A 48912-nucleotide genomic window follows, 5' to 3' on the forward strand; every position below is an offset into this window, starting at 1 on the left:
TCCGATTTCTCCGGTGCGATTATATTGCTGAATTACTTTTCTGACAAACCCTTGGGATACTCCTAGATGTTTTGCAATCTCTGAGGAAGTTCTAGGGTCTGCTAGTGCATTGTATATCACCAGCCATTTTTGTTTTTCCCAATGGGATGACGCTAACTTTACTTTCTGCTTGACTGTCTCTAGGTCTAGATGAGGACAGGCTTGCGTTACTTGACTCCTGTACATTTATCTTTGCCAAAGTTCTCTCTATTTAATACTCTACTACCTCTGACCACAACTTAGTATTAGCAGGGCAAAAATCCCATCAATTTCGCCTCGAACGCAGCGACTTACTCGACCAACTGGTTAATCAAGATACCCTATTTGAACATCAAAAATCTGGGGCGCAACACTGTCTAAGAGTAATGCAAGACTTTGGCGTAGTTGTGTGTGCTGATGCTGTAGGTTTGGGGAAAACTCGGTTAGCGGCGGCGGTTGCCAGGTTGTACCGCGAACAAAACGGTCAAGCTAAAATTGCTATTATTGCCGCCAAAAAACTGTTTCCCAACTGGGAAAGAGAATTTGCCGAACTTGGCTTTAAGCCCAACGACTACGAACTATATAACAAAAACTTGATGAGTCGTAAAGGTAGTAGCTTCGGTGAAAACTTCAATCGCTACGGCGGTCCTGACTTAGTAATTATTGATGAAGCTCACGAAGGCATCCGTAACAACAATAACCGCATTCACAAAACTTGCGTAGAATTGCAGCAAAGCGATCGCGCTTCCGGTAGACAACGCCATTTTCTCCTCCTTACCGCCACACCTTGGAATAATAGCCGCAAAGATATTTACAACATCCTTTCTCCTTTTATTAGCCGCCTTGAAGGTTTCAAAGAGCTAGGATTTCCAGCAGAAGTACAAGAGTGGTTTCAAAGGCGGGAAATTGGAGTTGAGAACTTCACCGACAACACCGAACTATTCCGCAGCACATACCGCGAACTATTTTTGCAACGTACCCGCCAAATGTTGCGCGATGCTACGCCAGGCTTGAATATGTACGCCAGACGCATAGCAGAATGGTTGCCTGTCAAGTTTGAAACCAGTACAGAACAGGCGCTAGACCAAATATTTACATCTTTTGAAAGCAGCCTATTTATTCCTTTTGCCGATCCAATTCGTTATTTGAGAGGTAATGTCGAACAGCGCAGTTTATTGCAAAATCAACGCTGCTTTTTCTTGCAACGGGCAGAATCGAGTATGTATGCTTTGCGGCGGACAATTTATAATTTTGGCGATCGCATTCGTCAAATGCAACAGCGTTTAAATAACGTTGAACCAACGGCTGATGGTTTAAAAGAATTTTTACTGCTGCATTATGGTTTTGAGTCGGAGAAGACACAAAGCGAATTTTTTGACTTTAGCGATTCTGAGGCGTGGGATGAAGACGAGGAGGAAGATGAAGAAGAAATTGAGGAAGAACAGCAAAAACGTTCCTCCTTGCGCCGCTCTATCGATTTAGTTACAGATGCTTTGCGATCGCAACCAGACAATGCTCAAGCTATTTATCATCAGATGCTAAACGATTGTGAGGGAGACTTACTTCAGCTAGTCCAAATTCAAAACCTGTTAGCAGGAGAATTTGCAATCGATCATAAAAGAGAGCAAGTTACTCGCAAAGTTCAGGAATTGGTTAGTCAAGGTCATAAAGTGCTACTGATTTCTACCTTCAGCGATACAGTAATTGACTACTACAGTTATATGAAGCGCAATAATGCGATCGCATCTCAAGGAATTGGCATGGTTATCGGTGCAGCTAAAAGCTACTACCAACACGGATCGAATCAGCCTGTTAAAGTTAGTCCGATTAATGCCTTACAAGGCGATCGCAATTATAGGAACATGAAACGGGAGCAAATATTTCGGTTGTTTGCTCCTGCTGCTACTTGTAAAACTATAGATGAACGTCCAAAAAAAGTAGAAGAACTTGTCGTTCTTATTGGCTCAGAAACCCTATCTGTGGGGCAAAATCTCCAAGATGCCGATTACTTAATTAATATCGATTTGCCTTGGAATCCAATGGTTTTAGAGCAGCGCATTGGTAGAATAGATCGCCCCAAACAGCACAAAGTAGAGAATATTTACATCTACTATGCCAATAGCGAAAGCCAACTGCTGCGCCAAGCCAGCCGTTTAACCAATCTGCATAAAAAATTAGTAGGAGAACTAGAAAGCAATAACGGCGCAATCCCTAGTATTTCTAGTGTAGAAAAGTTAGGACCTTCAGTTTACGGCGATACTCTATTTGAGGATGAAGTATTACCAGGATATATAGATTTTCTCGGCAGCTTAGTTAAAGTGCGGCGCATGGAACAGGGTAATTTACAAGAAGAAACTTATCAAAAGCAAGAAACTAGCCGCGATCTCTATACTCATCATGAAATATTACATAGTGAAGAACTAGGCAAGTTAGTTGAGCAATTAGGGGAAGATTATCAAGCGTGTCCAATTAGTTTAGGTCGCTATACAGGAGAACTTGACGAACCAAACGGCTTATTAGCGCTGACAATTGATTATTTTGGACCAAATGGCGAACCAATTAGCGATCGCAGACAGACGCTTTACTGGAACGATCGCACTGGGGAAAAAGATGGTTATGGCATAGCGATCGCAACTGCGTTTAAAACACCTGTGGTAGGCAATATATTTTCTACTAAACACCTACTAGCGAAGTCTCAAAACCTTTACAACCAGCTAGTTGCGCTCAAACAACAACGAGTCACTGAAGTAGAACAACCAGAAACGCTAGAGAATATTACAATTACAAGCGATCGCATTAGCAAAATCAATCGCCGCGTTAGTAACTTCAATAGCTTTCCACCAGGAGTAAATCGAGAAACGGTTAAGGGTGCTTTTAAAAAACTAAATGCTTGGAAAGCACTTAGACAAGTACAAAAGCTTTTGCGCGAGTATACCGATGGAGACAAAGCTCAATTAGATGATATGGTTTTTGTCACTCAGTTAGTAGAAGATACAGACAAGCTCAACTTGATTGTCAGTGATGGTATTAAACCTGCCAGTTTAAAAGTTTCTCTGGCGGCTTTATTGCTCAAAGTCTAAGTTGCCTATCTCCTAAAGAAAAATCGCTCTTTGATATAAAATTAATTTTTCAATATTTGAAGAAAAAGAGACAATATAGAAAAGTAAGAGTTCTTGCGAAGGGTAAAAATATTAATGAACTCGTCAAGACCAGAAAATGTCTGTGGTGGGGTAACTCGTCAGTGTGAAACTAAGGCTATTATTCCGCAACTAGATTCAGCTTATCCACGTCCGCAACTGCAACGTGCCAACTGGCTTAGTCTTAATGGTTTGTGGAAGTTTGCCTATGACGATGAGGGACAATATACTTCACCTCTAGATATTCCTGAGTGGAGTCACTGTATTGAAGTGCCATTTGCGCCGGAATCAATTAGGAGCGGAATTGGCGATACAGGTTTTCATCCCAATTGTTGGTACGATCGCGAATTTGAACTGTTTAAAGATGAAAATCGGGTACTGCTTCACTTTGGGGCGGTAGATTATTGCGCCCGCGTGTGGGTAAACGGTCAGTTTATGGCACTGCATGAAGGCGGATATACGCCTTTTACTGTTGATATTACTTCTGTTTTAAACGAAAACGGCGTACAGCGCGTTACAGTTTGGGCGCAAGACGACCCGCAAGACTTAGCCAAACCACGCGGTAAACAAGATTGGCAGTTGCAACCCCATAGTATTTGGTATCCGCGCACTAGCGGGATTTGGCAGACTGTATGGCTAGAGCGCGTGGGGAAAACGTATCTCGATCGCCTCTGTTGGACTCCCCAATTTGAGCGGTGGGAAATTGGCTTTGAAGCTTTTATCGCTGGACAGCAGCATGATGAAATTCAAGTCAATATCAAACTGAGCGTTGGCGACCAATTGCTAGTAAGCGATCGCTACGAGGTGTTTAACGGAGAATTGCACCGCCGCATTGCCCTTTCTGACCCAGGTATTGACGACTACCGCAACGAATTGCTGTGGTCGCCGGAGAAGCCGACACTGATTGATGCCTATATTCAACTATGGGATAAAAATAATAATCTGCTAGATGAAGTGCGCTCCTACACTGCAATGCGGACAGTGGGGATACAGCGCGATCGCTTTATGCTCAACGGGCGACCTTATTATTTACGCCTAGTGCTAGACCAAGGTTACTGGAGCGATACCTTAATAACTGCACCCTCAGATGAGGCGTTACGGCACGATGTAGAGTTAGTCAAAAGTATGGGCTTTAATGGTGTCCGCAAGCACCAAAAGATTGAAGATCCCCGCTTTTTATATTGGGCAGATGTATTAGGATTGTTAGTTTGGGAAGAAATGCCTAGCGCTTATCGCTTCACGCCTACAGCCGTAGAACGGATTACCCGCGAGTGGACGGAGGTAATTAAGCGCGATGCCAGCCATCCGTGCATTGTCGTGTGGGTTCCCTTTAATGAATCTTGGGGAGTGCCTAATTTAGTTGAAACTGCGGCGCATCGCAACTATGTTTTAGCGCTGTATCACTTGACTAAAACCTTAGATTCAACGCGGCTAGTAATTGGTAATGATGGTTGGGAAAGTACCGATACGGATATTATTGCCATCCACGACTACGACAACAAACCGCAGAGGTTATTTAAACGCTACGGGCAGAATGTAAAGTTAGCAGATTTATTTGATCGCCAGCGTCCAGGAGGGCGCGTTCTAACTCTTGATGGCTATCCCCATCACGGACAGCCTGTAATGCTAACGGAATTTGGCGGCATAGCCTACACCCCACCTCTAGACAATATTGAAGTTGATAAAACTTGGGGATACGTGCGCTCCAACAATATCTCCGAGCTACAAATAAGGTATGAGGCACTGCTAAGGGCGGTAAACAAAATAGAGATGTTTAGCGGCTTTTGCTATACCCAGCTTACCGATACTTTCCAGGAAGCTAATGGCTTATTGTATATCGATCGCACGCCCAAGTTTCCCATAGAGGCGATCGCAGAGGCAACTAGAGGAGAAGAGAAGGAGGATGATGTATTTCCAGGAACTGTTAAAACCGGATGGGCGCAAGCTGACTCTATACAGTCGCTCCCCCATTGATGAAGGCATTATTGCCCCTAGTCCTAGTAACGAAAAAGTCGCTGCAAACCCGCATTTGCGCTGGCATCCTTTACGCGGCGAATGGGTAGCTTATGCTAGTCACCGTCAGGGGCGGACTTTTATGCCTCCGCCCCAGTATAATCCTCTAGCACCTACTACAGATTCACAATTTCCTACCGAACTTCCCCAAGGGCGCTATGACATAGCTGTATTTGATAATCGTTTTCCGTCCCTGACGATAGAATCTCACGATCCGCCAGCATCTATTGTCGAGACGCTCCCAGCTAACGGGACTTGTGAAGTAGTGGTATTTACTCAAGACCCCCAAACTGCTCTTAGCTTGTTGGAACTAGATAGACTAGATTTGCTACTGCAAGTGTGGGGCGATCGCACTTTTAAAGCGCCGCCACAAATTCAGTATGTTTTACCCTTTGAAAATCGCGGTGTAGAGGTAGGGGTAACTTTACACCATCCTCACGGGCAGATATACTCTTATCCTTTTGTGCCGCCAGTTCCAGCACGGATGCTGGAGTGTCAGTTGGCGTATTACCAACAGCATCAAAGTTCTTTGCTGCCAGATTTGATTCAAAAAGAGATAGCTGCAAACGAGCGGGTTATTTATCTGGATGAATATGCGATCGCTTTTGTGCCTGTATGCGCCCGCTACCCTTACGAAGTCTGGATTGCGCCTATTGCCCCCGTTGCCACATTGAACGATCTAAGTGTAGAGCAACGTTTCGCGCTTGCCAAAGCGCTCAAAACTGTAACTCTCAAGTATGACGGCTTGTGGAATCGCCCTTTTCCTTATTTGATGGCATGGTTTCAAGCGCCTATTGATGGTCAACCGCATCCCGAATTTCAGTTACACGCCGAGTTTTACCCGCCGCTAAGGACAAAAGATCGGCTCAAGTATCTAGCGGGAACTGAACTCGCAGCCGGAATGTTTGCTAATGACACGCTACCAGAGGAAAAGGCAAAGGAACTACAAGCGGTAGTTGTCAATATTGAAACGCCAGTAAAAGTATGAATGCTGAAGTTGCTGCCAAGTTAGAGTTAATTCGTCAAGTCTTAGTTACCGCCGAGGTTGTCGGTGTCCGTCTTAAAGGCACTGATTGGTTTGCTTGGGTAACTGCTGGTGCTTCTAATACTGTACTGCTGACAGCAGAAACGGGAGTAGCAGAAGTATTAGTTACTGCCCAAGATGCTTGGGTATTGACAGATGAAATTGAAGCGCAACGCTTGCAGGATGAGGAATTGCCTGCAAACTTTCAACTGCACGTCAATCCTTGGGCGGATGGTGCTGTGCGGGAAAAGTTTTTACGCGAGGCTACTAATGGAGGGAAGGTATGTAGCGATCGCCCAACTGCTGCGGAAACTGCTCTACCTGGCTCACTTGTAACCTATAAACGAGTGTTGATGCAGGGCGAACTAGAACGCTATCGTCAAGTAGGAAGTAAAGCCAGCGCAGCGATGACAGAGGTGTTATCTAGCGCCAAACCTACATGGACAGAATACCAACTAGCCGGGGCAGGTGCTGAAGCCTTGTGGGCGAGGGGGTTGCATCCAGCTTTAACATTGGTAGCAGGAGAGAGGCGTTTACCGTTATATCGCCATGCTACTCCTAGTAATGAGGCGATTTCTCAAGTAGCGATGATGGTATTTTGTGCTAGAGGTTACGGCTTGTATGCGAATCTTACAAGGTTTGTGTGTTTTGGAGGGAAAAATGAATATTCCCAGTTGCATCAGCATATAAGGGAAATTGAAGCCCAAGCCTTGAACTTATGCAAACCTGGCGTACCGCTCAACGCAGTTTACCAAGAATTGAAACAGGCTTACGAACAGCATGGGTATTTGCAAGCTATCCGCGAACACCACCAAGGCGGAACTTGCGGCTATTTAGCTAGAGAAATTGTTGCTAATCCCTCTACTACCGATACTTTGACAGCAAACATGGCTGTAGCTTGGAATCCAAGTTTACCTGGAGCAAAGATTGAGGATACTTTTGTGCTGTTAGAAGATGGCAAATTAGAAAATCTCACTTTCGATCCAAATTTTCCTAGTGTAGAAATAGCAGGGAGAATGCGCCCTGTTCCTTTAGAAATTACTTAAGATTATGGATTTTCAACAAATATTTGGGACAAAGCCAGAATCCCAAGCTACTGCACCAGGGCGAGTAAATTTGCTGGGCGAACATACTGATTATAATGATGGGTTTGTATTACCTATTGCTATTCCCCAACGCACAAAAGTAGAGCTAGGTTTTAGCCCTGATACCCAGCACCACTTTTATTCCCAAGAATTAGAGGAAATGGTGAGCGTTGCTAATAGAAGTCGCACTCCTGAAGGATTTGCTAGTTATATATTTGGCTGCATCCAACTTTTAGCAAAAGAAGGTTACAACATCCCGCCTGTAAACCTGTACGTTACGTCTACCGTACCAATCGGTGTAGGCTTATCTAGTAGCGCGGCCTTGGAAGTTGCAACGCTAAAAGGATTGCGCAGTTTGCTTAATCTCCCGCTTGATGACGTGGAAATTGCCCAAATCGGACAACAAGCCGAAATTCAGTATGCAGGCTTAAATTGCGGCGTTATGGATCAAATGGCATCTAGTCTTGCTGATACTCATTCGATGCTATTTCTCGATACTCGCACCCTCGAACGGCGCACACTCCAATTGCCCGCAGGAGGGGAAATTTTAGTTATAGATAGTGGCGTGCATCACGAACTAGCAGCAGGTAGCGGCTACAATCAACGTCGGGCTGAATGCGAAGAAGCGGCGCGGCTATTGGGAGTAAAAGCACTTAGAGATATTACCGATCTCCAAGTTGCAGATTCGTTACCAGAACCACTTTGTCGCCGCGCTCGTCATGTAATTAGTGAAAATAACCGCGTGTTAGAAGCGGTGACGGGAGTCTCTGTTACACACTTTGGCGAACTGATGAATGCTTCTCACGCTAGTCAACGCGACGATTATGAAGTCTCTGTTCCTGAAGTAGATGCCTTAGTAGATATATTACAAAAAACTGCGGGAGTATTTGGCGCTCGTTTAACTGGTGGCGGTTTTGGCGGTGCTTGCGTTGCTTTGATAAAAGAGGGTAAAAGTGCGATCGCAACTGATGTTCTTAGACAATATAGCCAATTAGGTTACAAAGGACAAGTGTTAGTTGCTGCCAAATAGAATAGGTTGTACGTACATGGTATAGTGCCTTATTCTGGTTTTTTGTTTTATTACTTCTCGCTGCCCTTAGATTTGTTGTGGTGTCCAGGTCGGACCCTGACAGCGAGGGCCAACTTCTGTCCAGATCAACCGATCGATGAACATCCGGCGTGCTGTCATTTCTTTATCCCAGGCATGATAGATCATATAGTCCTGACCATCAAGGCTCACTGCCATCGAATTATGACCAGGACCTAATACGTAGCCAGAAATTGATCGCAGCACTCGCGGTCCCGATTCATTCCCAGCATCGGAGTAGGGACCCATCACCTGCTTAGCAACTCCATAATCAACCCCGTAACTCTCCGTTTCCCAACGCCCACCACTGTAAAAGCAGTAGTATCGGTTTTCGTGTTTGCGAATACAGGGTCCTTCTAAGGTATGCCAATCGTAGACAGCACCATACATCGGACGATTGGCTAAAAACCTTTGCCAATCATGCCTGGCACGTAAAACAACTCTAGTTTCTCTCGCTAATTTCGTCATCGTCAGCAGACGATCGACCACCAGTGCCGTTCCTGCCCGAACGCCATCTTCTGTATCTAGAAAATCCTGGGCGTAGAAAAGATACCACTGCCCGTCATCGTCCTGGAAAGGGCTAGGATCGATCGCAAACGGACAAGTTTCGGGATCGACTAATGGCTCACCTACATCCTGATACGGACCTAAAGGTTCAGGACTAATAGCAACCCGTAGCTGATGATTTTTATCTTCATGCCCAACGGAATAGTAAAGGTAGAAAGTACCATCGTGGTAAGCAATTTCCGGGGCCCAAAAGTTATCTCCCAGTGCGCGATCGGGACGCAGCAGAGCGTTTCCGGCAAACTGCCAGTTGAATAAATCACCCGACTTTAGCAGGGGAAAGACTCGCTGCCCGTGGTTCTCATCTACCTGCCCTGCGGCTTCTGCAGAACCTGTCCCGATTGCGTAATAGATACCCTGATGCTGCCAAACAAATGGATCGGCAAAGTAATCTGGATAAACCGGATTAGTATAAGTCTGTGTTGACATCAATACTGGAAGTTTATGTAGGTTTCTATCGCCTCCTTAGGCAACTGCTCCACGGTTTGACACCGAAGCAACTGCTGAAGGTGGGGCGATAAGCCATTATAGTAATCCTGCTTAAGAGTTAAATCTACCTTGTGGGTGTGGAGCCAGTGCATGACGTAACCCATCACAATCATCGGGCGTGGCTGCGGTGTGAGGTTAGGGGTACCTCGATGCAGTGCTAGGGGCGATCGCACCATCACATCTCCCGGCTGCATTAAAAATTGCTCCATGGCAATTTCCCCAGCGCGAAGCTTGACCAATCCCTCCTCACGCGGCATTACGTGAGTTCCTCGCGCCATCTCAAACGGGCTATTTTCGGCAGTCACTTCAACTAGGGGAAAATTAACTGCTAGTGCATAGAGCGGCGTAACAATGCGATCGCAAAATAGTGGACGGAAATCACGATGGATTTCCTGATACTCAGATCCCTGCATGGGGATGTCTGCCCCTAGCTGAACCAGCTTGTATTCTTGATAAAATACGCGATTGAGTACGCCCAAAATAGTTGGGTTGGCAAACACTGCCGGATTGGCAAAGGGTGCTACCCAAGGCAATGTGACATAGCCGCGAGCAGTTCCTCTAGGAGCTACTCCACCTGGTCGCTGCAACCGCTCTTGAAATAAAGCATCAAAAGCAACTGCCCACTCTTCAATCAGTTTTCGCTCAAATAGTCCGCGAATCACACAAATTCCGTCTCGATTTAGCTCCTCTGCAAACCCATCTAAATCAACTTCTGTAAAGGTTGCAGTACCTAGACTATGAACCATCTTGCTGCCTGCTCCAATTTGGAATCCTGGGGCTACATTTTGCCCTACTAAAAGGCAAAATGTAGCCTAATGTACTATTTCTATTTTCCCCAAATTTAGATACAAAATAGCACTGGCAGGGTCAACTGTTTAAAAATTTCAATTTCCTTTAGTAGCTACCGCGCCCTCAAGTTCTTTCCCTTTTCAGCGCACTAACGCCTTAAGATGCGAACTAGGGTTTATTAACTTTGATATTGATGTCTTTAGACAATACAGCGAATTAGGTTACACAGGACAAGTGTTAGTTGCTGCCAAATAGAAGTGAAGTATTGAGGCGATCGCGCTCAGTATAATTTCTTTGCTTGCTCAATGCTATTTATTTGCAAACTTGTATCGAGAAACACAGATAAGTTTAAAACTAAACTCAACTTTAGATAGTCTTTGACCAAGATAGCGGATAGCTAGTATTAAAGCCGATTGCATAAGTAAAGAAAAGCCAATTTCGCCGAGGGACGTGAAGTTGAGTAGTGCTTGCACTTATGTCTAAGCCTGGGATACTAACCTAAATTTGTTTTGAATTGGAGAAAAATTATGGCATTAATTCATTGGGAACCATTCCGAGAAATTGAAAGTATGCAGTGACAAATGAATCGACTGTTTGACCAAATGACGACTTATAACGGTGGACTTGGAAACGATGGCGATCGCATTGATAGCATGAGTATGATGCCTGCTACGGAAATTCATGAAACTCCTAATGAGGTGAAGTTAAAAGTCGAAGTTCCAGGGGTTGAAGCGAACGATCTTGATGTGAAAGTTTCAGCAGAAGCAGTAGCAATTCAAGGAGAACGGAAAACAGAAATTAAACACGAAGACAAAGGTATGCGTCGCTCTGAGTTTCGCTACGGTAGCTTTGCACGAGTTATTCCTTTGCCTGCTCGAATTCAAAATGACAAAGTTCAAGCGGAGTTTAAGAACGGAGTGTTGTGTTTGACACTCCCCAAAGCTGAGGAAGAAAAAAATCGAGTTGTAACTGTTAGTTTACAAGAGCAAAACCAGCAAGGGCAAATTTCCCAAGGACAACCCTCACAAAACGAAAATCAAACCCAGATGGCTAACAATTAATTAGTTGGTTATGGGGTAAGGGGTAAAGGGAAATTTTTACCCTTTACCCCTTTTTCGCTCGAAAGTGCCTTTTCAGAGCGTTAGCAGAACCTACTCAAGCGCTTTTTCCTGAAGGTAACGCGCGATCGCATTATCAAGCGAAGGCAGCAATAAGCCTCGATTACTACCAAGAACGCTATAAGTGGGGCGTTGAGCCATAAATCCAAGCTCTTGCGTGGGACGAGCAATTATTTTACTGCCATCTACACCAGCTTGTTTTGCAGCTAATTTTGCTAAATCTGCCCAAGCGATCGCGCCTTGGTTTGCTAAATGCCATAAGCCACACTCGCCGTCAATAAATAGATCCAAGCTAGCGTTAACTAAATCGGGAACGTAGGTAGGCGAAACGATCGCATCATCTGCGGCAATAAAGGTATGCCCAGCCGCTAATTCACGTAATGCGATGGTAACAAAGTTGTATTCATCCCAAGGGCTAAAAAATGCACTGGTGCGGACTACTAGCGACGAAGGATTGGCAGCTAGAACTTTCTCCTCGGCGATTACTTTACTGCGCCCATACACATTTAAAGGGGCAACAGGATCGCTTTCGGTATAAGGAGTAGATAAACTGCCATCAAATACTAAGTCTGAAGAAAATGTTAGCAAGGGAATTTCACGCTTGGCACAAGCAGCAGCAAGGATTGCTGCACCCTCAGCGTTTGCAAGCAAGCAAGCATCAACTTCGCGTTCGGCATCATCTACTCGGACATATCCAGCAGCGTTGACCACTGCCCAAGGATCAAGCTCGCTTAGTGCCGCCTCTACAGATGCAGGATTAGTAATATCTATTCGTTGACGCGATAGCAACCTATAGAAAATACCTCGCAGTTCGCACAACCTGGCAAAAGCTTGTCCTAGCGTTCCTGTGGCTCCTACTATAGCAAGTGGTCGTATTAGGGAGGGGCGAATATTTTTGTCTGTTGCTGGCTCTAACGTGCAACTTACAGGCGGATACAATAACCGCTCTTGCCGATGCCACCAGCCAGGTCTATCTAGTAATGGATGGTTTGGGGCGATGCCTTGGGCTAAATTTGCGATCGCCCGCGCTAGTGCCGTAGGGCGTGGGTGAGGCGATCGCAAATCAAATACACCTGGTTCGTAGTAACCATCAAAGCGAGTGAGCAAGCTATCCCAGTCGTATGCACCTAAAAGCGACCAAGCAGTAATAGCGCGGACATCTACTCCTTTATGTTTTTGCTCGTTTGCTGAATGCCAAACTTCATACAGCCATCGCAATTGTTCTTCGCGAGTGCAGCCAAGATGTACCTCAGTTACAGCCAAGGGCAAACTATAGCGCTGCCACGCGGATTGTAGCAATTTACCTACTCCCGTAGTACCTTCAGCGCAAACTCTAACAGCTTCTATATCTGCGTATGCGTGCTGTCCGTTGCCGCCATGAGCCGATTTTGGGTAGCGCTCTAAACGCTCGTCTAAAAAGCGATCGCTTGTCAGATAATGGTTAATCCCCATAATATCGGGCGGACAAGGATTGTCCAAAAACCAATTTAGTTCGTCTTCTGTAATCCCAGCCGAACGCAAGTAATCCCATGTTGAGCGATCACGATTTAAACGTCCGCACAGCAAATCAAAGCTCAACCAACGGCGTTCGTTTTCTAGTTCTGCTTGATATGCCAATAACGGCGTACTAAAAATCTGCCCCAAATCGTCAGTTTGCACGAGTTGGGCGTTGGGGTTGACTTCCCTGATTGCTTGCATAGATAGAGCGATCGCGCGGCATTGATTTAGCAACGCACGAGCAAAAGTTAAGTCATCTCTGCCATGAGGATACCAGTGTCCGTACAACCCGCTAAATCTAGCTGTAGTCAAGGGTTCGTTGACGGGCGTGTAGTGACTTATCCAAGGATAGCGCTGTGCAACCATCCGCGCAAACACAGCCAATTTTTCTGGGAACGCCAGATCGACCAAGCTAGTATATCTAGGACCGCTACCGTGATGGACTAAACCGACAATCGGGCAAATACCAAGTTCTTGCAACTTCTTCAGCCGAACGTCTGCCCACGACCAATTAGGTTCCTCTAAGCTATGGGGTGCAGTCCGCTCCCACAGTACAGGGTAACGTATAGCACTTATCCCCAGTTCGGCAAATAATTCTAGGTCTTCTAAGCGCGTAGCATGACCGTTTCGCTCTAACTGGTCGCCATATTCATCACCTACTCGATTAACCGTACACTCTAAACCAGCCCAAATTTCCAAAGGCGGAGTATTCAGCAATTGCGAACTCATCTACATCCTCTTACAAGCGCATATTAGCCTTTTTGCCAAAGTCAGTTAAGGGAAGATTAACAATTAGAACTCTGGCACGAATTCACTTCCTCGCCCCCTAAATCCCCCAACTTTGGGGGACTTCAGATCCGGTTCCCCCCAGAATTGGGGAGCCATTACGCCCGTCGGGTTTCCCGGATTGAAGCATCTGGCGTGGGTTAGGGGGGCAAAAGATCGCACTCCACAACAGGTCTATTATCAGAGATTGAATTTTCCTTTAACCCTTCCCCTATTTTTTGCTACTAACTTGCTTGTAAACCGTTAAAGCTTGAGCGACAACTTGATCCATGTTGTAATACTTGTAAGTCGCCAGCCTGCCGACGAAATGCACGTTAGCAGTAGCATCAGCTAAAGCCTTGTATTTTTTGTAAATTTCCGCATTTTCAGAGCGCGGTACGGGATAGTAAGGATCTCCTTCCTCGCGGGGAAACTCGTAAACAATGCTAGTTTTGTTGTGTTCTTGCCCTGTTAAGTATTTAAACTCGGTGACGCGAGTATAAAGTTGTTCGTTGGGATAGTTAATTACTGGCGCTGATTGATGCACGGCAGTATTGTGTGTTTCGTGCTTGAACTCCAGCGAACGATAGGGCAACTTGCCGTAGCGAAAATCAAAAAACTCATCAACTGGTCCCGAATAAATCGTCTCCCGACAAGGAATCGCCTTCTCAATCTCCCGATAATCGGTATTGAGCATAATTTTGATATTCGGGTGCGACAGCATATTCTCGAACATCCGCGTATAACCATGCAAAGGCATTGCTTGGTAGGTATCGGTAAAATAGCGATCATCGCGGTTGGTGCGAGTAGGAACGCGCGCAGTTACCGATCTATCTAATTCAGATGGATCTAGTCCCCATTGCTTGCGCGTATAGTTGCGAAAGAACTTTTCGTATAGTTCCCTACCTACTTTGCTAACGACAACATCCTCGGAAGTTACGATTTGTTCTTTGGGTTCAGCTACCGATGCAAAAAATTCTTCGACTTGGAATGAATTGAGCGATAACCCGTACAGCTTATTAATTGTGTCGAGATTGATCGGAATGGGTACGAGTTGACCGTCTACACTAGCTAAAACGCGATGCTGATAATTGCGCCATTCGGTAAATTGCGATAAGTATTCAAAGACTTCACGGCTGTTGGTATGGAAGATATGGGGACCATATTTGTGAACGAGAATGCCTGCATTGTCGTAATGGTCGTAAGCATTGCCGCCGATGTGCGATCGCTTATCAACAATCAGCACTTTTTTCCCCAACTGCGTTGCTAACCTTTCTGCCAGGACGCTGCCAGAAAAACCTGCTCCTACTATCAAATAATCAAATAAATATTCTCTAGTAACAATGCTGGGCGGCTCAATTGTTGGCGATTGCGTATTATCTTGTCCGCGCGTTGCTAAAGCCGAATCAATCAGTTTCACCATTGATGCCCAACTGCGATCCCAAGAAATCTGTTCTAAGAAAGTATCAACGCGCGATCGCCACCCTGATCCTGCTAAGTCTTCTTGCATTACATTTTGGGCAGCAGCAACAAACTCGCTCACGCTGTCGGCAATCTCTACTAAGTTTTCTTGCCCATAGGGACGGACAACATCGCGAATTGAGGTAGATACTACAGGCTTACCTGCGGCTAAATATTCAGGAGTTTTTGTTGGACTAATAAAACGGGTTGACTCGTTGCGGGCAAATGGCAGCATTGCCACATCCCACCCAGCTAAATAATTTGGTAACTCTTGATAGTCTTTACTACCTAAGTAATGAATATTTTCGCCTTGGGGTAGCATTGCACTGTCAATTTTCACTACTGGTCCAATCATGACCAAGTGCCAATCTGGTCTAGCGGCGGCAATTCCAGCTAATAGTTCGAGATCCATGCGCTCGTCGATCACGCCATAAAATCCTAAGCGCGGATGCGGAATGTTTGCTTGATCTGCTGGTTCTTGAGTGATGTTTCTTGCTTGTGCAAAGTGGGGTACATCTACACTACTAGGAAATGAATAAACGTTAGGATGGCGATCTCGTTTGGCTTCATAAAGACTCTGCCCTCCTGTAAATACTAAGTCTGCACGGTGAAACAACTGGGCTTCGTTGTTCTTAAGGGTAGGCGATGCGCCTTTGAATGCAGATAATTCATCCATGCAATCGTACACAATCGCCAATGGTTGCAAATGCTCGGTAAACGACAAAGCCATCGGCGTGTAGTACCAGCAGATATACTGCTCGATTTGGTACTGGGCAAATAATCCATCAATCAATAACTTTTGGGCGGCGGTGACTTCTTCACTGCTCAAAGCTTCGTTCAAATGTGGCACTATTACCAGCACTCCGCTCTCGTGAGAACTGATATCAAGCCTGCCTACGGGATCGTTGCTTAGTATCGGTTCTTCGATAAAAAATACCCGTCTTCCTTGGGCGCAACGGCTAAGTAGATGTTGAGGTCTTTGGAAAACAAAATTCCACCGCAAATGAGATAAGCAAACTAAATCTGGCGCAGTTGTAAAGGTCTTTGTTGCTTGATTTTTTTGCTGAGATGCAGATATTTGCGATGATTCAGAGAGAGTAGCTAAACGATTCTCTCGCATTTTTGTCGTGCTAACTTTGTTACCACCATTATTGTCTATCTTTGCTTTCTCTCGCGGCATATTTTATCTCAACCAGTTATTTATCGATTTAATTTTGACGAATTTGGACTAAAGTTTTGTCGATAAAATCTTGATGACTTTATGAGCAAATTTCTAGTATATTGATGGAAATTCAGCAAAAGCTTACCTATTAATTAGGTGAAAGAATTTAAAGCTATAGTATGCAAACACGATACTGAGAGCTACTTGTAAGCTTTTTTAGCATTTAGCTATTGCCAAATCTTGATTGTGCTAAGCATTATAATAATTATTCTCTAGAGATACATCTTCCACTAGAGAGACAAGTTGTTAAAAATATAATAGTTACTAGGTAAAGTCATTTGATAATTTTAAATACATAGTTTGATAATTATCTGCGTTAAGCTAGTATTGTATTTAAGTTATGGATAGAAAGAGAGCTATCTAAACAAGATAACTCTCCTGATAAGCTAAAAATTCTCAAACCAGTTCAAATCGAGTAAAAAAGATTAGTTGCCACCAGATTGAACAGATTTATTGTGAATATTAGTATCTTCTTGTTTTAACTTCCATTCGCCACTGTTAGTTTGTTCGTAGCTGTCTTTAAGACTATTCCAGCCTACGCTGAGGGCTGCTTCTTCACTCATCCCATCTTCTTTAGCGCTACCAAATGCAGCAAGAAAAATTTGTTGAGCGTGTTCGGGAAGTTGTTTGATTTCTAAAGGTAATTCAGGCGATTGACTTTGAGACATAAATTTAATCCTACAATCTAGACTAAGAATCAATTTAAAAAATTATTCCCAAAATTTCCTCTTTCTAGATTATTAGAATAAACTATTAACTGATGAGTCTTAAGGATTACTTTCGATTAAAAATAGTTGTAGTTGGCGATACAATAATCAAAAATAAATAGTATTAGCTTCTTATTTAATTACCATACCAGTAAAGTTCTTTAAGCTTATTCCCAAGGAATTATCTCGTAATACATATTCCTATACAAACCTTTTTACAAGAATATGTAGCACAATTTACTAAGCTTTGACCGTTGACGGTAATTCAGGTAGCTCTAAATTTTGAATATCTTTCATGTTCAAATGATGTTACGCTCCCATTCCTGAATATTGCTTGAGTCCTTTACGCCACAGCCAGCGATTCCAGACGAAAAAGAATCCCCCCCAACCAAGCATGACTAAAAATCCTTGGATTGCATTTACATCTTTTAATCCGATTAATAGCGCGGCGGGAAAATGGACTAAGTAAGGAAATGGTGTCCATAGTAATACTTCGCGTACGCCTTCGGGAAACATCTCTAAGGGCGCAATTAGCCCAGAAAGGAATAAGTACAGCAAAAACCACAAGCTTTCAATCGCACTCGCCCGTTCAGTCCAAAACGCAAATAAAGCAAAGGTATACTGAATTATAAAACGCAACGCAAAAGCAAAGATTGCCGCTACAGCAAATAGCAAAATATTACCTAAGCTAGGAATCCAGAATGCTTGAGGATAGATAACGAAAAATAGTGCGATTAGGACTAAGGCAAAAGGTAAGCGGGCAAATCTTTCGGAAAAATGTCCCGCGACATGATGCCAGACTGGATCTAGCGGTTGCAATAAGCGGGGTGAAAGTCTTCCTTCAATTACTTCTTTTTCAAATTCCCAAATTACCCAAACTGTCGTAAATTGCCTAATGAGAAACACTGCCAGAAAGTAACGAGTAAAATCTACAGGACTTAGCCCAAATTGCCCGCCTTGGGCAGCTTGATACCACACGCCCATCAAAATTAACGGCAAACTACCAGACAATGCCCACAAAAATAGCTCGGCGCGATATTCCATCATATAGGCGTAGTAAACCACTGATAACACTTTTGCTTTTTTTAAAACTGCCTTCATGACACGCCTCCGGCGTTGAAAACTCGCCCGATTATTTCTTCAACTGGAGGTTCGGTTACGGTTAAGTCTACTACTTCCAATTCGGATAACATCTTGGCTACGGTACGAGTTAGGAGATCGCGCTCTACTAGAAATCTGACAGATTGCCCCTCTAACGCTTTGATTTCACCGTAGAGTAATAGTTTGGCTTCCGGTAACGGATGAGCAAGTTCGACTTTTACTTCTCGACAAGGAGCAAAGTTGTCAATTAGTTTATTTAAGCCGCCGTCGTATACCAATTGTCCTTGGTGGATAACTAAGACGCGATCGCACAAAGCGGTAATATCTGCCATATAGTGGCTGGTTAACAGGATTGTCGCCCCATATTTGGTATTGTATTCGCGCAAAAAATCCCGTACTCCTACTTGAGCATTTACATCTAGCCCTAATGTAGGTTCGTCTAAAAATAATACTTGGGGGCGGTGCAATAAGGCGGCGAGAAATTCGGCTTTCATGCGTTCGCCCAAGGATAGTTTGCGCACGGGTTGCTTGAGCTTGTCTTGCAGAGATAGCATTTCTGTAAGTTCTCCGACTCGCATTCGGTACTCTTGGTCAGAAATGCCATAAATAGCAGCATTGATTTTTAAGGAGTCTAGGGCGGGTAAATCCCAGATTAACTGCTGTTTTTGCCCCATAACTAGGGTGATTTTCTGCAAAAAGGCTGATTTGCGCCCAAAGGGGGTGAATCCAGCAACTTTTACTTTGCCAGATGAGGGATGAATTAGCCCGGTGAGCATCTTTAATGTAGTGGTTTTCCCGGCTCCATTTGCCCCCAAGAAGCCCACTACTTCCCCCGGCTCAATTTGAAAAGAAACTTGTTTTACAGCGTCTACAGCACGGTAGGTGCGGTGAAAAAAGTGGTTAATTGTTCCTTGCAGTCCGGGTTCTTTGACGGCGACGGGGTAGACTTTGCTGAGGTTTTCAGCCTCGATAATTGGCATAATGATAGTTAGTTTTATAAATATGCGATCGCACTTTATTTGCAGTCTCTATTTGCTATTATGCTTTTTCTGTTTCAAATCTACCTTTTACAATGAAATGCGATCCTTACGATTGGATAGAACCAGCAATAAATACTATTCGCCGTGCGTCCTGGTATCGCTCGGTGCAGGCAATTGAAGGTAAACCAGGTGCAGTAGTCCAATTAGCAGGAAAAGAAGTTATAAATTTTGCTAGTAATGACTATTTGGGATTGGCGGGAGACGCTCGCCTAATTCAAAGTGCGATCGCTGCTACAACTGAATTTGGTACGGGTAGCACAGGTTCTCGGCTACTTAGCGGACATCGAGAGTTGCATAGTCAATTGGAATGTGCGATCGCATCGCTCAAGCAAACTGAAGATGCTTTAGTATTTAGTTCCGGTTATTTGGCGAATATTGGCGCAATTTCGGCAATAGTTGGCAAACGCGATTTAATTTTATCGGATACTTATAACCATTCTTGCCTCAAAAATGGGGCGATTCTTAGCGGTGCAACAGTTATTGATTATCCTCACAAAGATATTGAAGTTCTCCAGAACCTGCTATCTCAGCAACGCCAGAACTTTCGCCGTTGTCTAATTATTACCGATAGCGTTTTTAGTATGGATGGCGATTTATGCCCTTTACTCCAGCTTGCAGACTTAGCGCAACAATTCAATTGTATGCTACTAATTGATGAAGCTCATGCTACAGGCGTATTTGGAGCTACGGGCGCAGGTTGTGCGGAGCATTTTGGCATTTCAAATAGCATGTTTATTCAAGTCGGGACTTTGAGTAAAGCAATAGGTAGTTTGGGCGTTTTTGTTGCAGGTTCAAAATTTTTAATTGATTTCTTGCGTAACCGCGCTGTTAGTTGGATTTATAGTACAGCGCTTTCCCCCGCCGATACCGCCGCCGCAATTAGAGCGATCACAATTATTCGCACTTCACCTGAGCGTCGTCAACAATTATGGGATAATGTCGCCTACCTAAAACAACAATTGCCTCTACCAATAATTGATTCCCAGTCGCAAATTGTCTGTTGTCAATATTCTAGTGCGACGGCTGCTCTGCAAGCCGCATCTGGACTAAAAAATGCGGGAATTTTCGCCCCCGCAATTCGTCCGCCTACAGTTCCTACAAGTAGAATTAGATTTTCAGTAATGGCTACTCATCAGCCAAATCATATTGACAAAGCGATCGCTGCGTTGAAAGCAGTTATCTAGAACTTTGAGATAGAGCGGGAATTGCCTTAAAAATGTTCCCAAAATAACTTAAAAGTGGAGTAGGGGCGCAATGCACCCCTACTCCACTTTTGGGTATTTCCCAACTAACTAACTACGTTGCAGGCTTGACTTGAACGTCAACTTTTACGCTTGTTACCCCTTTGATTTCTTTTGCCAAGGGTTCAACTCTTTGTAGTTGTTCCGCAGTGGGAACTGTACCGCTTACCGTTACTAAGCCGTCTTCCGCTTCAACGCCTAATTGACTAGCTGGGAGGTTTGCTTCTAACTTACTACGCACTTCGCTTTGCAAGTCTCCATCAGTTCTATCAGCATCGCCACCAGTAGCGTTGTTACGCTGTTCTCGCGCTCTAATATCAGAATTTAGCTGATCTCTACGAACTTCGCTAGTTGCGTCTTCTTTAATTTGCGCGGCATCGCTTGGTGCTGGTGCGGCAACATTTTCTTCCGCAGTATCAGGGGCATCGCTGCTAGTTTTAGCTGTGTCTTGGCAACCAACCGCGCCGACGACTAATAAACTTCCAATTATAAAAGGAATAAATTTCTTCATTTCTACCTCGTAACTTTTCTAAAACTTGATGGGTAAGCGATCGCCCCAAGCAGTTATTCTTACTCCATATTGCGTTTCCCCCCTTAAAAAGGAGGAAAAGAGGATATAAGCTCTCTTTCCACAATTTTGACTAGCTGTGGAACTAACTAAATTTCTTCCCGACGATCAACAATTACAACTTTAGGATCGCCTGTAGTTAGGGTATCGCGATCACTAACTACGTTAGTTGTGGTAGAAGTGCTTACTCCTGGAGTTTCATAACCAGCATTTGCTGTATGGCTACCAGGTATATCGTAAATTCCAAAATCTTCAATTCCTCTGCTAGTTAAAATTGCCTCTGCTTTAGCAATTTCAGCATCGCTACCGTCTACCAGTACCAAGTAATGACCTCTAGATACGCGATCGTTGTAAGCTTTGGCTCTTTCTTCAGGGATTCCTAAACCAACCAAAGCACCAATCAAGCCGCCCGCCGCTGCACCAAGAGCACCACCAGCTAGAGTTGTCGCCAAAGCTGTTGCTACTTCACCAGCCAACACAATTGGACCTACGCCAGGAATTGCTAAAGCTCCCAAGCCTACAAGCAAGCCTGTTGCGCCTCCTAATACTCCACCAGTCAGCGCTCCTGCACCAGCGCCTTCATCGGCTTTATTGCCTACTTTATCTTGGACATCAACCCCTGCTATATCGTCTTGCTTGTCATCTTGAGCGATTACCGAGATTTTGTTCATCGGAAAACCGGAGTCATTTAACTCGTAGAGTGCCTGTTCGGCTGCTGAGCGAGTACCAAATACACCAACTGCCCGTTTATGAAGACCTACTGTCATTTTTTTCTCCTCTTTTACTAATTGGACATGATTAGCATGAATATAAAAATTAAATATTTATTTTCGCTAACGTTATAGTTGTCGCTTTTTTATACTTATATTTCATCGGTCTACAGAAAGAATATTTGCATCTATCTATCAATAGAGAGAGCCGACAATAATTAACTAAAATCTTCTATTTGGTAAAGATATTTTTAGCGGCAATTGCGACTTGGGGGTTCGGTTCTACGACTGTCCCTATTACCTTAAGATCTATAAGCTTGTAATAAGTAAACTATGTAAGCTAAGTGATTTGTAGCTGTTGAAGGGGCAAATAATCGTGCAAAAATGGATATTGCCTAGCCTAAATGAAACCTTAGCCTGGAAATTTGACCAGGCGCAACCTTTTTGTGGTGATTCTAGATTGCTGCCAGTACAATTACAAGCTCAAGCAGAACAAGAATGGAGTACGGCAGTTTCTGCGACTGAGGAATTTATACTACAAATCATAGATAGTAGGAGCGATCGCCATCATTCTCCCCAAGGAGTAATATTTGCTAGTTCTACACCACCGTGGAGCGATCGCACTCTCCTTAGCATCCCAACATGGACTTTTGTAGCTCAAAAAAGTGCAGAAATTCCCCTCCAGTTACCGCCTGCTAATGCAACTATTTCAAATCAACTTATTAACTCGCAACAGCTTTCGTTACTAGATAACGATCCTTTGGCGGAAGAACAGTTTTGCTTAGTTTTGACAGCTAAGTTTGGTTTGCTGTTGGTTTTAGGCTTTGATAGTAAAGGTAATAAAGCTTTTAGGTTTTCTTTTCAACCAGAGGAAGCGGTTAAAGTATGGCAATTATTGCGATCGCGTTTACTATTATCTAACCCCCATTTGGCGATCGGTCAATTGGACGATTTGGTTGCAAAGTTTTACCCAGTAGAGCCGCATTACCGCACAGTGACTGATTTTAGTCATTTGTTACTCAAGCACTCGCAGCTAATAGCAACTAATGAAACTAAGTCAAAAGAAGAACATTTAGTTACCCAAAATTCTCACCGCTCAGATATAGAGTTGTTACAAGCTTTTGCTCATGAAGTGCGTACTCCGCTAACAACTATCCGCACCTTGACTCGATTGATATTAAAGCGTCAAGATTTAGCACCAGAAGTCAAAAAACGTTTAGAAGTTATCGACAGCGAGTGTACCGAGCAAGTAAATCGGATGGAATTAATATTTAGGGCGGCGGAATTAGTCGAAAAATCTGCTGTCCCCAATAAAGTAACTCAACTGACAGCGATGTCTTTAGCGCAGGTACTACATCAAAGCATTCCCCGATGGCAACAACAAGCCAATCGGCGCAACTTAACTTTGGATGTGGTTTTACCCAAGCATTTGCCTACGGTAGTTAGCGATCCAACTATACTAGACCAAGTGTTGACGGGTTTGATCGAGAACTTTACTCGCAATTTGACGGCGGGTAGTCACATTCAAGTCCAAGTTATTCCCGCAGGCAATCAATTAAAATTGCAACTGCTGCATCAATCTCAAGGTGATGTAGGCGACAAGTCTGTACCGTCCCATTCTGTCACCCCTACAGTCAAATCTTTAGGTCAATTGCTGACGTTTCAGCCAGAAACTGGGAATATTAGCTTGAATCTCAATGCAACAAAATATTTATTTCAGGCAATTGGTGGCAAACTAATTGTCAGACAACGCCCCCACGAGGGAGAAGTATTGACTATTTTCTTGCCTATGGATTTGAGTTATCCGCCGTTGTATCAACCTAGTTGCTAGGAAGACGTAACTCAATTGGCTGGCGGGGCGGGAGCAGTGGCTAATAATATTGTAAAAGTAGAGCCTTCTCCTGGCTTGCTTTTGATTGAAATCGAGCCGCCGCAGCGTTGCAAAAGCTGTTGAACAATAGTTAAACCTAAACCTGCACCGCTACTATCATCTGCTGTGGGACGGATGCGGTAAAAATGATCGAATACTCTCGGAATATCTCGTTCTCCAATGCCAATTCCTGTGTCTCGAACTTCAAGCATAACCCAATCGCCCATCAGACGCGATCGCACCCAAACTTGACCTCCACGGGGCGTAAACTTAATACTATTGTGTAATAAATTGATCGCTATTTGCTTTAGCCAAGAGTTGAAACATAGTACGGCGGGGGGTTGTTCTGGCACGGTATAGGCAAGCATAATCCCTTTTTCCTGTGCCAATGGTTGATAAGTGCTTACTACTCCTGGCACAATTTCGCTGAGGCGTACAGGCTGCAAAGGCGTGTATTTTTGGGTTTGATCGATTTGGAGTAATTCTAGTAAACCATTAATTACCGAATTTTGGCGATCGCACTCTGTATGCAGCATTTGTAAATAACGCATTCTTTGCGGTGGTTTGAGGTGGGGTGAATTCAGCAAGCTTAGTGCTGTTTTCATATTAGTTAGCGGTGTGCGTAGCTCTTGACTTGCACGACGGAGTAATTCGTCTTTAAGATTGACTGTATTGAGCAGATCTTGATTTTGCTGTTGTAACCTAATGGGACGTTCAAGTTTTGTTTTACGGAGAATTTCATCGGAGCGTTGCAATTGTTTGATTGCTAATTGATTAATTAACGTTCCTTGGGTTGGTACTACCGTAAATAAAGAATCCCAGTCATGCAATAGTTCTGTAAGTTTAGATTGACTGCTTGAAATTGTTTTTTTAGTTAAATTTTTCATTGTCACCGCAGCAACTTCTCGTTTAATTCCTTCTAGTACGCGCTCAATTACTGGAGTTTCGTAAGCGCAAATAGCTATTAGAGAAGAATTTTGCTTTGGTCTATTGACGGTTTTTGACTTAGAAAGAACTCTAGTTACTGTACCTTGACGCTGAATGCGGCGACGGTGTGCCAAGGCTAAACTACAAAATTGAGGCGACAAAACTAATAAAAAATACTCGCGTTGCAACTGACTTGTAGGGTTCAACTTTACTGATGTTGACGGAGTAATAAGATTGTTTTCTGTAGCTTTAGTAACAGAGCAATTGTATATACCTTTACTTAAGTTAGCTAAGTTATAGCGTTGAATTTCAGACTGCCAGAGCTTGCCTGGTGGTAGTTTAACCCAAAATTGGGCGCAAATTTTATGCTCAATTAGCAAGTCAATTGTTGCCCGTACTAAAGCTAACAATGTAGCAGGAGTAACAGGCAACACTTGCGGAGGATACTCGGTATTAAGACTCAATTCATAAAGGCTAAAAGATTGTTTAAAAGAACTGACCATACTTATTTTTATTGATAATGCCTTGATGGTACTTTATAGGAGCTTTCACTAATTAGCAATTAGCAGAACGGTTGCTAACAGCTAAGGTCAATAAGTATGGCGTTGTTTATTCAGCCTTAACTAGCCAAACGTTTGCTCAAAGCATTCTTTGCTTGTTCGCGATCGTCGAAGTGGATTTTTTCTGTACCTAGAATTTGATAATCTTCGTGACCTTTGCCAGCAATTAGTACGCCATCGCCAGGTTGAGCTTGAGTTATCGCTTCATCAATCGCCGCCGCGCGATCGCATATTACTATTGGTTTAACTGTTGAAGGAATCCCAGCAAGGATATCTTGCAAAATTTGTTCGGGGTTTTCCGTGCGGGGATTATCGGAAGTTACCACAGCGACATCGGCAAGCTCGGCAGCTATTTTACCCATTTTTGGGCGTTTAGTGCGATCACGATCGCCGCCACAACCAAAAACGCAGATCATTTTACCGCGAATAAAAGGACGGGCGGCTTTGAGTAAGTTTTCTAAACTATCTGGCGTATGAGCATAGTCTACAATCGTGCTGATGTCTTGATTTGGCGATATCTGCACTCTTTCCATCCGTCCGGGTACGCCCGGAAAATTGGGCAATTTTTCAGCAATTAGTTGTAAATCTACTCCTAAATATATTGCTGTACCTACCGCCGCTAAAAGGTTTGCTAAGTTGTACTGACCGACTAGAGGCGAATTGAAAGCTACATCACCTTTGGGAGTATGGAGAGTACCGCTAACCCCCGATGGTTGGTATTGCAAATTGCTGGTATATAGTTCTGCTGTGCGATCGCTCACACTATAACGCCATACAGGAGATTGAATTTGGTTAATTAGACGGAGGCTTGTAGGATCGTCAATATTGATTATTGCTAAGCCGTGCAGGTATTCGGGGTTAAATAACAACGCTTTGGCATTAAAGTAGTCCTCCATATCTTTGTGATAATCAAGGTGGTCTTGAGTCAAGTTAGTAAATACGGCAACGTCAAACTCGCAGCTAGTAACCCTTCCTTGTGCCAAAGCGTGAGAACTAACTTCCATAATGCCAAACTTACAGCCAGCGTCACACGCTTCGGCAAACTGCTGTTGTAATTCCACTGCAAAAGGTGTGGTGTGAGCGGCAATTTTTTCAAAACCCGCCCAGCGAGTGTAAAGCGTACCCATTAAGGCGGTAGATAAATGAGCTTCGTTAAGGAAAAATTCTATTAAGTGAGTAGTAGTAGTTTTGCCATTAGTCCCCGTAACGCCCACAAGCTGAATTTGCTTGGTAGGATGCCCATAAAAAGCTGCTGCTACCGCCGCACAAGCCGCTACCATATCGGTAGCGCCAATTAAAACAGGGTTATTGGTATTTTCGGCAATTGGAGCGGATACTAGGGCTGCAATAGCCCCTGATGCGATCGCGCTACTCCAAAATTCGCCGCCATCTACCCGTGTTCCGGGCATTCCAATAAACAAGTCTCCTGGTTGACAAGCATGAGAATTAGTAGTTAAACCTTTTACTTCTTCATCCAGCAATGGATGTTGGGGCGACAGGGAAATACCGCTAACTTGGGCTAACAATTCGCCTAATTTCATATTGATTACACCTCACCTAATTGGGCTGATTGTCCATCACTCGATAAATATTTCTGTAACATTTGCTGCACTTGCATTGTACTAGCGCGAGGCGAAGGACGAGGTAAAAGTTCTTCCTTACCCGCAGACACTCTACAGAGTACGGGAACTTCGTATTCATAGAGATTAAACCAGTCGGGGCGACTCGTAATATCGCGAATTTCTAAGTCAAAATTGAAATTAACGCGGATTTGCTGTAGTTTTTCCTCCAAACCTTCGCACAAGTGGCAACCAGGTTTACTGTACAAAATCAATTGCATTATTGTTAATCCGATTAAATTACAAAGGTAAAATTACTACACTTCCTAGAGAGCGGCATATTTCGATATTCTGGAATAAGAAGTAACAAAAATAATTATGAGCCTTTCCACCGAATCGCCCAACCTAGCCGCCAATTTTGATTTAGCTGCACTAAACCAAAAATACGACACCGCCCATCCTAGAGATGTTTTAGCTTGGTGTGTTGAAAATATTTCTACTGGATTAGTTCAAGCCAGTGCCTTCAACGTAGACGATATCGTTATCACCGATATACTTTACCGCGATCTTCAGCATCCAATTCCGGTAATATTTCTCGATACGCTGTACCACTTCCCCCAAACCTTAGAATTGGTAGGCAAAGTCAAAGAGTTATATAACCTAGACCTCAAAACCTACAAAATGCCAGACCTTGACAGCCGGAAAGCCTTCGTTGCCAAGTACGGAGAAGCATTGTGGGATAAAGATATTAGCCAATTTCATCAAATCACCAAAATTGAACCCCTGCAACGGGGACTTGCAGAACTAAATACCACAGCTTGGATTACCGGACGGCGGCGCGATCAAGCAAACACCCGTCAAGATATGCCTATATTTGAAGTAGATGGCAAACAGCGCCTCAAGGTCAACCCTATAGCTAGTTGGACGCGCAAAGAAACTTGGGCATACGTTGCCGAACATAAAGTAATTTACAACCCACTCCACGATCAAGGCTACCCCAGCATTGGCGATGAACCCATTACTACCCAAGTAGGCGAAGGTGAAGACGAACGCGCTGGACGCTGGCGGGGAATGGGCAAAACTGAATGTGGCATTCACATCTAAAACGCCTCTATTTTTCTGCTTCTACAAACTCGCACTTGGTACGGTAAGTTATAAATGCTAAAAATCCTCCATCTGTCTGATATCCACATGGGAAGCGGCTTTACTCACGGCAAGCTTAACCCCGAAACTGGTTTGAATACACGTTTGGAGGATTTTGTTAGTACATTGTCTAAATGTATTGACCATGCCTTAGCTGAGCCAGTAGATTTAGTATTATTTGGCGGCGATGCCTTTCCCGATGCCACACCGCCGCCTTACGTTCAAGAAAAGTTTGCTACGCAATTTCGCCGCTTAGTTGATGCTCAAATCCCTACAGTGTTGCTAGTAGGCAACCACGATCAGCATTCACAAGGAATGGGAGGGGCGAGTTTATGTATTTATCGTACCTTGGGCGTGCCGGGATTTGTTGTAGGTGACAGATTAACTACTCATCTCATCCAAACCCGTAATGGTGCAGTCCAAATAGTGACGCTTCCTTGGCTGACTCGTTCAACTTTGCTTACCCGCCCAGAAACCGAAGGTTTATCAATTACCGATATCAACGATATGTTGATTGAACGTCTGCGAACGGCAATGGAAGGAGAAGTTCGTCGTTTAGATCCAGATGTGCCAACGGTACTTTTAGGACACCTAATGGTTGACAATGCTAATTTGGGCGCTGAACGCCTCTTAGCGGTAGGAAAAGGCTTTACTGTTCCCTTGTCGTTAATTACCCGTCCATGCTTTGATTACGTGGCTCTAGGACACGTCCACCGCCACCAAAACCTCAATAAATCTAATGACCCGCCAGTAATTTATCCGGGTAGCATTGAGCGCGTTGATTTTAGCGAAGAAAAAGAAGATAAAGGCTATGTCAAAGTTGCATTAGAACGGGGGAAAGCCGAGTGGGAATTTTGCCCATTGCCCGTAAGGAAGTTTCAGACAATTAAAGTAGATATATCTAAGGCGACTGAACCACACGAGCAATTGATAAAAGCGATCGCAAAATACACTATTGAGGATGCGGTAGTGAGGCTAATTTATCAACTCGGCTCTGAACAAATAGATAAAATTGATAATGCTGCTGTTCATAACGCCCTTAGTCCAGCGCACAGTTATACAATTCAACCAGAATTGATGAGTCAGTTAGCTAGACCGCGTTTGCCAGAATTAGGAGCAAGTAGTGCTATTGACCCGATGGAAGCATTGACAGCTTACATAAATAATCGCCAAGACCTCAAAGAGATATCTGGTTTAATGCTCGAAGCTGCCCATAAACTGCTATCTGCCAAGACTGAGAAAGTTTGGTTTGATACCGTTAGCGAAAGTGCGGAGAATAAGCAAAACGGTCAACTACGCTTGCTGTAGTTATCAATCAACCAGATCCAACTAATATCACTTCATTATGCTCGTCTGCGTCAAGATACAACGCTTTCAAATCCTTTAATTGCTCAAGATACCAATCTTCATTTTCTGCAAATAGTGTTTTAGGATCGATTTGCCGAAAAAGGCTGGCTCCTTCCCTAACTAACTCATGAGATATAAGTCCTAATGAATCTCCTTCCTCTGCTGATAGCAAATCTGGGGCAAAAGTGTGATCGCCTTCTAATAACTTTTGCACAAATGCCTCAGCATTAGTAACTTGTCTTCTTGATAGCTCTTGTACTAAACGCTGTTCAATTTCCTGCCATGATTTTTCTAGCATTGCTGTTCGATCTTCAATTCCTGGAAAGGCTTGCCGAGTAAGGGTCAACTGAGAGCGAAATTCAGCTATTACCGATTTAATTCTACTTGTGACTCAAATATCTCTGGATATACTTCAACCACATTTTCAAGAATTTCATCAATTTCATCAGGCTCAATTTCAAAAAAGCGGAAAATGCCGCAACCATAGGGAAAAAGCCAAACTAAAAGGGTGGTAAGTGCCTTCTCACTGTGAAGGCGTGAATATAGTTCGCTATTTGGAGGAATTGCACTATAAAGTATATCAACCATAAGTTATGCTCACTTCATTATTAATGCTGCTGATATTTCACTAATCATATAATCAGCCCGTCCCCTTAAGCTTTAAACTGGAGTTTACGATCGGTATTGTCTTTGTTGAGTTAGCTGTGCGGAAAATTGTTATTGCCGGAAATTGGAAAATGTTTAAAACTCAGGCAGAGTCCCTAGAGTTTTTACAAGGATTTATGCCGAGTTTGGAACATACCCCAGAAGATCGGGAAGTTGTATTATGCGTTCCTTATACCGATCTCAATCAGCTATCAAAAAACCTGCACGGTAGCCGCATTCAGCTAGGCGCTCAAAATGTCCACTGGGAAGATAGCGGCGCTTATACTGGAGAAATTTCTGGAGAAATGCTGGCAGAGATTGGCACTCGCTACGTTATTGTCGGTCACAGCGAACGGCGACAGTATTTTGGCGAAACAGACGAAACTGTAAATAAACGGCTGTTGGCGGCGCAAAAGTACGATCTAATTCCGATTTTGTGCGTAGGGGAAACGAAGCAGCAAAGAGACGCAGGGGAAATTGAAAGCACCGTTACAAAGCAGCTAAAACTAGATTTAGTCGGTGTAGATCAGGACAATTTAGTTATTGCTTACGAACCAATATGGGCAATTGGAACGGGTGACACCTGCGAAGCCGTAGAAGCTAATCGAGTAATTGGTTTAATTCGTTCTCAATTAAGCAATGCTAACGTTTCAATTCAATATGGCGGCTCGGTAAAGCCGAGTAATATTGATGAAATTATGGCGCAACCTGAAATCGACGGGGCTTTAGTAGGTGGTGCCAGTTTAGAACCGGATAGTTTTGCTCAGTTAGTTAATTATAAATAGCTGATACCAAAAAATGATTGTTCCAGCTTGGGAAATTCGCGATCGCTCTTTTGAGTGGGGAAAACGTACCTATCTCATGGGAGTAGTCAATGTCACTCCCGATAGCTTTAGCGATGGTGGAGAATTTGCTACACCTAGGGAAGCTTTAGCACAGGTTCAGAAGCTCGTAGAAGCTGGTGCAGACATAATTGATATCGGCGGACAATCGACGCGACCGGGGGCGGTACAGATATCTTTAGAGGAGGAATTAGAGCGAGTTTTATCTGTAATTGAGGTATTACGCCAAGAGATTATTATCCCTATTTCTGTAGATACAACCCGCGCTGTCGTTGCTAAAGCGGCTGTTAATGCGGGGGCAGATATAGTTAATGATATATCTGGCGGTACTTTTGATAGTGAGATGCTGACAACCGTTGCTGACTTAAACCTACCCATTGTTTTAATGCACTTGCGCGGTACGCCGCAAATAATGCAACAAATGACTGATTATGAAAATCTGTTAGGGGAAATCTATCAGTTTTTAGAGCGTCAAATTGAAAGTGCGAAGTCTTATGGCGTAAATCCTTCTAAAATTATTATCGATCCAGGTATTGGTTTTGCCAAAAATCAGCAGCAAAATCTAGAGATTCTGCGAAACATAAGCTTTTTTAAGTCGCTTAATTGCCCGATTTTAGTAGGCGCATCTCGCAAAAGCTTTATTGGGCGCATCATTGATAAGCCAGACCCCAAAGACCGCGTATGGGGAACCGCCGCCGCTTGTTGTGCGGCGATTTCGACGGGTGCGGATATTTTACGAGTTCACGATGTAGCCCAAATGCGCGATGTCTGCCGCGTTGCCGATGCTATATTTAGGCAAGTTTAAAGTTCTCTAACTTTAGGTTGACCATCAACAATTTCGCCAATTAGAACTAAGTCGGTAGCGCCCACAAATATACCGTTTTCTAAGACTCCGGGGATATTGTTTAAGGTTCTTTCTAAATCTGCGGGGTCGTCGATAGAGTCGAATCTGACATCAATTACCATATTGCCTTGATCGGTAATTACAGGACCAGCTTTTCTAATTCCTATCCGCAACTCTGGCTTTCCGCCTAACTTTTCAATTGCTCTCATTACTGGCGAAAGTGCCATGGGGATGACTTCTACAGGGACGGGAAAGCTAGAACCCAGGCGTTCTACAATTTTTGAGCTATCTACAACGACAATAAATTTCTCGGCTAAGTAGTCTACAACTTTCTCGCGGGTATGGGCTGCGCCACCGCCTTTGATTAAGTTTTTGTGAGGATCTACTTCATCTGCTCCATCAATGGCGATATCAATCCGATCTACCGCGTCTAGAGTAGTTAAAGGGATACCATACTGTTTTGCTAAAACCTCCGATTGAAAAGAGGTAGGAATCCCGACAATGTTTGTTAGTTCGCCAGACTTAAGGAAATTGCCGAGAAATTGAATTGTGTAAGCGGTAGTTGAACCTGTACCCAACCCCACAATAGAATTTGATTTTACGCGCTGTGCTGCGGCTTTACCGACTTGTTCCTTCATCAACTTAGCTAAATCTTCCGTCATACCACTTGCTCTATAAATGCCGTGTCTAGTATATATTTGCACGGTCGGTATAGATTAAAGAAGACAAGGAATTTAGGTTGTAGGCTGCGAAAATTAGTACATGAATTTACCTGTTTGGTTAACACCCAGCCATTTTATTATTTTGGGTCTTTTACTTGGATTTGCGATCGCACACAGTGGTTTAGCGGCTTGGCGCACATCTGCTGAAAAAATCATTGGCGCTCGGTTGTACCGGGTTATTTTTGCTTTAGTTAGCTTACCTTTGGCTGTTGTATTAGTTATCTATTTTTTCAACCACCGCTACGATGGCGCTCAACTATGGCAAGTACAAGGAGTTCCGGGTGTGGGAAACTTTGTTTGGATAATGTCCGCGATTTCTTTTTTGTTTCTTTATCCAGCAACCTTTAATTTGCTAGAAATTGCTGCAATTCAAAAACCTGAAGTTCATTTATTTGAAACGGGAATTATTCGCATTACTCGTCATCCGCAAATGGTCGGTCAAGTCCTGTGGTGTATAGCTCATACTCTATGGATTGGGACGAGTTTTACTTTAGTTACTTCCATCGGCTTAGTACTGCATCATCTATTTGGAGTTTGGCATGGCGATCGCCGTTTAGCATCCCGCTATGGTGAAGCTTTTGAGCGCGTTAAGTCTCGGACTTCCATTGTGCCTTTTTTAGCGATGCTGCGCGGACAGCAGACGTTTAAGATTACTGAATATCTCCGCCTATCTTATCTAGGTGTAGCTATTTTTATTATTGCCCTGTGGTTATCTCACCCCCTTTTAATTAGTGCTACTAGCCGCGTTAATTGGTAAAAGCGCGCTGCGGTATCAATTCCTGACAGAGCTAACCATTGTGCTTATGGGATTGAATTAGGTAAACTTACAGATAATTTCTATGGTTTAATGTTCGTTTCTGATACTGAAATTGATCCCAAATAGATGTAGCATGAACCACAATAAGTTATTAGGCAAACGCAGTTAACCGTAATAATGTTGATATCAATTTAAAACTGATAGCTCTAATTGCATAGCAAATATCTATAAATTTAAGGTTAAAAGCTTATGGTGTTGTCAGTTAGCGATCGCACGTTTGAGCAGGAAGTATTAGCATCACCCATTCCGGTTTTAGTCGATTTTGGCGCTCCTTGGTGTGGTTTATGCCAACTGATTCAGCCGCTACTATTGCAATTTCATAGCTGTTGCAATAGTCAGATTAAATTGGTAAAAGTTAATGCTGATGAGAATTTCAAGCTTTCTAACACTTATCGAATGACTAATCTACCTACATTGCTTTTAATTGAAAATGGCAAAGTCCGCGATCGCCTTGAGGATTTTCATAGTCCTAGGGAGTTGCGGGTAATTTTAGAAGAAATTAGGACTAGCTACCCAAATATACCTAATGATTCCTTAACAATTGACAATTGGCAACATCGGCGTTCGGCTTAAATAGTCGCCGAATAAGTTAAGCAATATTGTAAATTTGGAATCTTTCAACAAATATCCCGCTCGGATTCTTTCGGGTGGGATATTTTATAGCAAAACCTATATGTTACAACTATTAACAGTTTGCTCAATACCAATACAAAATTCTCAAAGTAGTCGTCAGTGATGGAAACAATCTATCAATATGCCTGGTTAATTCCAGTATTACCTCTTTTAGGGGCAATGCTAGTCGGTCTAGGGTTAATCTCAGTAAGCGAGGTGACAAACCGCTTGCGGCAGCTAAACGCTGTATTTATCGTGTCCTTGCTTGGTGGGGCGATGGCGCTCTCTATTGCCTTGCTGGCAAGTCAAATTAGCGGACATCCAACTTATACCTATACGTTGGAATGGGCAGCAGCAGGAAACTTTCACCTCAACATGGGCTACACTATCGACCACCTAACAGCCCTAATGTTGGTAATCGTAACTACGGTAGCTTTACTGGTCATGGTTTATACCGATGGCTACATGGCTCACGATTCTGGATATGTGAGATTTTATGCGTATTTGAGCTTATTTAGCTCCTCTATGTTGGGTTTGGTAGTTAGCCCGAACTTAGTGCAAATTTACATTTTCTGGGAATTGGTGGGGATGTGTTCGTACCTGCTGGTAGGTTTTTGGTACGATCGCAAACCCGCCGCCGATGCTGCACAAAAAGCTTTTGTAGTTAACCGTGTGGGTGACTTTGGCTTATTGTTGGGCATTTTGGGTCTATTTTGGGCAACCGGAAGCTTTGAATTTGAAATTATGGGCGATCGCCTCCAAGCTTTGGTTGAATCGGGTTCGATCAGCAATTTACTAGCAATTGTGTTTGCTATTTTGGTGTTTTTGGGTCCGGCGGCTAAATCGGCGCAATTTCCTTTGCACGTTTGGCTACCCGATGCCATGGAAGGTCCCACACCAATTTCGGCACTCATTCACGCGGCGACAATGGTAGCGGCGGGAGTATTTTTAATTGCCCGGATGTACCCGGTATTTGAAGGCGTACCCGCCGCCATGAATGTAATTGCTTATACGGGGGCATTTACAGCATTTTTGGGGGCAACGATCGCGATTACCCAAAATGACATCAAAAAGGGTTTAGCTTACTCCACTATTTCCCAACTTGGCTATATGGTAATGGCGATGGGAATTGGTGCTTACAGTGCGGGGTTATTTCACTTGATGACTCACGCTTACTTTAAAGCCATGCTGTTTTTGGGTTCGGGTTCGGTAATTCATGGCATGGAATCGGTAGTAGGTCACGATCCAGCTTTAGCCCAAGATATGCGGACAATGGGCGGATTGCGGAAGTATATGCCTTTTACCGCTATTACTTTTTTGATTGGTTGTATGGCAATTTCTGGCATACCGCCTTTTGCTGGTTTCTGGTCAAAAGATGAGATTTTGGGTCAAGCTTTTGCAGCCAATCCTCTGCTATGGGCTGTAGGGTGGCTAACGGCAGGAATTACGGCATTTTATATGTTCCGTATGTACTTCAGCACCTTTGAAGGCTCTTTTCGCGGCAATGATGAGCAAATTAAGTATCAACTAAAGGCAGGATCTAATACTCTTACCCCTAATTTTGGACCGGGGGCAATGGATACTAGAGAACTTGCCGCAGTTAGCCACGATACAGACCATCACCACAGCAGTAGTCCTCATGAATCGCCTTGGACGATGACTTTACCATTGGTAATTTTAGCAATTCCTTCGATGCTGATTGGACTTGTGGGAACGCCTTACGCTAATTATTTTGAGGAATTTATTCATCCGCCGAGTGAAAGTGGGGTTTCTATTGCCGAAAAAGCGGCAGAATTTAACCAGTCAGAGTTTTTTGTCATGGCAGGGAGTTCGGTGGGTATATCTTTAATTGGGATTACTTTAGCTTCGCTGATGTACTTGTGGAGAAAAATTGACCCTGGTGCGATCGCCCAAAAATTCCCATCGCTTTACGCCTTATCTTTAAACAAGTGGTACTTTGACGAATTTTACGATCGCGTATTCGTTCAAGGATTGCGCCGATTAGCACGTCAAGTTATGGAAGTTGATTTTCGCGTGGTTGATGGCGCTGTCAACTTAACGGGCTTCTTTACGTTGGTTAGTGGTGAAGGACTGAAATATTTAGAAAACGGTCGCGCCCAATTCTACGCCTTGATTATATTTGCCGCTGTACTCGGTCTCGTAGTTGTTTTTGGAGTGACTTAGGAGGAGAGGAGACGAGGAGATGAAAGACGATTGTGTTTCTCTCCCTTCTTCCAATTACCATGAATTTATCAAATTTTCCTTGGCTTTCTACGATAATTCTCTTTCCTATAGTGGCATCGCTACTAATTCCGATCATTCCCGATAAGGACGGCAAAACAATACGCTGGTATGCCTTAGTTATCGGATTGATTGATTTTGCATTGATTGTTTACGCTTTTGGTTCAGAATATGACTTTGATAATCCAAATTTGCAATTAGTCGAAAGTTATCCTTGGGTTCCACCATTAGACTTAAATTGGTCGGTGGGCGTTGATGGTATATCGATGCCATTGGTTATTCTGACAGGATTTATTACTACGCTGGCAATTTTAGCCGCGTGGCCTGTAACCTTAAAGCCGAGGTTGTTTTACTTTTTAATTTTGGCAATGTATGGGGGGCAAATTGCTGTATTTGCCGTCCAAGATATGTTGCTATTTTTCTTAGTTTGGGAATTAGAACTTATCCCCGTTTACCTATTACTAGCAATTTGGGGTGGTAAAAAGCGGCAGTATGCAGCCACAAAGTTTATTCTTTATACGGCGGGCGGTTCGCTGTTTATTTTAATCGCTGCGTTGACGATGGCGTTTTACGGCGATACGGTAACGTTTGATATGCAAGCGCTGGGATTGAAAGATTATGCCCTCAATTTTCAGCTATTTATATATGCTGGTTTTTTGATTGCTTACGCTGTCAAGCTGCCGATTTTTCCATTGCATACTTGGCTTCCCGATGCCCACGGGGAAGCTACAGCGCCTGTGCATATGTTACTAGCTGGTATTCTCTTGAAAATGGGCGGTTATGCCTTGATTCGGATGAATGCTCAAATGCTACCCGATGCCCATGCTTATTTTGCCCCAGTGCTGGTAATTTTGGGGGTAGTAAATATTATCTACGCTGCTTTGACATCTTTTGCCCAAAGGAATTTGAAACGAAAAATTGCTTATTCCTCAATTTCTCACATGGGATTTGTGCTAATTGGAATTGCCTCTTTTACCGATTTGGGTTTGAGTGGGGCAGTATTGCAAATGGTATCTCATGGATTAATTGGGGCGAGTTTGTTTTTCCTTGTAGGGGCAACTTACGATCGCACTCATACCCTGATGCTAGATGAAATGGGTGGAGTGGGGCAGAAGATGCAGAAAATCTTTGCGATGTTTACTACTTGTTCGATGGCATCGCTGGCTTTGCCAGGAATGAGCGGATTTGTGGCGGAATTGATGATATTTGTTGGTTTTTCAAACAGCGATGCTTATAATCCAACGTTTAAAGTTATCGTTGTATTTTTGATGGCAGTGGGAGTAATTTTGACTCCAATTTACCTGCTGTCGATGCTGCGAGAAATTTTCTACGGGCAAGAGAATCAAGAATTGATTTCTCACGAAGCTTTAATTGACGCTGAACCGCGAGAAGTATTTATTGTTGCTTGCTTGTTAATACCAATTATTGGGATTGGCTTCTATCCAAAGCTATTAACTCAAGTGTATGACGCGACAACAATTCAGCTAACTCAAAGGCTGCGCGATTCTGTGCCGACCTTGGCGCAAAAGTCTATACCTACAGTGTCTTATACTGCGCCGGAACTGGGTGTTAGGTAAAGATAGAGACTTTTAGATGTTATTTTTGGGCAGGTAAAAAACCTGCCTTTTTTAATAGCGATTCTTAGGAAGGTACAGAAAAATTGTAAGTTTCACCACGATTGAGATACTTTACTTTATTTTCTAGTCCGGCGGCGGTGACTGCTTGCTTGAAGTCTTCTAAAGGCGATTTAAAAACCGTGTAATCGTCGTAGTGAATGGGAATTGCCGTATGAGGAGCAATAATTTCAATTGCTTGTACTCCTTGCTTGGCATCCATAGTCAACATTACCCCAAATATTCTTGTTCCGCCTAAATGCAGCAAAGCTAAGTCAATATCGGGGTAACGCTGAGGAATTTCTTTTAATTGTTCGTGGATTAAAGTATCGCCAGTGATATAAAGGCGAAATCTAGTTTCTTTGCTAGGAGTTTGAAATTCAAGCATACTGCCCATAACTGGAGGTAGTAAGGCATTGAGTATACCTGGTCCATGTCTTCCAGGCATCGCGCTAATTTGCAGTAAAGAGTCACCTTTATTAATAGTTAATGCGTCCCACGTAGGTAAAGCACAAGTAGCATTAAAACCTTTCTTTTTTAGCTTTTCGGCGGCGTGAGGAGTGGTAATAATTGGTAGATTTTTGTCTAACTTTTGCTCGACTAGGCGATCGAAATGATCTTCGTGCATATGGGATAATACAACTAAATCGAGGGGCGGTAATTCCTCTAACTCTATAGCTGGATTGGTTTTGCGCGCCGAGCGAATGCCATAATGCAGATGTACATGGTCGCCTTGATGCAGAAAATTGGGATCGGTTAAAATTGTAAACCCGGCATAGCGTAAAAGCACCGTTGCCGTGCCAATAAAGAAGATTTCGCCAGTTTCTAAGTCGGGTTTTTGAGTATTTGTCGTTGGTAGGGTAAGACTTTTGGTTGCGTCCATTGCTGCTTTGATTAAGTAGCGACTTCTTTTAGTTCAGCGCAATGTGCGATCGCCATTCATCTTTCTTTGGGCGCATTAAAACATGGCAAATAGTTCGTCTTCCAAGTCATAACCTAGCATCTGCGACATTGATTTGAGCCGCGATGGACTATTGATATTATATTGGGGCAACCAATCGCCCAGAACAAAAAGTTTGTGCATCAAAAATATTTCTAATGCTTCTGGGTTAAATTGAAGTCCCTCAGAGGCACTAAATTGATGCGGTACAAGCATCGCCGTGTAGCGGGCAAGTTCTCCAGCTTTCCAGTCAAGCAAAAATGGCAGCCAAGGATAACGAGAATCTAGCCGGATAAACCACAGCCGGATTTCGGGAATTTCTGGCAATTCACGCGGATCTTCAGGCTCTTGAGGATAGTCTATAGTAAAGCCCAGTTGCTGCTCGTAGGCGGCGATAACTCCTGTAGTGAGTAAGTTGTCAATTACTTTTTGGACGGGAGCAAGATCCAAACTATTGATAATTTCCGCATCAAGTGCGATCGCGATCGTCATATTGCCTCACTAATTGTATTTTGGATAGCACCTCGAAGATTTGCCCCGGTAATGTTAGCGCCTGTAAGATTAGCACCTCGAAGATTTGCCCAGCGCAAATCGGCATTTATTAGTTTAGCTTGGCTCAAGTTTGCACCGAATAAATAAGCCTTATGCAAGTAACCATTATTTAAATTAGCTTGACTAAGTTCGGCTTTGTAGAGCATTGCGCCAACTAAGGAGGCGCTTCCAAGGTTAGCATGGCTCAAATCGGTATAATTTAGATGAGCTTCGGTTAAATTCGCCTCGCTTAAGTTAGCGCGAATCAATTTTGCCTCACTTAAATTAGCACCTTTGAGATTTGCGCCGCGCAAATTAGCCCCAATTAAATTAACATCCTCAAGATCGGCATTACTTAGATTAGCGCCTTGCAAGTCAGCGCCAATTAAATTAGCTGCTTGTAAAGAAGCCGCTTTTAGATTCGCCCCTTGAAGGTTAGCAATACTGAGATTAGCGGCGATTAAATTAGCTTTGATTAAAAGAGAATCGCAAAGATTGGCAAGAGTAAGATTTGCACCCTCAAAATTAGCTGCAATTAGAACCGCATTGCTAAGATTGGCATTTGCTAAGTTAGCGTTACTTAGATTGCTTCCTCTTAAATTTATTCCCCTTAAGTCTGCATAACTCAAGTCTGGTGATACTTCTGGACTATCTTCTCTCCACTTTGTCCATCTCACTGCCCCCGACTTTAACAAGGCAAGATGGTCTAAATTTGCCATAACTTAACTTTTTCCTCTACTCCGCGCCAGCATAAGGCTGTTCTCGCCCGTTGACGTTCTCCAGTGCTGCCAGCGCTGCCCTAGAACCTGCTAATATATCTTGTTCTTGTCCGCCTAAGTAGAGTCTGCCAAAGCTACCAACAGCAAGAACGTCAAGAATATTAATTAGCGCCGCTTTTTCGGCTTCATTTGCTGCCAAAGCAGCGTAGGCGGCGGGTTGAACCTCTAATACATAAAGAGTTTGCCCTGCTAAAATCATTTGTCCTCGGCGGGTGCGGTTGATAAGTTGGGTATGGTGAGGATCTAAGTTGCGGATAATTTGACTAGAAATCACGCGCGGTTTAAGACATTCTTCTTTACGGACTCCTAGGGCTTCTAAAATTGCTCTCCCGGCTTCTTGCGTCTCGCTTTGGCGGCTAGAATGTACTTCTAGTAATCCATATAATCTCTCGACAATCTGCACCCCAGGACGAACCCCCGTAGATTTGAGCGCGATATCAGTAATGCGATTGATTTCAATTCCTGGTGAAATTTCTACCCACAGCGATGTATCTCCTGGCAATGGTAAGAACCCCAGCGCTATGGTTCCTAAGTAAGATGCGTGTTGAGGTTGTAAGTTGTCTAGAAATACATAACTGCGTAACTCTATGCCCAAAATTCTGCTCCCCGTAAATATGGCAAATATCTATCCTTCCCCACCTTTGCAGAATACCAGTCTATAGTAGCTTTTAGGTATGTTTAACTAGGCTTTTGGCGCACCTGCTAGACTAAGAAAAAAGAATTATTGAGTTGAATTATTTATGTTGATTCAAGAACGGAAATTACTGTTAATCGGTCAGGTAACGGCTTTAAGCCATGTCCCGATTAGGACAATTCGCTACTACGAAAGCTTAGGATTAATTGAGTCGTGCGATCGCACTGAAGGCCGTTTTAGGCAGTTTGATGAGAGTGTTCTAGCACGGCTGGCGTTTATTAAGCGAAGTCAAAGTTTGGGGTTAAGTCTACAAGAAATTGGCGAATTGCTAAAAGTATACGATCGCGGACAATTGCCTTGCGATGATGTTCAAGACAAGTTAAAAAATAAGATTGTCGAAATTGACAAGCAAATCGACGAATTACTAACTTTGCGCTCCCAATTAGGCGGTATCCTTTCCGGCTGGGAGAACTTTAACACATTGCAGCCAGAAACAATTTGCCCAGTGATTCAGAAAAATTAATGCTTATTACCAAAGATGTATTAGTCGGCTTAAGCCGACTTTAGCTATTAGCCTGGGGTTTTAACCCTAGGTGGGTTAGGCTGTACTTCTACGATCCCTCGAAACATATTCATGCCGCAGGTAAATAAGTATTGTCCTGGTTTTTCTGGTGTAAATTCTACTGGAGTAACGCGATCTAAGGCTAAGTCTTGAGCGATATGAAAGTCCGGTAGTAAAACTTTTTCTAAACAACTACTTGGATCTTGACGGAAGAAATTAAGCCGCACTGGTTGTCCTGATTTTACAGTTATGCGATCGGGCGAGTAGCCACCATTGACATTAATTGTTAGCTCTTGTATGCCTTGATTTGAGGCAGCTTGGTGAGATTTTGTTTTACTAAAAGTAAACCACCATAATTCTGCGCCAATTAGGGCTAATCCACCTAAAGTTACGCCGATTTTTAAACCTGTAGGCTGTTCAATGCGCCGAAACTGCGTAGTTGGTTCGGCCATTTGGGCTGAGGCGGGGCTAGAAGCTGCCCCAAGTAAAAAGCTGAGACTGACAAGAGTACCAAGGATATATTTTTTATTCAACATTTCTCAATTTACTCCTTAACTAATTGCTTACTTTGGGGTGAAAGTTTCGCAATCTTAAAGCATTTGTTACTACCGAAACCGAACTAAAAGCCATTGCTGCCCCAGCAATAATTGGGCTAAGTAGCCAGCCAAAGAAAGGAAATAAAATCCCCGCAGCGATGGGAATACCAGCAATATTGTAGATAAAGGCAAAAAAGAGATTTTGGCGGATGTTTTGCATCGTGGCGCGGCTAAGTTCAATAGCGGTGACGATACCTTGGAGGTTGCCGGAAATTAGCGTAATATCACTAGCTGCGATCGCAACATCTGTTCCCGTACCGATTGCAATTCCGACATCGGCTTGGGCTAAAGCTGGCGCGTCATTGATGCCATCGCCTACCATAGCGACAACTTTGCCCTCTGCTTGCAATTGTTTTACTGTAGAAACTTTTTGTTCTGGGCGGACTTCTGCAAAAATTCTTTTAATTCCTACTTGCTTGGCGATCGCTTCGGCGGTGTGGCGATTGTCTCCAGTCAGCATAACTATGTCTAGTTTTAGCCTTTTCAGCGCTTGTACAGCGACGATAGAGGAAGGTTTGAGCGCGTCTGCAATGCCGATTAATCCTTGCATTTCTCCATCTACAGCTACCCATACCGCCGTTTTACCCGATACTTCCAAACTTGCTTGCTGCTTCTGCAAGAAGCTAGTATCAATTCCTAGTTCTAAAAACCAGCGACTTGTACCAATTTGGATGAGTTTACCCGAAACTCTCCCTTCTACACCACTTCCAGAAGTCGCTTGAAACTTCTCTACTTCTACCAAATTTACTTTTTGATCTTTAGCATATTTAACCACCGCTTCCGCTAGAGGATGTTCGGAATTTTTCTCTACACTTGCAGCTAGACACAATAGTTTTAGCTCGTTTTGATTGGCTGTACCGTCAGTAGTTACAAAATCTGTAACGGTGGGTTTACCTTCTGTCAATGTTCCAGTTTTATCTAAAACAATAGTCTGAATTTTATGGGCTAATTCTAAGCTATCAGCCCCTTTGATTAAAATGCCGTTTTCTGCTCCTTTACCCGTACCAACCATAATAGATGTAGGCGTTGCCAGCCCCAACGCGCAGGGGCAAGCAATAATCAATACGCCCACTGTAGTAATTAGCGCCAAAGTTAGATTGCCCATGGTATTGAACCAAATCACAAAAGTTGCGATCGCAAGGGCAATTACAACAGGTACAAACCAGCCTGTAACTTGGTCTGCGAGTCTTTGAATGGGTGCTTTAGATCCTTGAGCTTGCTGGACTAACTTAACTATTTGCGCTAAAAATGTATCTTTTCCTACTCTGGTGACTCGGAATTTAAAGCTACCTGTTTTATTAATTGTAGCTCCAATTACTTCGTCTCCGGGCTGTTTTTTCACTGGCAAACTTTCCCCTGTTACCATTGCTTCGTCAACGGTAGAATCACCCGCAATAATTTCGCCATCTAAAGGGATTTTTTCACCGGGGCGGACTAAAACTATATCGCCTAAAAGTACCGATTGAATCGCCACATCTATCTCTTGTCCGTTGCGAATTACTCTAGCATCTTTTGCTTGTAAGCCGATTAGTTTGCGGATTGCCTCGGATGTTTGTCCTTTAGCACGCTCTTCTAACAATTTGCCTAGCAATATTAAAGTAATTACAATTGCTGCGGTTTCGTAGTAAACATCTGGTGTAAGCCCTTGGGCGGTAAAAAAGCCAGGGGAAACTGTTGCAAATACTGAATAAAAATAAGCTGCACTTGTCCCTAAAGCAATTAACGTATCCATGGTTGCTGCGTGACGTTTCAAAGCTTTCCAAGTGCCGATATAAAAAGTTTTTCCACACCAAAATTGTACGGGAGCAGTTAATAATAATTGCAACCAAGAGTTATGCAGCCAAGCAGGAATTATGGGTATATGCAAGCCTGTCATTGCTGGCAAAGAGCCGATTACAAGAATTGTACTAATTACGGCTCCAACTATAACTTTACGTTGTAATTGGTTTGATTGGGCTAAACGGGCAGCGGTTTCTGTTTCATCTTCACCGCTTGTTATATCTACTTGGAGAGAAGATGAATAACCAGCTTCAGCTACCGCCGCTTGAATTTTATTTAAGTTTGTTTTTTTAGGATTATAGGTAATTGTGGCTTGTTCTATGCCAAAGTTGACGTTGCAGTTAGTTACACCGGGAACATTATTTATTGCTTTTTCTATACTTTTGGCACAGGAAGCACAACTCATGCCTCTAAGTTTCAGGGTGAGGGTTTCCATAAGTTAAATTAAATTAGTTAATTCTATTGTGAACTCTCTAGTCGAGTAGAGAGTCAAGGGGTAAATATAGATTTAATAAGTTACAGCTATATACCTCCAAAAAATCCCCCAATTAACTTGTAACTGGGGGTTAAAACTACCAAGTTTTGTTTAAAGAAATTAGGCAGCCATGGACATAGACATTTGACGGCAAGTTTCAGCGCAGGTGCGGCACATTTGAGCGCAGGCTTTCATTTGGTCATCATCGCCCATTCGTTCGCAATCTTCAGCACATTTTTCACAGATTTCGGCACAAATAGCGCAAGTACGAACGTGCATTTCCGAACCACGCAGCATAAAATTAGCGCTGGTTTGACAGATTTCGGCACAGTCTAGCATCAACCGAATATGAGGTAATTCGGAGTGCATTCCGCCTTGTTGCAGGCAATAGGTAATGGTGTTGGAACAGATGCTATGACAGTCTAAGCAGTTTTGAATGCACTGCTTCATTTCTGGACTAACCTGATATAAAGAGAGATGATGTGTCATTTTTTTGACTCCTTAATTGGTATGGTTTTAACCCCATATGCAAACGGATTGGGGGAATTTTGTTGTTTTAGCTAGGGAAACCAACAGGTGTGATTTGTAAAATCTATCTTTACCCCTTGACTCTCTAGTTGAGTAGAGAGTTGATAATGCAATTAATCGCCTTTCACCAACTACCCTAGAAGTTTACTAATGCGATCGCATACTACTAATGGCAGAATAAATATTTCTTACTCAGGAATGAGAACTATTTCATCACGATTTCATTTTTGGCTGAAATACTAGCAGTTTAAGCGATTCATCAATTATTTTATAAAGGTAAAAAATATGCAGCTTATTAGCTTTAAGACCAAGTTTATAGCTTTAGCCATTATTGCGATCGCCTCTACCGCTACAAGTTGTACTAACGCTGCTCAAAATCAAACAATAAGTTCCACAAGTCCAAGCGCCGATGCTGTAGACCATACAGACCACAGCATGATGAATCATCATACGGAGATGGATTTAGGTGTGGCAGATGCCAACTACGATTTGCGGTTTATTGATGCGATGTCAATGCACCACCAGGGCGCGGTAGTTATGGCAAAAGAAGCTTTAGAAAAGTCTACTCGTCCAGAAATCAAACAACTTGCTAATAATATTATTCAATCGCAAACAAAAGAAATTAGCCAAATGAAACAGTGGCGCACCGCTTGGTATGCTCAAGCGAGTTCGCAGCCTGTCGCCTACGGTGGTGCAAATAAGTCGGTAATGCCCATGTCTGCAAAACAACAAGAAAGTATGATGATGTCACAAGATTTGGGTGGGGCGGATGACCAATTCGATGCTCGTTTTCTTAATGCGATGATTCCTCACCATGAAGGTGCTTTAGTTATGGCTAAAGATGCTTCGAGTAAGTCTACTCGTCCAGAAATTAAGCAGTTAAACCAAAGTATTTTAACTTCTCAGCAAGCAGAAATCGAGCAAATGCAGCAATGGCGAAAAGCTTGGTATAACAAATAACGCAAGCGCGCCCAGTAACGGGCTTCGCACTTCTCGCGGTATAAAAGCTAAACTCAAAGCAAGCTAATCGGTTTACCGTTAGAGGGAGGCTATAGCATGACGACTCAAATTGCTGCCCAAAATCAGATTGTTTACCCAGAAAGAGATGGGCAGCCAATGTCGGATGATACCAAACAATTTCGATGGATTGTTACCATCCAAGGGGGTTTGGATGCTTTATTTAAAGACAATCCCAATGTTTTTGTTGCTGGCGATTTGTTGTGGTATCCGGTAGAAGGCGATAACAAAACTCGGATTGCACCGGATGCGATGGTAGTTTTTGGCAGACCAAAAGGCGACCGAGGAGCTTATTTACAATGGCGAGAAGATAATATTCCTCCCCAAGTAGTTTTTGAAGTCCTTTCTCCTGGTAATCGATTGGGGGAAATGCTAAAAAAGCTGAAGTTTTACGAGCGCTACGGAGTGGAAGAATATTATATGTACGATCCCGATAGCGAGGATTTATCAGGCTGGTTGCGTTCTGGGGAAGAATTACAGGAAATTGAACAACTAAACGGCTGGGTAAGTCCGAGGCTAGGAATAAGGTTTGAGCCAAAGCCTACAGGTCTTGAAATTTATCGCCCTGATGGTCAAAAGTTTGCTACCTATGTAGAACTAGATGAGCAAAGAGAAAATGCGATTACTTTAGCAAATCAAGAAGCCCAACGGGCTGACCGTTTAGCCGCAAAATTGCTAGAGTTAGGCATCGATTTAGATACGCTTTGAGGAACTGTAAAAGTGAGACGATACTTCGATGTATTGCGGCTGCTTTGGAGTGCGGCGATCGCCGCAGAGTTAGAGTACCGCATAAATTTTGTTTTAGCAACGCTTACAAGCCTAGGAAATCTAGCTGGTAGCTTGTTTGGGTTATTTTTGTTTTACCGCACTGGTTATACTTTTCAAGGTTGGTCTTGGGCGGAAGCGTTGGTTGTTTTGGGCATTTTTACCTTATTGCAAGGCTTTTCTAGCACTTTTTTAGCTCCCAATCTCAACAGCATTGTTAAGCTCGTCCAGCAAGGTACGTTAGATTTTGTACTTCTAAAGCCCATTAGCAGCCAGTTTTGGCTGTCTAGTCATACTATTTCGCCTTGGGGAATCCCAGACTTAGTTTTTGGGGGAATGCTGATTTTTTATGCGGGAGGTCAGCTAGGCGTAAAACTGAACGATTACTTGCTTAGTTCTATTCCGCTAGTGTTTGGGCTGGCAAGTTTGTACAGCTTATGGTTTATGCTCGGTGCTACGAGTATTTGGTTTGTGAAAATCTACAACGTCACTGAGGTACTTAGAGGCTTATTGGAAGCTGGGCGCTATCCGATGGTTGCTTATCCTACGGCTTACCGCTTTTTCTTTACGTTTGTAATTCCGGTAGCGTTTTTAACCACTGTTCCCGCCGAAGCAATGCTCGGTCGCGTGCAGTTAGGTTGGGTAGTGGGAGCAGGAATCCTGGCGATCGCACTTTTATCTATCGCTCGTTCTTTTTGGGGTTATGCTTTGCGCTTTTATACCAGTGCTTCTAGTTAAGTTTTAATTAATACTTATAATTCTATTTGTAGCCGCGCAAAGGAGAATTCTCCTTTGCGCTCCAACTACTTACTTTTAACAAGCATTTAGTCAGACCAATACATTCACATAATATGACATTACTATTAACAAGTCAAGGGTCTTTATGAAAGAAAAAACAGTTTTTGAGGAACAGGTCAAGAGAAAAAATTAAATTTTGTAAGCAATAAGTAAAGAGGTAAATAATAGTTTTAGGTTAGATTATTATTCACTTTAATTAACAACTGAGCAATGAATATTCGTCCAGCTATTTTTACTGATGTACCAAATATTTTACCAATGGTTGCATCAGTATGTGTTTTACATAGAGCGTGGGATGAAGCTAAGTATAACTTTAAGCTAAATCCTTAAGATTACTACCATAAATGGCTAGTAGCGCAAACAAATAATGAGCGTAGTATTTTTTTAGTTGCAGAGAATAAAGCTCAAACGGGTAAAAAATTAGTAGGATTTTTGATTGCGACAGTAGAACGAGAAATACCTATATATCGGTTACAGGAATTTGCTTTTGTTCATGATTTGTGGGTAGAAACAGAATATCGCCAAGCGGGAATTGCCAAACAAATGATAATGGAGACTATTACCAGATTTAAACAGATGGGAATTAAGCAAATTCGGCTTGATACAACTTATGCAAACGAAGTAGCTAGAAAGTTATTTTCTAGCTACGGTTTTCGGATAAGTACAATTGAAATGCTAATTGAGTTGTAGCATTACCCAAGATAGACGAATTTTAAGCAAATACGAGAAATTATTGAAAGGAAGATAATTAGGGAAAATCTGATTTCATGGAAACTAAACAACTCGGTCATACCGATATTACTATTAGCGCGATTGGCCTGGGTGGGATGCCCATGTCTATCAGGGGCAGACCAGAAGAAGCCCAATCAATCGAGGTAATTCATCGCGCTCTAGATTTGGGTGTAACGTTGATTGATACGGCAGATTCTTATTGCAAAGACGAGTTAGAGAAGCATCATAACGAGCGGTTGATAGCTAAAGCCTTAAAGGAATACAAAGGAAACCCTAACGTAACTATTGCAACAAAAGGCGGCTTAATGCGTCCTCATGGAGACTGGACTCGTAACGGTAGCCCGGAACACTTAAAAGAAACAATCCGTACCAGTTTCGAGGCTTTAGGCGGCGAAAAACCTCTAGATGTTTGGCAGTACCACGCCCCAGATAGTAATACTAAGTTGTGGTCAGAGGTAGTAGAGTATTAAATAGAGAGAACTTTGGCAAAGATAAATGTACAGGAGTCAAGTAACGCAAGCCTGTCCTCATCTAGACCTAGAGACAGTCAAGCAGAAAGTAAAGTTAGCGTCATCCCATTGGGAAAAACAAAAATGGCTGGTGATATACAATGCACTAGCAGACCCTAGAACTTCCTCAGAGATTGCAAAACATCTAGGAGTATCCCAAGGGTTTGTCAGAAAAGTAATTCAGCAATATAATCGCACCGGAGAAATCGGAGTATCTAGTCCAGGGAAAGGGGGTAGGCGGAACTGCTATTTAAGTTGGGACTCGGAAAAGCAACTGATAGATTCCTTTAAAGAAAAAGCCCGTCGTGGTCAGATAGCAACAGCAATCCAAATCAAACTTGCCTATGAACAAAAATGTGGCTTGAGGGTACATAAGACAACAATTTATCGGCTTCTAGAACGGCATCAATGGCGCAAGATTGTTCCTAGAGCTTCTCATCCCAAAAAAGAGCCTGGGGCTATAGATTCGTTTAAAAAAACTTTCCGCAGCTAATAGCGCAACTAAATCAAACTAGAAACCCCTCCGATACTAGACCTGTGGTCTTAATGGCAGGGGATGAAGGCCGGTTTGGTCGCATAGGAGAAGTCAAGGCTTGTTGGTGTCCAAGCGGTATACGCCCCATTGTACCCCAGCAGCAAGTCCGACAATATATTTATGCTTATGCCGCCGTCGCACCCCAATTAGGTCTAATGACCTGCTTAGTTTTACCCTACGCCAATACTAAAATGATGAATTTATTTTTGGCGCAAGTTTCTAGGGAATTTGCTGATTATTTTGTAATCTTACAATTAGATCGAGCTTCTTGGCATCGCTCTAATTGCTTAACGGTTCCAGAAAATATCCGGTTAATTTTTCAGCCCGCCTATAGTCCAGAGTTAATGCCCGTTG

Annotated in this window: 43 protein-coding genes and 4 pseudogenes; 24 read left to right on the forward strand and 23 right to left on the reverse strand. The window is 43.2% G+C overall.

From position 1 onward, the window contains the following. Positions 1–225, reverse strand: a pseudogene (locus AC2VE5_RS11300) (helix-turn-helix domain-containing protein); the annotation flags it as partial. Between the two features lie 35 nt (positions 226–260). Between AC2VE5_RS11300 and AC2VE5_RS11305 the strand changes: the two are divergent. From AC2VE5_RS11305 to galK, 5 genes and pseudogenes are all read left to right on the forward strand, one after another. Beyond that, positions 261–3098, forward strand: a pseudogene (locus AC2VE5_RS11305) (helicase-related protein); the annotation flags it as partial. Positions 3099–3212: 114 nt separating this feature from the next. Then, complete coding sequence (locus AC2VE5_RS11310) at positions 3213–5129, forward strand: glycoside hydrolase family 2 protein (RefSeq protein ID WP_486887846.1); 1917 nt, start codon at positions 3213–3215, stop codon at positions 5127–5129. After that, positions 5062–6156, forward strand: coding sequence for a galactose-1-phosphate uridylyltransferase (gene galT / locus AC2VE5_RS11315; RefSeq protein ID WP_486887886.1), 1095 nt, complete (start codon positions 5062–5064; stop codon positions 6154–6156). Before AC2VE5_RS11310 ends, galT begins: the two co-directional genes overlap by 68 nt. Next, positions 6153–7238: a M24 family metallopeptidase gene (locus tag AC2VE5_RS11320; RefSeq protein WP_486887847.1), complete on the forward strand. Its 1086-nt coding sequence runs from the start codon at positions 6153–6155 to the stop codon at positions 7236–7238. Before galT ends, AC2VE5_RS11320 begins: the two co-directional genes overlap by 4 nt. Positions 7239–7242: 4 nt before the next feature. After that, entirely contained in the window at positions 7243–8307 is a 1065-nt protein-coding gene (gene galK / locus AC2VE5_RS11325) for a galactokinase (protein WP_486887848.1), read from the forward strand. Positions 8308–8373: 66 nt separating this feature from the next. Here the strand turns inward: galK and AC2VE5_RS11330 are convergent, their stop codons facing one another. Next, a complete protein-coding gene (locus AC2VE5_RS11330) occupies positions 8374–9357 on the reverse strand; it encodes a glycoside hydrolase family 43 protein (protein WP_486887887.1) in 984 nt (327 codons plus the stop codon). Then, positions 9357–10163 carry a phytanoyl-CoA dioxygenase family protein gene (locus AC2VE5_RS11335; RefSeq protein ID WP_486887849.1) on the reverse strand — a complete coding sequence of 269 codons (807 nt, stop codon included), beginning with the start codon at positions 10161–10163 and terminating at the stop codon, positions 9357–9359. Before AC2VE5_RS11335 ends, AC2VE5_RS11330 begins: the two co-directional genes overlap by 1 nt. Before the next feature lie 624 nt (positions 10164–10787). Here AC2VE5_RS11335 and AC2VE5_RS11340 point away from each other — a divergent pair. Continuing rightward, entirely contained in the window at positions 10788–11267 is a 480-nt protein-coding gene (locus AC2VE5_RS11340) for an Hsp20/alpha crystallin family protein (protein ID WP_486887850.1), read from the forward strand. Between the two features lie 90 nt (positions 11268–11357). Here AC2VE5_RS11340 and AC2VE5_RS11345 read toward each other — a convergent pair whose 3' ends face one another. The 5 genes from AC2VE5_RS11345 to AC2VE5_RS11365 all read right to left on the reverse strand — a co-directional run bounded on the left by AC2VE5_RS11345 (position 11358) and on the right by AC2VE5_RS11365 (position 19057). After that, positions 11358–13550: a family 1 glycosylhydrolase gene (locus AC2VE5_RS11345; protein ID WP_486887851.1), complete on the reverse strand. Its 2193-nt coding sequence runs from the start codon at positions 13548–13550 to the stop codon at positions 11358–11360. A 268-nt stretch (positions 13551–13818) separates the two neighbouring features. Next, positions 13819–16227, reverse strand: a complete 2409-nt coding sequence (glf, locus tag AC2VE5_RS11350; protein WP_486887852.1) for a UDP-galactopyranose mutase — start codon at positions 16225–16227, stop codon at positions 13819–13821. Between the two features lie 467 nt (positions 16228–16694). After that, the gene (locus AC2VE5_RS11355; RefSeq protein WP_486887853.1) at positions 16695–16937 is read right to left on the reverse strand and encodes a ChaB family protein; all 243 of its coding nucleotides are present in this window, start codon (positions 16935–16937) and stop codon (positions 16695–16697) included. Positions 16938–17285: 348 nt separating this feature from the next. Beyond that, positions 17286–18077 carry an ABC transporter permease gene (locus AC2VE5_RS11360; protein ID WP_486887854.1) on the reverse strand — a complete coding sequence of 264 codons (792 nt, stop codon included), beginning with the start codon at positions 18075–18077 and terminating at the stop codon, positions 17286–17288. Further along, positions 18074–19057, reverse strand: coding sequence for an ABC transporter ATP-binding protein (locus tag AC2VE5_RS11365; protein ID WP_486887855.1), 984 nt, complete (start codon positions 19055–19057; stop codon positions 18074–18076). The genes AC2VE5_RS11360 and AC2VE5_RS11365 overlap by 4 nt, the downstream gene beginning before the upstream one ends. 92 nt (positions 19058–19149) lie before the next feature. Here AC2VE5_RS11365 and bioF point away from each other — a divergent pair, with 92 nt between their 5' ends. Further along, entirely contained in the window at positions 19150–20301 is a 1152-nt protein-coding gene (gene bioF / locus AC2VE5_RS11370) for an 8-amino-7-oxononanoate synthase (protein ID WP_486887856.1), read from the forward strand. Positions 20302–20413: 112 nt separating this feature from the next. Here bioF and AC2VE5_RS11375 read toward each other — a convergent pair whose 3' ends face one another. Next, entirely contained in the window at positions 20414–20869 is a 456-nt protein-coding gene (locus AC2VE5_RS11375; protein WP_486887857.1) for a BON domain-containing protein, read from the reverse strand. A gap of 146 nt (positions 20870–21015) precedes the next feature. Beyond that, positions 21016–21693, reverse strand: a complete 678-nt coding sequence (locus AC2VE5_RS11380) for a DUF1269 domain-containing protein (protein WP_486887858.1) — start codon at positions 21691–21693, stop codon at positions 21016–21018. Between the two features lie 319 nt (positions 21694–22012). Between AC2VE5_RS11380 and AC2VE5_RS11385 the strand changes: the two genes are divergently transcribed. Further along, positions 22013–23467 carry a sensor histidine kinase gene (locus AC2VE5_RS11385; protein ID WP_486887859.1) on the forward strand — a complete coding sequence of 485 codons (1455 nt, stop codon included), beginning with the start codon at positions 22013–22015 and terminating at the stop codon, positions 23465–23467. 11 nt (positions 23468–23478) lie between these two features. Here the strand turns inward: AC2VE5_RS11385 and AC2VE5_RS11390 are convergent, their stop codons facing one another. The 3 genes from AC2VE5_RS11390 to AC2VE5_RS11400 all read right to left on the reverse strand — a co-directional run bounded on the left by AC2VE5_RS11390 (position 23479) and on the right by AC2VE5_RS11400 (position 26833). Further along, on the reverse strand, positions 23479–24936 hold the full coding sequence (locus tag AC2VE5_RS11390) for a DICT sensory domain-containing protein (protein ID WP_486887860.1): 1458 nt from the start codon (positions 24934–24936) through the stop codon (positions 23479–23481). 116 nt (positions 24937–25052) lie between these two features. Then, a complete protein-coding gene (locus AC2VE5_RS11395; protein ID WP_486887861.1) occupies positions 25053–26534 on the reverse strand; it encodes a UDP-N-acetylmuramoyl-L-alanyl-D-glutamate--2,6-diaminopimelate ligase in 1482 nt (493 codons plus the stop codon). A gap of 5 nt (positions 26535–26539) precedes the next feature. Next, positions 26540–26833 carry a glutaredoxin family protein gene (locus AC2VE5_RS11400; protein ID WP_486887862.1) on the reverse strand — a complete coding sequence of 98 codons (294 nt, stop codon included), beginning with the start codon at positions 26831–26833 and terminating at the stop codon, positions 26540–26542. A 97-nt stretch (positions 26834–26930) separates the two neighbouring features. On the opposite strand from AC2VE5_RS11400, the gene cysH reads away from it, so the two are divergent. Together cysH and sbcD are read left to right on the forward strand one after the other, a co-directional pair. Then, positions 26931–27656, forward strand: coding sequence for a phosphoadenosine phosphosulfate reductase (gene cysH, locus AC2VE5_RS11405; protein WP_486887863.1), 726 nt, complete (start codon positions 26931–26933; stop codon positions 27654–27656). A gap of 54 nt (positions 27657–27710) precedes the next feature. After that, positions 27711–29003, forward strand: a complete 1293-nt coding sequence (sbcD, locus tag AC2VE5_RS11410; protein WP_486887864.1) for an exonuclease subunit SbcD — start codon at positions 27711–27713, stop codon at positions 29001–29003. A 7-nt stretch (positions 29004–29010) separates the two neighbouring features. Here the strand turns inward: sbcD and AC2VE5_RS11415 are convergent, their stop codons facing one another. Continuing rightward, the gene (locus AC2VE5_RS11415; RefSeq protein ID WP_486887865.1) at positions 29011–29388 is read right to left on the reverse strand and encodes a hypothetical protein; all 378 of its coding nucleotides are present in this window, start codon (positions 29386–29388) and stop codon (positions 29011–29013) included. Between the two features lie 20 nt (positions 29389–29408). Continuing rightward, on the reverse strand, positions 29409–29630 hold the full coding sequence (locus AC2VE5_RS11420) for a hypothetical protein (RefSeq protein ID WP_486887866.1): 222 nt from the start codon (positions 29628–29630) through the stop codon (positions 29409–29411). A 116-nt stretch (positions 29631–29746) separates the two neighbouring features. On the opposite strand from AC2VE5_RS11420, the gene tpiA reads away from it, so the two are divergent. Then, positions 29747–30472: a triose-phosphate isomerase gene (tpiA, locus tag AC2VE5_RS11425; RefSeq protein WP_486887867.1), complete on the forward strand. Its 726-nt coding sequence runs from the start codon at positions 29747–29749 to the stop codon at positions 30470–30472. 13 nt (positions 30473–30485) lie between these two features. Continuing rightward, on the forward strand, positions 30486–31334 hold the full coding sequence (gene folP, locus AC2VE5_RS11430) for a dihydropteroate synthase (protein WP_486887868.1): 849 nt from the start codon (positions 30486–30488) through the stop codon (positions 31332–31334). On the opposite strand, the gene rpiA is transcribed toward folP, so the two are convergent. Continuing rightward, on the reverse strand, positions 31331–32035 hold the full coding sequence (rpiA, locus tag AC2VE5_RS11435) for a ribose-5-phosphate isomerase RpiA (RefSeq protein ID WP_486887869.1): 705 nt from the start codon (positions 32033–32035) through the stop codon (positions 31331–31333). The two genes, folP and rpiA, sit on opposite strands and share 4 nt — an antisense overlap. Before the next feature lie 100 nt (positions 32036–32135). Between rpiA and AC2VE5_RS11440 the strand changes: the two genes are divergently transcribed. The 4 genes from AC2VE5_RS11440 (at position 32136) to ndhD1 (ending at position 37342) form a co-directional block, all read left to right on the forward strand. After that, a complete protein-coding gene (locus AC2VE5_RS11440) occupies positions 32136–32852 on the forward strand; it encodes an NnrU family protein (RefSeq protein WP_486887870.1) in 717 nt (238 codons plus the stop codon). Between the two features lie 249 nt (positions 32853–33101). Further along, positions 33102–33485 (forward strand): thioredoxin family protein, encoded by a 384-nt coding sequence (locus AC2VE5_RS11445; protein WP_486887871.1) that lies wholly within the window; start codon positions 33102–33104, stop codon positions 33483–33485. Positions 33486–33647: 162 nt separating this feature from the next. Further along, entirely contained in the window at positions 33648–35708 is a 2061-nt protein-coding gene (locus AC2VE5_RS11450; protein ID WP_486887872.1) for an NAD(P)H-quinone oxidoreductase subunit 5, read from the forward strand. Positions 35709–35767: 59 nt separating this feature from the next. After that, positions 35768–37342, forward strand: a complete 1575-nt coding sequence (gene ndhD1 / locus AC2VE5_RS11455) for a photosynthetic/respiratory NAD(P)H-quinone oxidoreductase subunit D1 (protein ID WP_486887873.1) — start codon at positions 35768–35770, stop codon at positions 37340–37342. 64 nt (positions 37343–37406) lie between these two features. Here ndhD1 and AC2VE5_RS11460 read toward each other — a convergent pair whose 3' ends face one another. The 4 genes from AC2VE5_RS11460 to ccmP all read right to left on the reverse strand — a co-directional run bounded on the left by AC2VE5_RS11460 (position 37407) and on the right by ccmP (position 40223). Beyond that, on the reverse strand, positions 37407–38261 hold the full coding sequence (locus AC2VE5_RS11460) for an MBL fold metallo-hydrolase (RefSeq protein ID WP_486887874.1): 855 nt from the start codon (positions 38259–38261) through the stop codon (positions 37407–37409). Between the two features lie 75 nt (positions 38262–38336). Further along, complete coding sequence (locus tag AC2VE5_RS11465) at positions 38337–38810, reverse strand: CRR6 family NdhI maturation factor (RefSeq protein WP_486887875.1); 474 nt, start codon at positions 38808–38810, stop codon at positions 38337–38339. Next, positions 38807–39568, reverse strand: coding sequence for a pentapeptide repeat-containing protein (locus AC2VE5_RS11470; RefSeq protein WP_486887876.1), 762 nt, complete (start codon positions 39566–39568; stop codon positions 38807–38809). The genes AC2VE5_RS11465 and AC2VE5_RS11470 overlap by 4 nt, the downstream gene beginning before the upstream one ends. A 16-nt stretch (positions 39569–39584) precedes the next feature. Continuing rightward, on the reverse strand, positions 39585–40223 hold the full coding sequence (ccmP, locus tag AC2VE5_RS11475) for a beta-carboxysome protein CcmP (protein ID WP_486887877.1): 639 nt from the start codon (positions 40221–40223) through the stop codon (positions 39585–39587). A gap of 145 nt (positions 40224–40368) precedes the next feature. Here ccmP and AC2VE5_RS11480 point away from each other — a divergent pair, with 145 nt between their 5' ends. Next, complete coding sequence (locus AC2VE5_RS11480; RefSeq protein ID WP_486887878.1) at positions 40369–40785, forward strand: heavy metal-responsive transcriptional regulator; 417 nt, start codon at positions 40369–40371, stop codon at positions 40783–40785. Between the two features lie 47 nt (positions 40786–40832). Here AC2VE5_RS11480 and AC2VE5_RS11485 read toward each other — a convergent pair whose 3' ends face one another. The 3 genes from AC2VE5_RS11485 to AC2VE5_RS11495 form a co-directional block, all read right to left on the reverse strand. After that, the gene (locus tag AC2VE5_RS11485) at positions 40833–41360 is read right to left on the reverse strand and encodes a cupredoxin domain-containing protein (protein WP_486887879.1); all 528 of its coding nucleotides are present in this window, start codon (positions 41358–41360) and stop codon (positions 40833–40835) included. Positions 41361–41379: 19 nt separating this feature from the next. After that, positions 41380–43635 (reverse strand): heavy metal translocating P-type ATPase, encoded by a 2256-nt coding sequence (locus tag AC2VE5_RS11490; protein ID WP_486887880.1) that lies wholly within the window; start codon positions 43633–43635, stop codon positions 41380–41382. A gap of 159 nt (positions 43636–43794) precedes the next feature. After that, complete coding sequence (locus tag AC2VE5_RS11495) at positions 43795–44163, reverse strand: four-helix bundle copper-binding protein (RefSeq protein ID WP_486887881.1); 369 nt, start codon at positions 44161–44163, stop codon at positions 43795–43797. Between the two features lie 324 nt (positions 44164–44487). On the opposite strand from AC2VE5_RS11495, the gene AC2VE5_RS11500 reads away from it, so the two are divergent. The 7 genes and pseudogenes from AC2VE5_RS11500 to AC2VE5_RS11530 all read left to right on the forward strand — a co-directional run. Continuing rightward, entirely contained in the window at positions 44488–45162 is a 675-nt protein-coding gene (locus AC2VE5_RS11500; protein ID WP_486887882.1) for a DUF305 domain-containing protein, read from the forward strand. 96 nt (positions 45163–45258) lie between these two features. Next, a complete protein-coding gene (locus tag AC2VE5_RS11505; RefSeq protein ID WP_486887883.1) occupies positions 45259–45927 on the forward strand; it encodes a Uma2 family endonuclease in 669 nt (222 codons plus the stop codon). 12 nt (positions 45928–45939) lie between these two features. Then, entirely contained in the window at positions 45940–46722 is a 783-nt protein-coding gene (locus AC2VE5_RS11510) for an ABC transporter permease (RefSeq protein WP_486887884.1), read from the forward strand. A gap of 432 nt (positions 46723–47154) precedes the next feature. Continuing rightward, positions 47155–47472: pseudogene (locus tag AC2VE5_RS11515) on the forward strand (GNAT family N-acetyltransferase); the annotation flags it as partial. Positions 47473–47549: 77 nt separating this feature from the next. Next, positions 47550–47945: pseudogene (locus tag AC2VE5_RS11520) on the forward strand (aldo/keto reductase); the annotation flags it as partial. Between the two features lie 64 nt (positions 47946–48009). Then, positions 48010–48516: a helix-turn-helix domain-containing protein gene (locus tag AC2VE5_RS11525; protein WP_486887885.1), complete on the forward strand. Its 507-nt coding sequence runs from the start codon at positions 48010–48012 to the stop codon at positions 48514–48516. A gap of 53 nt (positions 48517–48569) precedes the next feature. Continuing rightward, a partial coding sequence (locus tag AC2VE5_RS11530; RefSeq protein ID WP_486887888.1) for a transposase occupies positions 48570–48912 on the forward strand: 343 nt, incomplete at its 3' end.

The sequence above is a fragment of the Aliterella sp. E5.1 genome (assembly GCF_057473825.1).

What these genes read in the sequence shown, in the direction of transcription:
- AC2VE5_RS11480 (WP_486887878.1), top strand. Translation starts at nt 40,369, where the DNA reads ATGTTGATTCAAGAACGGAAATTACTGTTAATCGGTCAGGTAACGGCT.
- AC2VE5_RS11460 (WP_486887874.1), bottom strand. Translation starts at nt 38,261, where the DNA reads ATGGACGCAACCAAAAGTCTTACCCTACCAACGACAAATACTCAAAAA.
- AC2VE5_RS11335 (WP_486887849.1), bottom strand. Translation starts at nt 10,163, where the DNA reads ATGGTTCATAGTCTAGGTACTGCAACCTTTACAGAAGTTGATTTAGAT.
- AC2VE5_RS11495 (WP_486887881.1), bottom strand. Translation starts at nt 44,163, where the DNA reads ATGACACATCATCTCTCTTTATATCAGGTTAGTCCAGAAATGAAGCAG.
- galT (WP_486887886.1), top strand. Translation starts at nt 5,062, where the DNA reads ATGTATTTCCAGGAACTGTTAAAACCGGATGGGCGCAAGCTGACTCTA.
- AC2VE5_RS11355 (WP_486887853.1), bottom strand. Translation starts at nt 16,937, where the DNA reads ATGTCTCAAAGTCAATCGCCTGAATTACCTTTAGAAATCAAACAACTT.
- AC2VE5_RS11500 (WP_486887882.1), top strand. Translation starts at nt 44,488, where the DNA reads ATGCAGCTTATTAGCTTTAAGACCAAGTTTATAGCTTTAGCCATTATT.
- AC2VE5_RS11525 (WP_486887885.1), top strand. Translation starts at nt 48,010, where the DNA reads ATGTACAGGAGTCAAGTAACGCAAGCCTGTCCTCATCTAGACCTAGAG.
- AC2VE5_RS11320 (WP_486887847.1), top strand. Translation starts at nt 6,153, where the DNA reads ATGAATGCTGAAGTTGCTGCCAAGTTAGAGTTAATTCGTCAAGTCTTA.
- AC2VE5_RS11345 (WP_486887851.1), bottom strand. Translation starts at nt 13,550, where the DNA reads ATGAGTTCGCAATTGCTGAATACTCCGCCTTTGGAAATTTGGGCTGGT.
- AC2VE5_RS11330 (WP_486887887.1), bottom strand. Translation starts at nt 9,357, where the DNA reads ATGTCAACACAGACTTATACTAATCCGGTTTATCCAGATTACTTTGCC.
- bioF (WP_486887856.1), top strand. Translation starts at nt 19,150, where the DNA reads ATGAAATGCGATCCTTACGATTGGATAGAACCAGCAATAAATACTATT.
- glf (WP_486887852.1), bottom strand. Translation starts at nt 16,227, where the DNA reads ATGCCGCGAGAGAAAGCAAAGATAGACAATAATGGTGGTAACAAAGTT.
- AC2VE5_RS11450 (WP_486887872.1), top strand. Translation starts at nt 33,648, where the DNA reads ATGGAAACAATCTATCAATATGCCTGGTTAATTCCAGTATTACCTCTT.
- AC2VE5_RS11485 (WP_486887879.1), bottom strand. Translation starts at nt 41,360, where the DNA reads ATGTTGAATAAAAAATATATCCTTGGTACTCTTGTCAGTCTCAGCTTT.
- AC2VE5_RS11505 (WP_486887883.1), top strand. Translation starts at nt 45,259, where the DNA reads ATGACGACTCAAATTGCTGCCCAAAATCAGATTGTTTACCCAGAAAGA.
- AC2VE5_RS11440 (WP_486887870.1), top strand. Translation starts at nt 32,136, where the DNA reads ATGAATTTACCTGTTTGGTTAACACCCAGCCATTTTATTATTTTGGGT.
- AC2VE5_RS11400 (WP_486887862.1), bottom strand. Translation starts at nt 26,833, where the DNA reads ATGCAATTGATTTTGTACAGTAAACCTGGTTGCCACTTGTGCGAAGGT.
- AC2VE5_RS11365 (WP_486887855.1), bottom strand. Translation starts at nt 19,057, where the DNA reads ATGCCAATTATCGAGGCTGAAAACCTCAGCAAAGTCTACCCCGTCGCC.
- AC2VE5_RS11470 (WP_486887876.1), bottom strand. Translation starts at nt 39,568, where the DNA reads ATGGCAAATTTAGACCATCTTGCCTTGTTAAAGTCGGGGGCAGTGAGA.
- galK (WP_486887848.1), top strand. Translation starts at nt 7,243, where the DNA reads ATGGATTTTCAACAAATATTTGGGACAAAGCCAGAATCCCAAGCTACT.
- AC2VE5_RS11395 (WP_486887861.1), bottom strand. Translation starts at nt 26,534, where the DNA reads ATGAAATTAGGCGAATTGTTAGCCCAAGTTAGCGGTATTTCCCTGTCG.
- AC2VE5_RS11465 (WP_486887875.1), bottom strand. Translation starts at nt 38,810, where the DNA reads ATGACGATCGCGATCGCACTTGATGCGGAAATTATCAATAGTTTGGAT.
- rpiA (WP_486887869.1), bottom strand. Translation starts at nt 32,035, where the DNA reads ATGACGGAAGATTTAGCTAAGTTGATGAAGGAACAAGTCGGTAAAGCC.
- AC2VE5_RS11375 (WP_486887857.1), bottom strand. Translation starts at nt 20,869, where the DNA reads ATGAAGAAATTTATTCCTTTTATAATTGGAAGTTTATTAGTCGTCGGC.
- cysH (WP_486887863.1), top strand. Translation starts at nt 26,931, where the DNA reads ATGAGCCTTTCCACCGAATCGCCCAACCTAGCCGCCAATTTTGATTTA.
- AC2VE5_RS11340 (WP_486887850.1), top strand. Translation starts at nt 10,788, where the DNA reads ATGAATCGACTGTTTGACCAAATGACGACTTATAACGGTGGACTTGGA.
- folP (WP_486887868.1), top strand. Translation starts at nt 30,486, where the DNA reads ATGATTGTTCCAGCTTGGGAAATTCGCGATCGCTCTTTTGAGTGGGGA.
- AC2VE5_RS11390 (WP_486887860.1), bottom strand. Translation starts at nt 24,936, where the DNA reads ATGGTCAGTTCTTTTAAACAATCTTTTAGCCTTTATGAATTGAGTCTT.
- AC2VE5_RS11360 (WP_486887854.1), bottom strand. Translation starts at nt 18,077, where the DNA reads ATGAAGGCAGTTTTAAAAAAAGCAAAAGTGTTATCAGTGGTTTACTAC.
- AC2VE5_RS11420 (WP_486887866.1), bottom strand. Translation starts at nt 29,630, where the DNA reads ATGGTTGATATACTTTATAGTGCAATTCCTCCAAATAGCGAACTATAT.
- AC2VE5_RS11380 (WP_486887858.1), bottom strand. Translation starts at nt 21,693, where the DNA reads ATGACAGTAGGTCTTCATAAACGGGCAGTTGGTGTATTTGGTACTCGC.
- sbcD (WP_486887864.1), top strand. Translation starts at nt 27,711, where the DNA reads ATGCTAAAAATCCTCCATCTGTCTGATATCCACATGGGAAGCGGCTTT.
- AC2VE5_RS11445 (WP_486887871.1), top strand. Translation starts at nt 33,102, where the DNA reads ATGGTGTTGTCAGTTAGCGATCGCACGTTTGAGCAGGAAGTATTAGCA.
- AC2VE5_RS11310 (WP_486887846.1), top strand. Translation starts at nt 3,213, where the DNA reads ATGAACTCGTCAAGACCAGAAAATGTCTGTGGTGGGGTAACTCGTCAG.
- AC2VE5_RS11490 (WP_486887880.1), bottom strand. Translation starts at nt 43,635, where the DNA reads ATGGAAACCCTCACCCTGAAACTTAGAGGCATGAGTTGTGCTTCCTGT.
- ndhD1 (WP_486887873.1), top strand. Translation starts at nt 35,768, where the DNA reads ATGAATTTATCAAATTTTCCTTGGCTTTCTACGATAATTCTCTTTCCT.